Origin of the sequence: Synechococcus sp. KORDI-100, from assembly GCF_000737535.1 — a bacterium.
Lineage (GTDB): Bacteria > Cyanobacteriota > Cyanobacteriia > PCC-6307 > Cyanobiaceae > Parasynechococcus.
The window spans coordinates 396,012-453,682 of the sequence record NZ_CP006269.1 but is presented as its reverse complement, the minus strand read 5'-3'; the positions used below and the strand labels follow the sequence as shown (position 1 = coordinate 453,682).

Here is a 57,671-nt window from a genome sequence, read left to right as displayed (position 1 = left end):
TTTTCACAGGGTTGCCCCATCAAGAGGCTGGCCGCTCCCAGAACACTGCCGGGGCCGAATTTGCCGACGGTGGTCAGCCGACCGTTGTGGCGTCCGACAAGGCGTGCCTGGCCCTGAAGCACCACCAACACCCTGGCTGGGATGTCGTCCGGCTCAACCAGTTGCTGCCCGAGTTCAAACCGTAGCACCTTGGTGCCCTGGCGCAAGCGTGATGCACCGGCATCACTCAGACCCTTGAAGGCCGGATGCTTGAGCAGGGGAAACGGAGGTGACGTCGTCATGACTGGGTAGTGGCGTCAACGTTCCCGTTCAGTTGGCTCAACGTAGTTATGGTCTGCTCGTTGATCCACTCATCAAACATTTCCCGGCACATTCGGTCAGAAATCTCATCGGTGAAGGTGGCTGGGGAATAGCGCTCCAAACGCACCACAAGCCACCAGTCGGAGATACGGAACGGTTCGAGCAACACACCCGGCTGGGACACCCTCAACTTTTCAACCAGCGACGGATGGGCCTGGGTGAGCGGAACAGGGCCAACGATTCCGTTGGTGTTGCGCTCCGGACCTTCGGCGTAGCGCTTGGCCAGATCAGCGAAGTTGGATTCGCCGGACTCGATCTGGAGATACAACTCCCTGGCGAGAAAGCGGTTCTCCAGACGCAACAGGCTGTACACCACCTGATCCAGCTCATTTTTCCGCTCGAGGAAACGCGCTTCCGCCTTCACAGCAAATCGATCCCTGGCCGTGGCCCGCTGCTGAATGCCCCGCTTCAACTGATCCAGCACCGCCTGCTCCGGACGACCCAGCTCCTCGAGCAGTGATGGCCACTCCTCCATCGTCTCGTAACCCCGTCGCTCAAGCAGACCCTGGCGGGCACGAAGCAGGGAGTCGTCGTCCACAGGAGTCTGCGAGACGGCCTCGACGATCAGCATCTGTTCAACAAGCGGGCGCAGCAAATTGAACCTTTGCAGAAGGGCTCTGCCATCAGAGCCAATCAAACGCTTCAGCTCAGCAACCGCTGATCCACTCTCCACGTCAGAACCATCAACTCTCGAACCTTAGGGATGAACTCCAGCAGTGACAGGCGATTTGAAGGCCTACTCCAGAATCATGTCGTTCCGGACCACCCATTTGATGGCCAACCGTCTGCTGATCACCGGCGGAGCCGGTTTCATCGGCAGCCATACCTGTGTGGTCCTGCTCGAACAGGGCTACGAGCTGGTGGTCCTGGACAGCTTCGACAACAGCAGCCCTGTAGCGTCTGAGCGGGTGAGGGAACTCAGCGGCAGCCAGGCGTTGCATGTGCTGAAGGGGGACATCCGCAATGCAGAAACGGTCAACCAGGCCTTTCGATGCCGCGGCCCCATCGACGGCGTGATTCATTTCGCCGGGCTCAAAGCCGTCGGCGAGTCGGTGGCCAACCCATTGCTCTACTGGGATGTGAATCTCAATGGAAGTCGCGTGCTGGCCGCCGCGATGGAACAGCGCAGCTGCCGCACCCTGGTCTTCAGCAGCACCGCCACGGTCTACGGAGAACCGGAACAGTTCCCGCTCCGGGAGGACTCCCCCACCGCCCCGATCCACCCCTACGCCCAGACCAAGGTTGCAGTAGAGCAAATGCTGCAGGCACTCTGCCGTCAGAAGAACTGGCGCGTCGCCAGCCTTCGATATTTCAATCCCGTGGGGGCCCATCCCAGCGGGCGGATCGGAGAAGACCCCCTTGGAATCCCCAACAATCTGTTCCCGTTCATCACCCAGGTGGCGGCCGGGAGACGCTCGCACCTGCGCATCTTCGGTTCGGACTACCCGACACCCGATGGAACAGGCATCCGCGACTATCTGCATGTGATGGACCTCGCCGAAGCCCACTCCGCAACCATCAGCCATTTGTTGAAACAGGACCCATGCACCCATCTCACCCTCAACATCGGAACAGGCCGGGGGCTGTCGGTGCTGGAGGTGGTCCGCGGCTTCGAGCAGGCCACCGGACTGACCATTCCCTTTGAAGTGGTGGAACGGCGGCCGGGGGATGTCCCAAGGCTGGAAGCCTGTCCTGATCAGGCTGAAATGACCTTGGGTTGGCGTGCCAAGCACTCGCTTCTGGAGATGTGCCGCGATGGCTGGACCTGGCAGCAGGCCAATCCGACCGGCTATCGCTCAGCGGCATGAGCAGCCAGGGAGCTCTGTTGCTGGCCGGAGGCGGTCACAGCCACGCACTGCTCCTGAAACGGTGGGCCATGCACCCACGAACCCGTCCGAAACGGGCCCTCATCCTGGTGAACCGCTCGAGCACTGCGCTCTACTCCGGCATGGTTCCGGGATTGATCGCCGGCCTGTATCGCCGCGACGAGGTCGAAATCAATCTCCGCCATCTTTGCGATCGTGCAGGGGCGGCCTTCATCAGCGCCGACATCGCCGGCATCGATCCAAGTCGCCGGCATCTGCTGCTGGTCAACCGACCACCGCTGGCCTACGGACTGCTGAGCCTCAATGTGGGTGCGATTTCACGGCCAACCGCTCCCGGTGTCCCCATCAAACCCCTGGAGCCGGCGCTGGCGTTCCTGACGCGGCAGGACGCCGAGCAAGGCAGCCCATTCCGCGTCATCGGCGCTGGACCCGCTGGCATCGAAGTGGTTCTGGCACTGCGCCGACGCTGGCCGCAACGCCCTCTGGAACTGCAGACCCGCCCGCATCAACTGGGTCGAGACATCCAGCAGGCGATGGCCGCAGCCGAGATCCGGCTGGTCAGCGACGAGGACCCTGCCAAGGGCCCGACACTTCTCTGCAGCGGCAGCGACGCTCCACCATGGCTGTCGGACTGCGGACTGCCCGTCGACGATCACGGACGGGTGTGCACGGATGCCTGCCTCAACGTTGTTGGCCATCCTGAAATCTTTGCCAGCGGTGACTGTGCGGTCTTGGTCAGTGACCCTCGACCCGCCTCAGGAGTCTGGGCAGTCCGGGCAGCCCACCCGCTCGCCCGCAATCTGCACGCCGTCTGCGGGGACGAAGCGGCGCGGCCATGGCGACCCCAGCGATCAGCACTCCAGCTGATCGGCGATCTCAGCCACAACGATCAACCCAGAGCCTGGGGTCGCAAGGGGAGCTGGCGTCTGGGATCCAGCTCCCTTCTCTGGCAATGGAAACAACGGATCGATCGGCGCTTCATGGCCGGTTTCCAGCCCAAACCATCCATGCAGGCATCGATGAAGCGAGCAGCCATCGACAACGATCAACAGATGGTCTGCCGTGGTTGTGCCGCCAAACTGCCAGCTGAACCTCTGATCGCTGCTCTTGCGGAGGCTGGGCTGGCAACGCTGGGGCACAGCCCCGCCGATGCCGCTCCGATTGGCGGGGATCCGCCAATGCTTCAGAGCGTCGACGGTTTCCCGGCCCTGGTCAGCGACCCCTGGCTGAATGGCCGACTGACGGCCCTGCATGCCTGTTCAGACCTGTGGGCCAGCGGTGCCCGCTCCACAAGCGCCATGGCCGTGATCACGGTGCCGGCCACCGACCCAACCCAGCAGCAGCAGCTGCTCCGGCAAACCCTGGCGGGGATCCACTCAGCCCTGGAACAGCAGGGTGCCGCTCTGGTTGGAGGCCACACCCTGGAAGCCCGCCACTCCTCTCCACTGCCGGAGAGTCTTGGAGTGCAGGTCAGCCTCAGCGTCAATGGCGTCGCGGCGAGAGTCTGGAGCAAACAGGGCATGCAGGCCGGCGACGTGCTGCTGCTCAGCCGCCCCCTCGGAACAGGCGTGCTCTTTGCAGCGGCCATGAGCGGAGCCGCTGACCCCCGTCACCTGGATGCGGTCCTTGAGAGGATGAGCGAAAGCCAGCATCCCCTGCTCGATCAACTCGTCGAGCTCGGAGAAGCTGTCCACGCCTGCACCGACATCACCGGCTTCGGACTGCTGGGACATCTCGGCGAAATGCTGGCTGGATCAGACCTGCTCCTGAGCTTGGATGCCACGGCAATACCGGCTTACGACGGCGTTCTGGAGCTGTTCGCCAGGGGCTTTTCCAGCACCCTGGCACCGGCCAATCGGCAGGCACTCTCGATGCTCGACAAGACGGTCTCCCTGGCAGGACAGAGCTCTCATGGTCTGCGGGAGCTGCTGGTGGATCCCCAAACCTGCGGACCGCTCCTTGTGAGCTGCAGCCAGGCCGCCGCCACGACACTCATGACCCGGGGATCCTGGACTCCGATCGGCAGTGCAGCAACCGCCCATGGCTGAGATCGGCCGCCGCGTCGACACAGGTGTAGCCGGCCTGCTCCACCATCTCCTCAAGGGGCCGGAGCTTCTTTTGCATCGCTCGCTCGGGACCACTAGTGGCCAGCCACAGCTCGTCTGGAGGCGCGCTGTCCGCAAGACGGGCCCTGAGTGGGCGTGGCCCCTGCCAGCTGCTGACAGGCTGCTCAATCCTTCCCATCGACCACTCCATCCGGTCGCTGAGATTTAGTAGTCGCGCCCGTGGTGAATAACGGTCCACCAAACCCGCTGCGCGCTGACTCACCGCGCGGAATTGGTCCTGTTCCCTCACCCCGAACCTCAGCGGATCCAACTCAGCGAAGCCAGGCCCCCACCAGCTGATCAGGAGCACGACCAGGCCAGCATTCACGAGCCAGCGTCCGCATCGATCGAGACTCCAGTCGAGCGATTGCACCACCAGCCAGGGGAGCAGTGCCGGCAACACGACCACGAAGTAACGACTGAAGGCCAGGGGTTTGAAAAAAGACACCAGCACAACGGCCCCGGTCATCACGGCGGAAGGGATCAAGCCACTGCGATCGAGCAGATCAGGATGGCTCCAGGCCTGAGAGCGTTGACACCCCCGGCGACGCAGAAGCCACAGCAGCAGGATCAGCAGCAGCAGCTTGGGAATGGGCCAGACACCAATGGCTCGCGCCAATGTGTCTTCCAGCAGAGCGAAATCGGGCCGACCGATCCAGCTGCCGGAACGGGAGCTCAGCAGATACGAGGAGGCATAGGCAATCCAGCCGAGACTGGGGAGGACCGCCAGCGCTGCCGCCAACGTCATGGGCCAGCGTCGCCGCCAGCCATCCCAGAACGCGGTCGCCAAAAACAGAAACAGGCCATAGAAGTGCGTGAGTGAGGCCAAGGCCACCGCACAGCCGTAGAGCAGCGGACGCTCCGTCCGGCGCCACCACCAGGCCAGTGCCACCACCAGCACCAGCAGGGCATAGCTCTTGCCCTCAATCGCGAACCGAACGGGGAAGGGACTGCAGAACGCCAGCAGCAGAGCCAGGGGGACCCCCCGCTGTCCCCCGAGCGCTCTGGACTGAGCCACCATCACCAGTCCGCCGGCCAGGTAGGCCAGCCAGGAGAGCAGGCGGAGCGTCAGCGGACTTTGCCCAAGGAGCTGCCCCCAGAGCCAGAGCAGGGCGTAATAGGCCGGAGGATGCGTGTCCTCGCGCAGCATGGCGATCAGGGCGGCAGGACTCGCCTGAAAGCTTTTCCCGACGCTGTAGAGCTCATCGCTCCAGAGACCGGTGGCATCAATCAGCAGCAGGCAGCGCAACGCAAAAGCAGCTGCCACAACAACAGCGAGCAGAAGATCCCAACGCAGCTGATGCCTCATCGACCCTGATCAAGCTCCACCATGCGCAGACGCTGGAGCTCGGCCCCAAGCGCGGGACCGGGAACCCAGCCGGCAGCCATCAGATCGCGCGCTGCCAGGGAGGCGCGGCGATGGCGCCAGCGCCCCCACCAGCGCAGCAGGGGTCGCCAGTTGTCCGGTTGCTCCGAAATCAGCAACGCCACCGTGCCTGGGGACCAACCGCCCGTTTCCAGAGCCTGGGTCCATTCAGAGGGCGAGGCGTCCAGGGGCGGCGCTTCGCTGAGAGCCCAGCGTCCAAGACATGGAAGCTGTTCAAGCCATGTCAGCTGCACCCCGGACAGCTGCAACCTCCGAGCCGTTTCCAGCGGCCGATCAGCGGCCGTCAGCAGCGCTGGCAGCAGCGGAACGCCCAAACGCCGGGCCCAGCGCAGACGCCTGGACCGCTGAGGGTCGCGCTGCAGACCCGGATCAATCAGGGACAAGGCCCCCCAACGATCGAGAAGATCGAGGCCCTGTTGCCAGGGCTCATGGTCCAAAAGGCGGTCCAGTTCCATCCGCAACCGCGTCGAGAGTGCAGGGGGAGACTGATCCGCTGGATCGCCTGGCTGCCATGACCAGGGCCAGCAGGCGAGCGTGGATTGCGCCTGATCCAGGGCGTCCGCGCTGAAATCAAAGCCCAGCCGAGCCCCGTAGCGGGCGGCACGGATCAAACGGGTGGGGTCATCCGCAACGCTGGCCGGATGCAGAAACACCAACTGGCGTTCCGCCAGATGGGTTTGGCCGTCATGACGATCGATCAGTTCCCCTGAGAACAGATCGAGGGCCATGGCATTGATCGTGAAATCACGTCGCACCAGATCGGATTCCAGGGATCCAGGCCGCACCACAGGGTTCTGAGCGGGAGCTGCATAGGTCTCCGCCCGGGCTGTCGCCAGATCGAGCGCGAAGCCATCCAGCGTCAACGCCACCGTCGCGAAGCTGGCGTGTTCAAGGCAGCGCGTCAGTCGCTTGGACCCGCAGCGTCGCTTCAGCGCGGATGCCACGGCGGCCGCATCCCCTTCCACCACGATATCCAGATCGGTGACGCCGGTCCAGGTGGTGCGCTGTCGTTGATGCAGCAGAGCATCACGAACCACGCCTCCCACCACGGCCAGTCGCCCCGATCCGGCGGCGAGGGCCGCCTCACGCAGCTCCTCCAGGAGGTCGGATGACACACCCGGCAGGTCGATCGCCAGGTGATCCATGGCCCACGTGCATGACAATGGCTCGATCATCACGGATCAAGCCGTTGTCCGCTCTCACGCGCTGTCTGCAGGAGGAAGCATCCGCGATCGCAGCGGCAGCGCAACGCCTGAGCAGCGAACAGGTGGAGGCAGCCCTCGATCTGCTCGAACGGTGTGCAGACCGCAAGGCCAAGCTGGTGATCACAGGGGTTGGCAAAAGCGGAATCGTGGCTCGAAAAATCGCAGCCACGTTCTCGTCGATCGGATTGATGGCGCTGTATCTGAATCCCCTGGACGCTCTCCATGGGGATCTGGGTGTTGTGGCCTCTGAAGACGTCTGCCTGCTGCTCTCCAACAGTGGAGAGACATCGGAATTGCTCGAGGTGCTTCCCCACCTCAAACGCCGCGGAACAGGACGGATCGCCATCGTCGGCCGGGCCGAATCATCCCTGGCACTGGGCAGCAACGTGGTCCTGATCGCTGGGGTCGATCGCGAGGTGTGCCCGCTCAACCTGGCACCGACCGCGAGCACAGCCGTGGCCATGGCGATCGGTGACGCCCTCGCCGCGGTCTGGATGGAGCGCCGTGGGATTTCACCAACGGACTTCGCCCTCAATCATCCAGCGGGCTCCCTGGGAAAACAGCTCACGTTGACGGCAGCGGATCTGATGGTGCCGACCAGCAGGTTGCATCCTCTTCAGCCCCACACACCGCTGCCCGAGGTGATCGGCGGCTTGACCCGGGACGGAATCGGCAGCGGTTGGGTGGAATGCCCAGAACGCCCCGGCGCGTTGCTGGGCATCCTCACCGATGGCGATCTGCGGCGCGCCCTTCAGGAGCATGGGACCGAGTCCTGGCCTGAGCTCACCGCCAAGGATCTGATGACAGCCGATCCGATCACCGTGGAGGGGGATGTCCTGGTGGTGCGCGCCCTGGAGCGGATGGAGCGCAACCGCCGCAAACCGATCTCCGTGCTGCCGGTAGTCAACGCCGAACAACGCATGCTGGGCCTGCTGCGCCTCCATGACCTCGTTCAGGCTGGTTTGGCATGAGAGCCCTGCGCTGGCTTCGGCTGCGGGGACGACTGCGCCGCATCACCTTGCTGGTGCTGGATGTGGATGGTGTTCTCACCGATGGGGGACTCTGGTTTGATGCCGATGGGCGACTGACCAAACGATTCGATGTCAGAGACGGACTGGGCATCCGGCTTCTGCAGCAGGCGGGTCTGGAGATTGCCTTTCTGAGCGGCGGCCAGGGTGGCGCCTCGGAGAGTCGGGCACGACAGCTCGGCGTCCGTCACTGCCTGGTGGGTATCCGTGACAAGCCGACTGCTCTCGGCAAGCTTCAGCAGGCCCTGAACGTCACAACCGCAGAAACGGCGTTCGTCGGGGATGACCTGAACGATCTGGCCGTGCGAGCACAGGTGGGCTTGCTGCTAGCTCCAGCGGACGCCTGCCGCCCTGTGCGATGGCAGGCCGATGCCGTCCTGAATCGGCCGGGGGGCCAGGGAGCGATCCGCGAGCTTGCTGAGCGGATCCTGCAGGCACGCGAAGGTTGGGGAACCCTGGCCAGCAACGGTTGGCGCGACCGCAACGACTAAAGCTCTGCAGCGATCCTCCTGGCCTGCTCGAGCTGGTCGGAGGTATCAACGGAGAGGGATGTGCCCTGAACCTCAAAGGTGGCAATGGTGTGCCCTGCCTCAAGCAAGCGCAGCTGTTCAAGTCGCTCGAGATCCTCGAGGGGGGATGCAGGGAGCTGATCCCAGGCGGCCAGCACATCGCCGCGGAAGCCGTACATGCCGACGTGCCCCCAGAAGGTGGTGTGGTGATGCCAGTCCTCCGGGGCCACATCCCGCACGTGCGGAATCGCCGAGCGGGAGAAGTAAAGAGCCCGTCCGTCATGGGCCAGCAGTGTTTTCACCACATTGGGGTTGTGCACGGTGTCCGGTTGGAGGCCGTAAACAGGCGTCACGACAGCTGGGACGGGATCCCTGCTTTGGAACTCACGCACCATGGCTGTGATCACCGCTGGGTCGATGAACGGCTGATCACCCTGAACATTGATGATCGCCGTCTGCTCGGGCACCGGGGCCTGGTCAGCCCAGACGAGGCGCATCAGATCCTCCGCAACGGAAGCGATGCGTTCACTGCCCGAACGGCACTGATCAGAGGTCATCAGCACCGGGACGCCCCAGCCCCGGGCAAGTTCCTGAAGCTGAGGGCTGTCGGTGCATAGCACAACAGCCTCAACATCGGCTGCCTGCCGGCATCGTTCCAGAACCCGTTGAATCATCGGCTTGCCACCGATGTCGGCCAGCACTTTGTTGGGAAGACGGGAGGACTGCAGGCGAGCCGGAACCGCCACCAGACTTTTTCGGATGGCCATCAGTCCCAGAGCTTCATCGCATCGTCCCGGGCGCTGAACCATTCCGCTGCCAGCGGACCACCCATGGTGCGTTGTTCGCGAAACCAGGGACCGCCCAGTGTCCAGTGCAGCAATGAAGGGGCCGACTCGGGGTCGGGGGCAACCTGCACATCAACCAGATGGTTCCATCCCCCCTTGATGGCGCCGATCTCGTGATCACCCTCGAGCCAGTGAAAACGATGCAGCTCCAGGCCTGAGGCTGTGTTGACGTAGTCAGGAGTCAGCGTTCTGCAGCGGCTGCAGTTCAGCAACATCAGCGAGCTCCAGTTCTTTTTGGGGTAAGCGCTCTGAACCTCTCCCAGAAATTTCACCGTCTCATCCGGTGTGTGCTCGTGCTGGACGCACATCGCGCCGTATTGCTCATCACGCTGATCCCAAAGCCCCTTGATGTCGCTGCGGCAGAGCATGTCGCAGTCCATGAAGATCGCCCAGCCGCTGTAATCCATCAGATGGGGGACGAGAAACCTGGTGAAGGAGAAGGCCGTGCTCTGCTTTGGATCTCGGGCACGGCGATACAACCCCTGTTTCTCCAGTTGCGGGGTGACCAGGGGAGTGATTGCCAACGGAACACTGCTGAACTGATAGAGGCTGTCGATCAGCACATTCGTGGCGGCCCGCTCTCTGGGGTCGTACCCAATGAAGATCGGAATCACCTGGCTTGGGGTCGGCACAAACCGGCGGAGTCTGGGCAGGAGGTTAATCGGCAACTTGAAGCCCTCCTCGCTTCAGCAGGCCTGGCTGGCGAAGCGGAAAAACGTGATGTCAGGACGCCTCATCGACCGGCTCGATCGGTGCCAGTCGGGGATCAAGAATCTTGGGTCCCATCCCTGTGAACTTCACGGCTATCGACACCTTCTCACCACTGCCGAAGGTGTGGGTGATCTCGCCGAGGCCGAAGCTGCTGTGAATCACCTTGTCGCCAACACTCCAGCTGCGTCCTGGGGCAGGTCCGGCATGTCGCCGTCGAACAGCATTGGCGGGGGGGGACGATGTCACATCCCGATCGACGCGGGTCAGACGCTCCAAGCGCCGCTCCCGTCGCAAGGAGGCTCCACCGCTCTGGGGCAAATCACCTTGCACCAGTGCCTCAGGCAGTTCCGACAGGAACACGGACGGCACGGCAGCCTCACGCATGCCGCCCCACAGCCGGCGTTCACTGGCATGGGAGAGGAACAGGCGTTCCTTGGCACGGGTGATCCCGACGTAACAGAGCCGTCTCTCCTCCTCCAGGGAAGCGGGGTCATCAAGGGAGCGATAACTGGGGAATAGACCCTGCTCCAATCCCACCATACATACGACGGGAAATTCCAGTCCCTTGCTGCTGTGCAATGTCATCAGCGTGACGCGATCGGCTGCTGTGTCCTTGTTGTCGGCATCACTGGACAGGGCAGCCGTGGCGAGGAATCCCTCAAGATCCGCCTCGTCGTTCTCCTCCTGAAACTGCAGAGCAGCATTCACCAGCTCCTGCAGATTGCGCCGACGCTCCTCCGCCTCATCGGTTCCCTCCGTGATCAGTTCACGGACGTAGCCACTCTTTTCCATCACCTGCTGGATCAGTTCCGATGGAGCGGCTTCGGTCACCTGCTGCCTCAGATCGTTGAGGAGTTCGCAGAACTGAAGCAGGCCTTTTGCGGAGCGACCGCCCAGGGAACGCACCGCTTCGGGATCACTGACGACATCCCAGAGCGGGATCCCCAGTTGATTGGCCGCATCAGTCAACCGCTGGATGGTTGTCTTGCCGATGCCCCGCTTGGGCACATTGATCACACGCAGAAGGCTGACGGTGTCTGCCGGATTCACTAGTAGGCGCAGATAGGCCAGCAGGTCCTTGATTTCGCGCCGGTCATAGAAGCGCAGTCCACCGACCACTACATAGGGAATCCCCCAGCGCACCAGAGACTCTTCAACGGCCCGGGACTGGGCATTGGTGCGATAGAGAACCGCCATATCTCCCCAGCTCAGCTCCGGGTGAGCCGCTTCCAACATGCGCAACCGGTGCACCACAGCTTCAGCCTCAGCAATCTCGTCATCACAACGCGTGAGGCTGATCAGCTCACCGTCCCCCCGGGTCGGCCGCAGCACTTTGTCGATCCGCTCGCTGTTATTGGCGATCAGAGCGTTGGCAGCCTCGAGAATCGTCGCGGTGGACCGGTAGTTCTCCTCGAGCTTCACCATCGTGCGCGTCGAGTCGTCAGGTTCTCGATCGCCGAAGTCGTCCTGAAAACCCATCAGGATCGTGAAATCAGCGGCACGGAAGCTGTAGATGCTCTGGTCCGCATCGCCCACCACAAACACGGAGCGACCACCCCAGTCCTTGACCTTCTGGGGGTCTTGTCCGCCCGTCACCAGCAACTTGATCAGTTCGTACTGCGTGCGGTTCGTGTCCTGGTATTCATCCACCAGGACGTGCCGAAAGCGTCGGTGCCAGTAACTGCACACCTGTTCGTTCTGCTGCAGCAGCTGAACAGGGAGGAGGAGCAGATCATCGAAATCCAGAGCGTTATTGGCCGCCAGGGCCCTGCGATATCGCCGGTAGGTCTCAGCGGTGAGCTTGCCGCGCTGACCTTCGGCGTTGGCCTCCAGCTGATCAGGCAACCAGCCCTGATTCTTGGCATTGCTGATGGCCCAGCGAACCTTCTTCGGTTCGAAACGTTTGGGATCGAGCTGCAACTCCTGGGTGACGATCTCTTTGACGAGGCTCTGGGCATCCGCCTCGTCGTAGATCGAGAACTGACGTGTCCAGGTGAGGCCTTCGGAGTCCTTGAATTTGTCAATGTCAAATCGCAGCATCCGTGCGAACAAGGCATGGAAGGTGCCGATCCAGAGTTCTTTGGTCACCTCCCGGTAGATGCGGGACCGCAACTGCCTCTGTTCCACGGGCGGCAGCGTGCTCCAGGGCTGGCCGAACTGGCTTTGCGCCAGGCGCTGGGCCAGCAGGAGCTCCAGGCGCTCCTTCATTTCCCTAGCCGCCTTGTTGGTGAATGTCACGGCCAGCACCTGTGCCGGATCCACCCCATGGGCACCGATCAGATGGGCAATGCGATGGGTGAGGGCTCGTGTTTTGCCGCTGCCGGCACCTGCCACCACCAGTAAAGGGCCTTCATGGTGATCCACTGCCCTGCGCTGGGCATCGTTGAGGCCGGCCAAGAAGCTCATTGGTGGAGGCTATCGCTCGCAGCCCGTCTCATCACAGTCGGTAAGCTCCGCCTGGCATTTGAGGCACGGTGATGGCAGCGCGTCTGGTCCAGTTCGGCGACATCACCTTCGCCAATGACCAGCCCTTCGCCCTGCTGGGTGGCGTGAATGTTCTGGAGGACCTCGAATTCGCCCTGCGCTGCGCCAGCCACTACAAGCAGGTGTGTGAACGCCTGGGAATACCACTGGTGTTCAAAGGGTCCTATGACAAGGCCAATCGCTCCTCGATTCATTCCTTCCGAGGCCCTGGCCTGGAGAATGGACTGCGGATCCTCCAAGCTGTCAAGGACACCCATGGGATCCCGGTGATCACCGACGTGCACAGCCCTGAGGAGGCGGTTGCCGCCGCCCACGTCGCCGACATCATCCAACTGCCGGCTTTCCTGGCCCGTCAGACCGACCTGGTCCGCGCCATGGCGGAAACCGGAGCAGTGATCAACATCAAGAAGCCGCAGTTCCTCAGCCCAGATCAGATGCGCAACATCGTGGACAAGTTCCGAGAGTGCGGCAACGAGCGGCTGCTGATCTGCGAACGCGGCACCAATTTCGGTTACGACAACCTGGTTGTGGACATGCTCGGCTTCGGGGTGATGAAAAGAAGCTGTGATGGCTTGCCACTCATCTTTGATGTCACCCATGCACTGCAATGTCGAGATCCAGGAGGTGCTGCCTCCGGAGGTCGGCGCTCCCAGGTCGTGGATCTGGCGCGTTCTGGTATGGCCATCGGCCTGGCTGGACTGTTCCTGGAAGCCCATCCGAATCCCGACAAAGCGCGTTGCGATGGGCCAAGTGCTCTGCCACTGGAGCTTCTCGAACCATTTCTGCAACAGGTGAAGGCTGTTGATGATGCTGTGAAAACGCTTCCGGCACTGGAGATCAACTAGCTCGATCTGGATTTTTGATTATGGATGGAACTGATAAAACCTCAGACAGCACATCTAAAAGTGGAGATTCTCTCCAAGATATCAATACCAAAAAACGGCTGAAAATTCCCACTTCAAGCTGGCTCTATCAAAAAACTCATATCTGTGACCCAAAAAGAATCAGAAAAACAACCGATCTTCGAATGCAATGACCTCGCCAGATCATCATTTCAAGGTTTTTCTTCTTGGCGTCGGAGCTCAAAAAGCAGGCACATCCTGGCTGCATGAGCAATTACACAATCGCCACGATTCTAATTTTGGCTTTTGCAAGGAATATCACATCCTGGATGCACTCACACTTCCTCAATTCGCCCATTTTCAACCCAAAAACAGTCCGCCCTGGAAGTGGAGAACCTGGAGAAGAAAGCGTTTCCTGCAGAACAGCAACCGCTACTTCGACTACTTCTGCAACTTGCTGCAACGTCCGTCGAACCGTCTCACCGGAGATATCACACCGTCCTATGGCTGTTTGTCAGCAGACACTCTGCAATGGACCCGCGAACAATTTTCAGAACGTGGTGTCACCACACGTGTTGTGTTTTTGATGCGCGATCCGGTGGAGCGGATCCTCTCCCAACAGCGCATGAAACTGCGTAAACGTGGTGAACTCCATCCGGATGCAGAACAAGAGCAGTTACGACGCACCGCTAGAACATTGCAACAACGTTCGAGTCAGCGCAGCGATTATCTCCACACGCTCCAGGCTCTGTCACAGGCCTTCAGCTCAGATGATCTATTCATTGATCTCTATGAACGATTGTTCACAGAGTCTGTATATCAACGGTTGTGCCAACACCTGATGATCGACTACGAGGAACCGAACTGGAGCCGACGCATCAATGAAAGCCGCACCACAACGAATCTTCCGGAGGAGGTTCTCGCCAGCATTGGGCAAAGCCAGGCACTAGTTTATAACAACGTCGCGCAACAGTTCCCCCATCTCAGCCTGGAAAGACACTGGCCCCTGGCCAGCGAATGGTGCCGCTAGATCAACAACTAACCAGGATTGATGAGCTTGTTGGAATACACCAGTTTCCGATTCAAGGCAGCAACTCCTGGAACCAGCACTGAAATCTGGATCGGCCAGTCCCGCGAGGCCATCCAGGCCGCGTCGTAACGGATTGCGCGAGAGCGATCGCGATCAAATCGCATCCGATTTCCTGACAGCAGATGACTGGTGCTGTGGGCTCCGGGCGCCAACATCTGTTCAGAAAAGGGCAGGTTCAACCAAGCGCACACCAGTTGAAGCGAACGCTCAGGTTGCAACGCCAATTCCTCGTAACCCAATCGAAACACAGGCCTGCCGCACTGCTGCAGCACGCGATCGAATTTGCGATTCACGTACCACCAACGCAGCAGCGTCCTGAGCTCTGAGAAGGGTTTTCCTGACTGACGGGCGGATTTGAGACGGGAATGCAACCAGGAGCGGACATCGCGCACCAGATGAATCACCCGTACGTCCACATCGGACGGCATGGACTGGGGCAAGACAAGCTCATCCTGAAAAGAGTCCACCAGCACTCGGTGAGGCCCCTCGCCGCGAGCCGTTGGCAAGGCCGCGGCCAGATGCATCAGATGTCGCATCTTGTCGGGCAAGGTCCAGGCTTCGTGCGATTCCAACCAATCCAGGGCCGGGCCCCAGATCGGGCAATCCGCTGCTGAAACCCCGCAGGTGCAAATTCTTTCCCGTCGACGTGGCCCGCGCAGCATGGCAGGGGCACGACCCTCTTCACCAGGCTTCGGGGTCGCCAGAATCCTGGCGGCCTCTCCAAGACCCATCACCTGCGGATGGGCACCAAGGGCAAGATCAAGAATCGTGGTGCCGCTGTGACCCAGCCCTCGGATGAGCAGCAAACAGAGTCGTTGGCGATTGGTTCGAGACAGTGCCACCAGCCTTAAATCAGCGCAGCCAGATGGGCGGACGCCAAGCGATCAAAGTAGTCGTAACGCTGAAGGAGTTGATCAGCAAAAGCAAGATCTTGCTCTGAAAAATAATCCTTAAACCCACCAACTTTTCCGCGTCTGACTTTGAAACTCTCCTTGTTCTCAGGATCAACTGGTGTCAAGGCTTTCTTGTAGCGTCTTGCAAACACACCTTGTTTTTCCTGCTGCTGCATCCGCTCGAAACTGGCCCGATCTACCTCCCTGCAGATCCGGCGCCGGTTGATGGGTCGCGATGGCATGTAGGTCGCAACCAAAGCGGACAAACCATCCGCTGTATTGGCGCGCAACGCCTCATAGGACAGGGTTCGATGGGTATTGTCTGAGCGGGAGCAATGCTCGATCCAGGCCAGATTGAACACCAGGACTTTTTCAATGCCGTGATGTGGATCGCGGATGAAGTGCGACAGATCACCCTCATATCCCTGGTCGATACGCAACGATTTCTGGAAGAAGCCCGACACAGCCGTATCTCTCGGATCCCGGTGAAGGAAGACGAGAGGCTGATCCTTGGGATCCAGGCCACAGCTATTCAATGACTGAAAATGTGCGCCTAATTTATGTTCGCTGCCATCGTGGGTGTAACGAATCGAGAGATGTAAACGATCAAGCATCACACGCACCCAGGTGCGGCCAGATTTCGGGAAAGAGACCAACGTTCCACGAAGCTGATCATCATGAATCCTTGAAAAAAAACGATCAAGCATCGACATTTATATGGTTTGCAAAGGTCTCATGTCTGGCATTATTGTTTCCCCAGTAAAGACTGCCAGTCACCATATTTGATCCAGTCGCGCATCCTTTCAAACAAGGCCTCACTTCTTAACCGTACCGGCATCGTCCAGGCCATAATCACAAGGATCTGCCGCCATGAAAGTTCCCATAACCACTTTCGATCCAAGCGGATTCGATCCGAGGTTCCAAAACGCATGATGTTGCCGTGAATATCGCGATGCTGTTGTGCACGCCAGTTGAACTGAGCCTCTTCAAACGACAAACCGACAAACTCCATGACGGTTTGCAACTGAGGTCGCGGTCGTGTCGCCAGTCGTTCGTAGGTGACAAAGAGGCTGCGACAGGATTTCAAATGCTCTCGGGTTCGAAAAAACATCTGGTTGTAGTTGTATGCGGAGCGACGCAGATCGTCTCCTTTTTTCAATGCACTGTTGAGGGAACCAAGAGGACCACGATGCAGATGCACAATGTTGATCTGCAGCCCGGAATGTTGAGCAAACGCCTGATGCAAGGCCATCGCTCGCTGGATTGATTTCGAAGAGTCAACAATGACGGAGCAACCGCTGACGGATGCCACCGCCTCAAACAACGCCTGATTGTCCTGGCGAAAGGTCAACGCATCATTCCCGCTCAGATCAAGCTGCATGAATCGCTTGCCGATCGCCTTGATCAGATGGTCCTGGACAGCGCTCCAGAACGGACACTGATCAGGGGGCTGGCGATGACAGCAACACAGTTTTCGCTGCGGATCCGGGTTGATCAACATCTTGATCTCGCCAACACAGAGCACGCGACTGTGGGAACCGATCAGCTGACTCAGAAGCGTGGAGCCACTGTGTCCGCGGCTTGTGATGTAGATCAGCTGAATCGATGGATCCCGCATCAGAGCGAACGCACCAGGGACTTCAACAGGGCGCTGATCTGGTCGATGTGATGCTGCACGGTGTACGACGACAGTGCCTGATCGCGTCCAGCGGAACCCATCGTTTGTGCCAGAGCCGGGTCAACCGTCAGACGCAGCATCGCATCAGCCATCCCACGAACATCCCCCTCGGGGACCAGGAATCCGCTCACGCCATGTCGGACGACGTCAGGAATCCCCCCATGAAGGGTTGCCACCACAGGCAGACCGCAGAGCTGAGCCTCCATCACCGCCACTGGGCATCCCTCCTGATCCCCGTCAGCGGCTGTGCGTGAGTGCTGCAGGAAAGCCCTGGCCTGACGCATCTGATCCGCCACATCCTCCGGCGCAAGCATCCCTGGGAAACACACGGATCCATCGAGGCCCAGGGCAAGCACCCGCCTCTGGACCGGTTCAAGCAGGGGACCGGCTCCCACCATCACCAGCGAAGCCTGATCTCCCAGCGGGTGTGACTCCCGCAGGATCCGGAAGGCTTCAAGGGTCTCCATTGGACCTTTCTTCTCAACAAAACGACCCACCGCCAGAAAACGCGGCGGGTTGTCCGCCGGCGCTGCACCGTGGAAACGACGTTCATCAGCGCCGGATGGGCTGATCAGGACCGGTTGAGCGCCGACACCAAGCCTGGCCAGGGTCTTTTTCATCACGTCGCTCTTGACGATCACGGCAGATGTGAGGGTCAGAAGTCGGCGGTAACGCTTCTGAAGTCGCTTCAGGTATCGATCCGCCGAAGCATCGGCACCTCGAAAATGAACAACCATCGGCCGATTGCACCAGGCCGCCAGCTCCATCACCCGAACGGCATGAAATCCGAATTCCACAAGCACAAGGTCCGGCTGGTGGTGGCGAATCAACAGGAGCGCCACAGCGGACGGAGGTAGGGAGGCCAGGCGAAGCAGGCCGAGACGGCTCAGCACTTTGCTGATCAGAACCGCAACGCCGTAGAGGCAGCGACGTGGTCGACCCAATGGCGTTTCATCACCGAAATAGGCGTCGATCGAAAACGGCAAACGCTCCAAATTGGCGCGGATGAACGTTTCGCTTGCCACGCGACGGGTGGGCGCAAGGATGAGAAGTCGCCGACTGACGCTCGCAGGCGACGTTGACGGAAAGCCGCTGCCCATCAGAGCGGGTCGAAGCCGAGCACGGACCTCCAGAGTGGCTCCACCACGGGCCATTCCATTGATCGCAGCGTCTGCTGCGCCGCTTCTCCCAGCTGAGTCCGCTGTTCCTCAGTCAGCATCAGCCTTTGGAGAGCCGCCGCAAACGCAACGGGATCCTCCGTCGGCACCACAAGGCCATTGCGACCGTCCGTCACCATCTCGAGCGGCCCTGGGGAAGCATCGGTCACGACCGCTGGCAACCCGGAAGCCATGGCTTCCAGCAAGGCATTGGGCATTCCCTCGAACCTGGATGGCAGGGCAAAGATGGCGGCGGAATGCATGTAACTCAGAGGGTTCGACTGAAATCCCTCGAACGCCACCGCCTCAGCGATCGACAGGGTTTCCCCGAGTGTCTGCAGCCTCTCCCGCTCAGGGCCATCCCCCACCAGGACCACGGTCCAGCCATCGCGAACACTCCTGGGCAGCGAGGCAAAGGCCCGCAGCAGCACATCCAGGCCTTTCTGCGGGACCAGCCGGGCCACCGCCAGAATCTGACGACGACGATCTGCGGTGGATGGCGGTTGATCGGTCCTGACCGCATTGGGCAGTGGATTGGGCAGCAATTCCAGGCGACGCCAGGCCCCCATGTCCTGCAAAGCATCCAGAACACCCTCTGTGTTGGCGGTCACAACATCGGCACGGCGGTAGTACACCATGCGCAGCCAGCGCCAGAGGTGATCCATCGTCTGCAGACGCGGATCATTGCGTTCCGACACCACCAGGTGAATCGGCAGATCCCAGGCTGCTGAGCAGCAGAGAATGTTGGTTTTGCTGAGCAGCGCCAGCACGCGGCGTGGTCGTTGCTCAGCCAGGAGCTGCTTGAGGCGGACATACCGCAGACCCCCGGCGCTGCGCATGCAGTGTTCCAGCAGCCCATTGACCAGGCCGTCACGTCCGGGCTCCAGCCGTCGATCAAACCAGGGAAGCCCCATCTGAAGGGCACGCAGCAGCAGAGGCGTGATCAAACGGATCGCGAACCGGCGCAGCTTGATCAGCTGAGCAATGCTGAAGCGACGCCCTCTGGCAAGCAGGGATCGGTCCCACACATCCCGCAGCCAGGGGTGCACGTCCTCAGCATCCGGATGGAGATCGATGTCGAGCATGCGCACATTGGCGGGAAGTCGATGCTTGACGGGATGCTCCGGTCGCAGGGACAGCACCCGCACCTTCATCCCCTGCTCGGCGAAGTGCTCAGCGGCGAGAAGCCCGACTTTCTGGGCACCTCCAGCACCCAGATGGGGAAGAACAACCCAAAGGTCATCCATGGTTCACCCCCTCAAGAGCAGCCAGAAACGTGGAGCGAAGCCGGGTCTCTCCAAAACGCTCTCGCACGGACACTGCCTGCTGCGCGAACCGGGAACGCTGGGATGCATCGCAAAGCAGAGGCTCAAGCACCTCGATCCATCGATCTGTCGACGCATCATGCGCCAAGAGGCGTCCGTTCTGGTTGTCGTTGATCAGATCGGAGGGACCGGTCGGACAATCACTCGCCACACAGGCACATCCTGCCGCCATGGCCTCGAGCAGAACATTGGGGAAGCCCTCAAAGCGTGATGGCAACACGAACAGGTCAGCCCTTGCGTACCAGTCGGCCATGTTGCCGACAGCTCCTGGCAGCAGCAGCCTCTGCTGATGATCCGCATCGTCGCCCAGCAGACCTCGCAACCAGGTCTGCTGTCGGAGGCCCTGATAAGGCTGATCGCTCAACCCCAACAACACCAGCCGCAGGTGGGGCCAGCGTTGGGCAAGGGTGGCGAACATCGGCATCAGGCGATCAAAACCCTTCTGGTGCGCTTTCGTCCCCGCCGCCAGGATCACCGGAACGCCCTCCGGCAGAAGGGATTCAGGATCCACGACCGGCTCATGACTGGGGAGTGGCCAGATCACAGGATTGGGAAGCAGCAACTGGCGATTCGCACCGCAGTGACGCTGCAACCAGGCGCCGATCGTTGACGTCTGAACAAGATGAAGATCCGCCCACGGGTAAGTGAGACGCCGCAGCCAACGCCATGGCAGGGAGGGCGAGCGGGCCGGTGGATAGTTGCGTTCCGACACCAGGCATCGCATGGACAGACCGCGGCTGGCCAGCAGAAGCTTCACGGCTGGAAGCACCGTGACGCCGACAGCGATCGAGACAGACTCCTCTTGCAGCAAGGATCTCAGAGCCAGCAGCCTGGCCGGGAACGCCCACCAACCCAGGCGCTCGAAACCGGAGGAGAGCCGAGGCTCCTGACGTCGAATCAAGCCGGACGGCAGCGGGTAGGCATCACGCTCCGCTCCTTTACGGGTGATCACCACCACCCGCCAGCCGGCGTCCCGACACCAGACAGCCCAGCGGAGCAGGGTCCGCTCAGCGCCACCGAGCTTGAGCGAGTCGATCGTGAAGGCGATCGCTGGAGTCGACCCCTGGCTCATGCCGCGGACTGGCCGCTCAGAGCCGTGAGAAAACGCCAGGCCTTTTCGGCACGGTCTGGACGCAGCACCGGGAAATAGACGAGCAGAAGCGGCTCAACAAACGCGTCTGCTGACGGCAGCCTGGCTGACGGGTCCATGGACCATCGGCAACCGCGCAGCCTTTCCAGCATCTGATCGGCAAAGCCACGATGGTCCTCCTGCGTCCGTTGCGAGATGGCATCGAAGCGATCGGCAAAACAGGCCGTTCGCAAGCGCTCAGCCTGCTCCAGAACCGCATCCATGCGTCGGCTGTCGGAGGCATGCCATGCCATCACAGCTGCAATCGCCAGACAGCGCATCATGTTGCGGGTCATCCGGGTTGCCGTGGTGCGATCAATCGCGAACGGGTCGTAACGCCCGGCACAGCGGACGAGCTCGCTAGCCGCCTGATCGAGGCCAGAGTGGTCCTGAAGGGCCATCAGGCCACGCAACCTGGTGAGGTGAGCGGAGATCAGCAACTTGGCCCGGTTTTCACGATTCGGCCTCAGGCAGCGATAGGTGTTCGGATCCTGTTCGAGCTGGTCGATGATCCGGGCCAATGCGCTGCAACATCGCTCCAGAGTCGCCGGTTCCTTGGAATCGATGGCTCGGTAGGTCCGCACAACACGGCAATAGCCGGCGAAATGAAGCGGCAGCACGGTGCTGGATGCCAGAGCATCGAACATCGCCAACTGATCTGTTCGATCACCTGGACGGGATCCCCGTCGGAAGAGAAGCTGATGAAGCAGCTCAGCCTCACCATCGAGCTGCCAGATCCGCTCGATCAGTTGACGGCCGCTGTCGTGGTCGCCGGCAGCCAAGGCCTGCCTGGCCCGCCCCGCCAGCCAGACAACACGATCGGGAGATCGGATCAGCAGCCCATCCAGGAGTCGTTGGCTGAGCCTTGACGCTCCAGCCCGCTCGAGTCCTTGCGCCATCAGAAGACCCAGGCTCTCGGCGAACCATCCGGCCCGCAGCTGACGCCGCACACGGTGATAAGGCATCGCCTGAGGCGGCGCTGGATCTGCCGGCATCAGCCCATGGGCGTCGAGGCAGTCCAGCATCGAGGCGGTGCGGCTCTCGTAGGTGAACCGCACCGCCCGTGCCAGACGCTGTTCAAGCGAAGGACCATCGCCTTTCAGGAGGGCAGCAATCGCCGCCTGGAACGGTTCAACCTCCGGGGGACAGAGACAGGCCACATCCGCCTGATCCAACAGGGAAGGAATGGCGGTGGACACCACCGGGCAGCCGGCCGCCAGGTACTCGAAGAATTTCATCGGGTACATATGGCGGGTGTAGTCGTTTAGCTGCAGCGGCAGAAGAGCGACGTCGGCTGCAGCCAGATAGGCCGGCAGCTCGCTGTAGGGCTTGGGGCCGAGCCAGTGGGCGTTGGCATGCGCCGTCAGAGCCGATGCGTCAGTGCTGGGATCGGTCTCCCCGACAGGGCCGATCAGAACAAAGGTCCACTGGGGATTCCCAGCCACCAAAGCTTCGAACAGCGGCAGGTCGAGCTTGTAGGCATCGATGGCACCGATGAACATCAGACATGGCCCATCGCTGGTCGGCAGATCCCTGGGCCGCTGGACAAGGTCGGAGCGGGCCTGAGCGAAATGGCCGGCATCGGCGACATTGCCGAACAGATGCGTGCCTGCGTTGAGAGGTGCCAGGGTCTTCTGCAATTGCGGTGCGGTGGTGAAGACAGCATTCACCGCCCCGCACAGATCCTGTTCAGCGGTCTCGAGAGCGGCGACGGGCATGCCCGGTTGCGCCTGGATGCGATCAACGCAGTGATAAATCGTGGAATGGAAGCGTCCGAGCTTCAGGTAGAAGCGCGTGTTGGGGTTGAAGGTCCACAGCAACGGCGTTCGAAGATCCAGGCACCAATCCGCCCAGAACAGCGCCAGATTCAGGCTCCAGCGATTGAGCCGGCCCGCCAAACCACTGATCTGTCCAGGCAGCACGAGGGGCGAGAGCACCCAGATCCGCTCACGGACCTCCCGAAGTGGCGCCAGGCTGCGACGCAGTCTGCGCAGGATGCGTCCGGCATCGGAACGGCCGGCACGGGCGGAGCGAACCCCAAGTGAATCGACGTAAAGAACCCTGTGGCCCGCATCAGCAAGGGAAACAGCCAGATGCTGCTTGTTCGTCCAGAGCGGATGGTCCCAGTCCGCCGTGGACAGAAGGATGACATCAGCCATGAGGCTCAGCCTTCATCCAGCATGGCCATTTCACGGAAACTGGTGGACATCGACCGCAACGTGTCGAAATCGCCGGAGGCATGAATGCCGCCGTCGGCGATTTCGTAGATGCGATCACATTTCTTGACCGTGGACAGGCGGTGGGCGATCACCACCATCGTGCAGCGACGTCCCACCAGTTCCAGAGCCTGCATCACGTCGTGCTCTGTCTTGTTGTCAAGGGCACTGGTGGCTTCGTCGAGAACCAGCAACTTGGCATTCCGATAGAACGCTCTCGCCAGAGACAACCGCTGACGCTGGCCACCGGAGAGCTTCATCCCGTTCTCACCGCACATCGTGAACAGTCCATAGGGCATGTCGCCGACGTAATCGGCAAACTGTGCTGCCTTGAGTGCCGCCCAGACCTCGTCGTCATCGATGTCGTCGGGGTTGGCACAGAAGGCCACGTTCTCGCGGACACTGGCATCCAGCAATCGGATCTGCTGAGGCACGAAAGCGCAGTTGGCCTGCCAGGCCGGCATCTCCTCATCGGAGACCGGCAGTCCATCCAGCAGAAGTTCACCCGAGTCAGGCTTGAACAGACCCAGGAGCAGATGGGCAATGGTGGTCTTGCCGCTGCCGGTCTTCCCCACCAGTGCGATGCGGGAGCCCACGGGGATCGACAGATCGACATTCCGCAGAACAGGCGATCCCGAGTGGCCATAGGCATAACTCACATCCCGCAGCTCGATCAGACGACGAGGCATCACACCATCCGGGGAGGGCACAGCCGGATTGGCAAGAGACAGCCTGCCTGGCCTCATGCACAACAGCTCCAGCGCATCCTTGACCTCCGGCAGACCACCACGCAGACGATTGAGGCTGCGAAACATCGACTGGAGGGGACCGGAGATGCGCAGCAACACCAAGAGCACAGTGGCCAGCTCAGGCATCGCCTCCCTGAGCTGCTCACTGTCACCACTGAGGAGAGCGGGCGCCAAACCCACCAGAAACAGAATCGAGATACCGGCTGGCTCGATCAGAAACTTCGGAACATTCGGGAGGAGGTTGGCCAGCCGATCATTGCGTTTGGCGATGGTTCCATCGCGCATGAAACGGTCAACAAAGAACTGATGGGAGGAGTACAGCTGGATATCCCTCATCGAACGGAGCGATTCGCCGAACGTGAGCCGGATTCGCCGCGTGTACCGCATCTTCTGACGCAGAAATAGGCGCAGATACGGCGTGATGATCAACGAGGCGATCAGATACGCCACCAGCAGAAACACAAAAATGGTGATCGCCTTGCCCCCAAGAGCAACAGCGACACCGAACAGAAGAGCCGAAACACTGAGAACGTTTCCCGCAATCGCAATCACCGGAGAGATCACGGCGGACGTGACCCTCGTGAGGATGCGGTTGAACCGCTCCGACAGCACAGCGGTGCGCTTCTGCGTGAAGAATTCGTAGTTCTGCATCAACAGGTTGCTGTACACCTTGTTGACCAGATCAGACCAGATGTCAGCCGCGAGCAGGGCCTCCAACAGAGCAACGCTGAAGCGAACCGCTGAAGCGAACCAGAAGGACGCAATCAGCAACACGACAATCCAACCGGCCTGATCCAGAAAGCCACCGCCGAAGAAGCGAATGCCGGGAATCTGGTCACCAAGCTTTGCGCCTGACAGAAGGCCGACAAGGCGTGCCAGCAAACCCACCAGCAGGATGTCGATCACTCCCTGAAACAGGGAGGCGACCAGGACGACAACTAAAAACTTCCGACGTTTTGGCGACAGTTCACGGAGCAGAGTGCTCAGCTCGTTCCAGGTCTGGCTCTGCAAAACGGGCATAAAACAAACCGATCGCTTCGCTGAAACGAATCCGCGTGAAAGTCCTGACGTCAGGCAGAGTTAAGCCGCCACCTCTCGGCTTTCAGGCCTGATTCGGCCAGCCGGGCAACCGATCGACCACTCGCCTTGCGCGCTGTTGGATTTGGCCCCATCGCAGGCGCCAGGTGGGAGGACTTGAAAGCGGCGGATCCTGATGCCACTGCCTCTGAAGCTGATCGAGCTCCAACAAGACGTGACGCCAGCGCTCCAGCAGCCTCGGCTCGGCGTTGGCATGAAGCAGGGCACCCAGCTCAGCAGCCGGTGGACGCCATTGGCAAGGCTCGCCGATCGCAACCTGAATGCGATTCAGGTCGTGAGCCAAGCTGCCGCACCCGATCTGATGGGCTGAACGACCCGGGTCGCAGTGATCGGCGAGAGCATGATTCAGGCTGGTGAACACGACGCAGCCGCAGGCCATCGCCTCAAGCGGCGGTAGGCCGAACCCCTCCGTCACCCCGCGCCCCCGCCAGTACTCAGCCGAGTCGTAGAGATACACCGTTGACCGATTGAACAGCGACACCAGGTCCTCCACCCATCCGCTCTGCACCTCCACTTTCACCCCACGCTGACGCAGGGCCGGAACCAGCTGTCTCAGCACGTAATCACTGCTTTTTCTGGCTTGCACGAGAACGTCGATGGGACGATCGCGCCCACTGGCATCGGCACGATCCCCCCGTTCAAGCCATTGAGGGTCGAGCGCGTTCGGCACGAGGAACAACGGATTGCGGGGCGCCCGGTCTCCCCAGTAGCCCAGGGTGTTGCGGCTCACCGCCAGCACTGGAACACCTGGTGGAAGGTCAAAGCCATAACCACTGCTGTGCGCGTGATAGGCAACCCGATGGCCCCTCAGGCGTCTGATCAGCTGGGGGACATCAAATCCCCAGCTCACAATCCAGAGAACATCCTCCGACGGTGGCTCCGACCTGAGCAGATCGGCCAGATAAGGGCAGTCATCACGCCGTTCCCTGTAAGTGACGATCTCGCTGTCGCAGACAGCCCCAACGAGACTGGCCGTCTGCAACTCAACACTCAAACCACCGCAGCGGAAGCAACCGCTGGTTCCAGGAACCAGGAAACGAACAAGCCTGGTGGCCACAGAATCAGGCGGCAGCCGCCTCCGTGCTGCCAGCCCGCTGACGGCGGGTGAGGAAACCGAAGAGAACCTTGCCGATGGCTGCCACCAGGTTCCCCTCAAGCTCCTTGAACATGTTCATGTTGAGGTGGAAGGCATGATTGGCTTCCTCAACAATGCGATCTGCCGTGGCCTGGTCGATCGGCAGCGCATCCATGGCTGATCGATAGGTGGTTTTGAAGGCCTTCTCGTCGTCAATGTCGTTGAAGACGTAAAAGCTCAAGCCGTCATCACCATCCATGTTCATCGCTTTCTGGGCGATGTTTTTAAGAATCTGCCCCCCGGAGAGATCGCCGAGGTAGCGGGTGTAGTGATGGCCCACCAGCAGCTCTGGCGACTCCTTGGCGACGGCATGAATGCGCTCGACGTACTCGGACGCTGACGGTGACGGCTCGATCTGATCCCGCCATCCAGCTCCGTAGTAATAGGTCAGGTCCTGTTCGAGAGATTCACGTCGGTTGAGCTCTTTCATGCCGATCGGGCCCACCACTGGATGGTCACCGAGCTTGCCGATCTCGTCTTCCATCGCCGTGTAGACGAAATACAAATCAGCGACGAGCTTGCGATAGCTGGCCTTGTCGACCACACCCTTAAGAAAACAGCTCACGAAGCCGGTGTTCTCCGCCATCGTGTGGGATTTTTTCGTGCCTTCACGGATCTGGGCAGCCAGAGCGACGGACATAATCAGCCTGCGGCAAGCAACCCATCGACCTTATTAGGAGAGGCTCGAACAGCGGTGATCTGAGTTGCGAAGGGTTACGGCACGGTGCCATTCGTTGCATCAGCTGGAAACAGTTCAAACAAGTCCTTGCAAATCTTGCGGAGTTGTTTCACCTGATCCGGCTGGGGCAGGTGGGATCCAGCCGGCTGCCAGTCGCCAACCGTGGCCAGCCGCCAACGCTCGCCCTCATAGGTCATCCCACGCATCAGGACCCCGAGGAGGTGGCCCTGCCGCTCCTGATCGTCACTGCTGAGGCGCAGCTGAATCAGCAGGCTGCGGCACTGCAAGCGTGGACTCCAGCCCGGGAAATGAAAGGCAAGGTCGATGGACTCCGGTTCACTCCACTGACGTGTCTGGGCATCATCCCGCCAGGGGCGGAGGTTGGGCGTGGCCGCCGGAAAGTGCCGTCGGACCAGCGTGACGGCAGAGGCCAGGGCCTGTGCCTGCTCCACACTGCGAACGGTTTCACCTGCGTTCAAGATTGTGCCCTTGCCTTCCCTAATCCTGCAGGGGGCGTCCAGGGGGCGCCGTTACGGTGACATCACATCACAGGGTTCATGACACGTCCGCTCCATCTCGGTCTGCTTGGAGCCATGCCGGAGGAAATCGGCTCTGATCTGGCCCATCTGGAGGAGCCGAGTCAGGAGGAATTCGGCGACCTGGTGATTCATCGCGGTCACTGGACTGGTGATGACGGAGCCGCGGTGCAGCTGACTCTGGCCTGGAGCGGCTGGGGCAAGGTCTGTGCCGCGCGAACCGCCACCCGCGTCCTGGCTTCAGCACCAGCGGACAACCCGATTGATCTGATTCTGTTCACGGGCGTGGCCGGGGGAGCGGATCCCTCCCTTCAGCAATGGGATGTCGTGCTTGCCGATGCCGTTGTGCAGCACGACATGGATGTTCGCCCGATCCTGCCGCGTTTTGTGGTGCCTCCTCTGGATCGCGCAGTGCTCAAACCCCAGCAGGCCTGGTTCGAATGGGCCTGCAAGGCCCTCGAGGGCAGTCACCTGGCTGGAGAGCTTCCAGGTTTCGGCCGGCCAAGGCCTGGCCTGATCGGCACAGGGGACCAGTTCATTGGTGATGCGAAGGTTTTGATGGCATTGCGGGATGCCCTGCCTGCCCTGACCGCCGTGGAGATGGAAGGGGCCGCCGTGGCCCAGGTCGCTGAACAGGAGGGGGTTCCCTGGCTGGTGCTTCGGGTGATCTCCGATGGCGCCGATGCCGAAGCTGCCCAAAGCTTCAACGACTTCGTCAAGGCCTACGACCAGCGGGCCTGGAATCTGATTGCAACCCTGTTGCGTCAACAGGCGTCTGCTCCTCTCCCCTGAATCGTCTGCAGTGACAACACCTTTCTGCAGTGACACCACCTTGAAGACAGAGCCTCGATGAGAGAGCCTTCCCTGCTCGTGCGTCTGGGTCGGTACGGCGCCGTGGGGGTTACGGCGGCATTGGTGCACACCACGGCCTTGCTCAGCCTTGAGCGGATTGCGCCCTTGTGGCTGGCCAACCCCCTGGCCTTTCTGGCGGCGTCCATCGCCGGTTACATCGGTCATGCCGTGGTGACCTTCCGCGAAGAAACGGGCGGCCGACGGTTTGCCAGGCGCTGGCTGCTGTTGCAGTACGCCGTGAATCTGGCTGTCTGTGCGCTGCTTCCCCTGCTGCTGGGCAACTGGATCACGATGACGCTGCGAACAGCCGTCCTGGTGTTCACACCCACCCTGCTCAACGCCCTGATCTGGAGCCGTGCCGCCCGTTTCAGTCAACGGCTGCAGCGGTCGAACAGCGTCCCGACTCGCATCCACGCCGACGATCTCGGCCTGGATGACAGCATCAATGCAGCCATCTTGGCCCTGGCCCGCGACGGCCGGGTGGACGGCGCCAGTCTGCTGGTGCATGGCCCGGCAGCCCAGGCCGGAGCCGACGCCTGGCGGCAGCGATCCGACGCGATGCCGCTGTGTCTTCATCTCTGCCTGACGGAGGGTCCATCCACCCAAGGTTGTCCGGACCTTCCTGCCAGATTCGGGACACTGCTTCTGGCCTCGCTGTTACCAGGCCGGCAGCGGCGCCTGCGGCCCCAGCTGGATCGAGCCATCCGCGATCAGATTCAACGGTTTCGCCTGATCACCAACCAGCAGGTGATTCCTGTGGACGGGCATCAACACATTCATCTGGTACCAATCGTTCTGGAGAGCCTGCTGGATCTGGCCGATGACTCCGGGATCACCTGGATCCGCACCACCCGCGAACCGTTGCCGACGGGCCTGCCGCTGGCCGACTGGTGGAATGCCCTGCGCCGTGGAGGTCTGATCAAATGGACGGTTCTGCAGTTGCTCAGCGGGATCGCCGTCAGACGGCTGAAACAGGCCGGCATCGCAACCAATACCTGGTTCAGCGGTGTGCTGTTCACCGGTGAGATGACGGGGGACAAGCTTGATGCCTGCCTCGATGCCTTGAAGAGCCGGGGCGAACAGGAGGGGCCGACCAACAATCTGCTGCTGACCCATCCAGCTGGGCCGTTGAGGGAAGGCGAACTGACCCGTCACGGTTTTGACCTGTCGGAGAGCTTCTTCAGCTCCTTCGATCGGCAAAAGGAATGGCAGTCCCTTCGCTCTCGTGCACGGCACGGATGAAGTAGTGGGGTCGTTGCTTCACATCGATGTAGATCCGTCCGATGTACTCGCCAAGGACGCCGATGCCGATCAGCTGAATCCCTCCCAGGAACAGGATCGCGACGATCAATGAGGCATATCCGGGGAGATCGATTCCGAAGACGAGCGTGCGCAGCACAATCAATGCGGCATAAAGGAAACTGAAACAGGAGATCAGAACCCCGATCACACCCCAGACCTTCAGCGGTTTCACGGAAAACGAGAAGATCCCATCGAGGGCATAACGCCAGAGCTTCAGCGAACTCCAGGAACTGTTGCCACCGGCCCTGGCCACTCGGCTGTAAGGAATTTCAACGCTGCGGTAACCGGTCCAGGGCATCAGACCCTTGGAAAAGCGCGTTGCCTCACGCATCTGGGTCACAGCCTCCACAACGGGTGCCGACAGCAAACGAAAATCACCGGCCCCCTCCTGAAGCTGAATCGAATCGACCAGTCGGTTGAACACCCGGTAGAACCAGGACGCCGTGGCCACCTTCATCAGGGACTCTTCGTCGCGGTCGTCGCGCACAGCGGTGACCACTTCAGCCCCATCCCGCCAGGCGGCCACCATCGCGGGAATGCGCTCCGGTGGATGCTGGAGATCAGAGTCGATCAGGATCGCGGCAGCGCAGCGACGTTTCGCGTAATCCAGCCCAGCGAGCATCGCCGCTTCCTTGCCGAAATTGCGCGTGAGTTCAAGCAGGGTCACAGGGGCATCGGGGTGGCCCTTCTGCCATGCACGAATAACTGACACCGTGGAATCACTGGAGCCGTCGTCCATCAGAACAAGCCGATCCACCTGCTCAAGCTGGAGCACCGACTCCATGAACTGACAGATGAGGCCCTCTTCGTTGAAGCAAGCCGCCACAACCCAGAGCTCGTCCCTGCCCATCTCATCCCTGTTCGCATGGCAACGGTAGGACTCGCCTTTGAGTCATAGGCTCCAGTTGCTGACGCCCGATCGACCGCCATGGCCCAGTTCGAGAAGCTCACCGCCCCCAGCCAAGGCACACCGATCACCTTCACAAACGGTCAACCCGTGGTGGCGGACGATCCGATCATTCCCTTCATCCGCGGAGATGGGACTGGCGTGGACATCTGGCCGGCCACCCAGGCAGTGCTGGATGCTGCAGTCGCCAAGGCCTACGGCGGCTCCAAGCGCATCGAATGGTTCAAGGTGTTCGCCGGTGATGAAGCCTGCGAGCTCTACGGCACGTATCAGTACCTGCCGGAGGACACCCTCGAAGCGATTCGCCGCTTCGGCGTCGCGATCAAAGGCCCACTGACCACGCCCGTCGGCGGCGGCATCCGATCTCTGAATGTGGCCCTGCGCCAGATTTTCGACCTCTACTCCTGTGTGCGTCCCTGCCGCTACTACGCCGGCACCCCCAGTCCCCACAAGCGTCCCCAGGATCTGGACGTGATCGTTTATAGGGAAAACACCGAAGACATCTACATGGGCGTGGAATGGGAAGCCGACGACGCCGTTGGTCAGGAGTTGCGCAAGCACCTCAACGAGGTGGTGATCCCCGCCAACGGCAAGCTCGGCACGCGTCAGATTCCCGAAGGATCTGGCATCGGCATCAAGCCCGTGAGCAAGCACGGCAGCCAGCGCCACATCCGCAAGGCGATCCAGCAAGCCCTGCGCCTGGAAGGGAACAAGCGTCACGTCACGCTGGTCCACAAGGGCAACATCATGAAGTTCACGGAAGGAGCCTTCCGTGACTGGGGCTATGAGCTGGCCACCAGCGAGTTCCGGGATGTCTGCATCACCGAGCGGGAGAGCTGGATCCTCGGCAACCTCGAGAAAGACCCCAACCTCAGCGTTCAGGCCAACGCCCGCATGATCGAGCCGGGCTACGACAGCCTCACGCCTGAAAAGAAAGCTGACATCGATGCCGAAGTGCAGGCCGTGCTCGATGCCATCGGCGCTAGCCATGGTGGCGGCAAGTGGAGGTCGATGGTGCTGGTCGACGACCGCATCGCCGACAGCATCTTCCAGCAGATCCAGACCCGGCCCCAGGAGTATTCGATCCTCGCCACGCTCAACCTCAACGGCGACTATATCTCCGATGCCGCGGCCGCCATGGTGGGTGGTCTGGGTATGGCCCCCGGCGCCAACATCGGCGAGAACGCCGCCATCTTCGAAGCCACCCACGGCACCGCCCCGAAACATGCCGGCCTCGATCGGATCAACCCCGGCTCGGTGATTCTCAGCGGCGTGATGATGCTGGAATTCCTCGGTTGGCAGGAGGCCGCCGACCTAGTGACCAAAGGCCTCAGCGCCGCCATTGCCGACAAGCACGTCACCTATGACCTGGCCCGACTGATGGAGCCCCAGGTTGATCCCGTGAGCTGCAGCGGCTTCGCCAAAGCCATCATCGAGCGATTCTGATCAGAGCATTGCCATTGCCGTGGCCCAAAGTCTTGGGTCAATGAGCTGCTGAGTCGGATCCCTGCATGCCCACGAGTGATCAAGCCACCTCTTCGGGAAACCTTCGAGACGATGTGCTGTTGAAGCGATTTTTGATCGCACTCACCGTGATCAGCGCAGCCGGGCTCAGCCTCTGCATCTGGGTTCAGCAACAGCGGAGCTTTCTCCCCGCACCAGATTCAGAGCAAGGTCGGGCTCTTCTTCTCCAGTACCAAGAGTTGAGTCATGGCTTTTGGCTATTTTTTTTATTACTAGCATGTGGATATCTGATCAATCAAATTTACAGCAATGCGCGAAAAGAAACACCCACTTCTAATCACTCAATTGGACAGCTAATCGAGAACACCCTGGGGTTTATCCGAAACAACTCGATCGCGACTCTTCTTTTCACGATTTACGGCATCGCGATGATCTCAGGTACGACTTACCTGTACAAAGACATGTTCGTCTGGTACCCGGAACTGTTAAAAGGGCATCTTCTCAACAACTTCTCCCTGAGAAACAGCTTTATTGAAGAAACAATGCGGCGAACTGATTATAGGTTCTTTCCATTAGCCCATCAGGATTTGCATCTCCTGAGCTGGTTCAGCATACACATCAAAACATGGATGCTGTTCAGCACTGCTGAACTGATTGCTATCGTTCTTCTTGGCGTTAAGTTCATCGGAGAACTTGACCAACACACAAGAGCAAAGTCGTCAACAATTCTGCTGATGACAGCGATATTTCTAATTCATCCATCAACAGGGACTGCGTTCTTCCATGTCATTTATTGCGAGCGACTCTTATGTTTAGTTTTCATGTTGTACGTCGTCTCGTATTTGCACTACCGAAAAACAAATAGGAATTCGGCCTTCTTCAGCACTCTTCTATGGGCACTAATAGGAATTTACATCAAGGATATAGCCATCCTCTTGTTTGTCGTTCCGCCAACAAGTCTTTGGGTCTGGGATGCTATCAACTCAAGACTTAGCACTGCAACCAATATAACATTCCAGTCAAAACAGAACCACAAACTTGAACGGTGGCTCTGTAGCTTTTCTGCCTTATTCATCACAAGTTACATTATTTTAGCACTCATTCCTGGCATCTACTCGGCAGAAGAAGCATACAATCAGGATTCCAATCACATAATAATATTAGACTTACGTTTTTATATTTTTTCTCTTATCGCTGCAGCGCGCGTGCTGATGGTAGCCAGAAAGAGTATCAATATTTCACTTCTGGATGGTATCAATCTATCTGCCTTTTCCTATGCCTTAGCCCTCGCAATAACTTATGAATTTGATACCAACAGCTATCTTGCACTTCCCATTCAACTGATCACTACAATGAATATAGGCTGGGCATGGACAACTCTTATCGGGAATCGCAATCTGAAAACTTTCAGGAATCAAAATCATATGGCAATCGCCTGTATTGCGGCAGGAACGGTCATTGGCGTCGAACACATAGCAACTCAAGAAACATTTTTGAACAACGCCATCGAGCAAAAAAAAGAGCAGTCTCGCATCCAGCTTACTTACGAAAATCTCGACCAAATCACACGTAAAATACGCGAATCAGGTGATAATGTTAATATTATCACAAACCAAGATTCAAGATTTTCAGCGAGAAGACATCTTAACAGAATTCCCTATCACTCACTGATCGAATATGTCCCAGATGCGAAGAATTTTGTCGTCGTCGATGGCGCCAACAAAGGCACGCTTTACATACCAAAAGTTGGAGACCTGGTTGCCAATCTCGACAAATCCACTGACCTTCTGGATCCGATTCTGAACAATGTGGAAACCCAAGAAATCTACAGACACGATGTCAGTAAACATACAGGATTAATCCTTAGAATTACAGACATTGAATCTTAGAATCTGGCAAAGAAAAATTCTTGTCAAATTCTTACATCGCTACGGATATCTTAAGAAAATAGTTGAAAATATTTTCAACGGCCCCAACCGGGCTGGAAACTCACATTTACCAAGAACAAAGACTGACTTGAGCACTGAAAAGAGGCCCTACAAAGACCCACTCAATTCCAATCAAAAAAATTAAAATCAGACGCGTCTTTGCTCAAAAATCGAATGGGGCGAGTTATACATGAAAAAAAATTTGCCAAGCGCTAAAGATCCTTCAACCAAAGGCCTCAGCGCCGCCATTGCCGACAAGCACGTCACCTATGACCTGGCCCGACTGATGGAGCCCCAGGTTGATCCCGTGAGCTGCAGCGGCTTCGCCAAAGCCATCATCGAGCGGTTCTGAGTCAATCGGACGAAAGCCTCGGCATCCGGCAGATCGTCGACGAGAGAACACACCTCAGAAGATTTCTCCGGACATCTTTAGGGTGACAGCGAAAAATAATATCGTTCTGCGCATCAATAACGATGCGCGAACGAATGCGCTTGTTGTCTAAATAGTTTTCCCAGCGCGCATAGATGTTTCGATACATTCTTCTGGCACGCTGATCATCGACTTCGCTCAATTCAAACAATTGCTGTGCACACTCGCTGACTGTTCTACCGAGATCATGCCTGCGTTGGATCCTCCTCAGCCACTCCTGATACGGGAGATACAGCTGAATCGAATGGACGGACTTGAAATGAGAAAAAATGATCGGACAAAACTTAAAGTGTTTGCCACAACTATCGGAGGTTAGATCCAGATGGATCATGCGATTGTTCTGAGTCGGCAGAAGAGCCTCCCCCCGTTTGATCAACTTCCGGGCTGAGTTCGCCCCCATCGGCCGAAATCGACTCTCCGGCGAAAGGCCCAGGGCCTGGAGTGAATCCTCTGCGAGATATGGGCGATTTTTATACTTGAATTGCCTGATAAATGTTGTTTTGCCAGATGCTGATGGGCCAGCAATAACAACAAAAATTGATGAATGGTTCCGACTCTTCACACTCAATGTCAATCATCAGCTTCAATGAAATACTCAAAAGACCAAGACTCTTGATTATCCAACCATTACAGGCATCTTCAGACCAAACAATTAAATAGCATACGTTCACGAATTCGAATACACGTCCGGCACCCACCAGTTCAAGGGATTCAAATCAAACGAACTCAATTCATTCATCACGACCAGGCGATCGGACCAACCACGATCACGACGTCCGCATCAGACCCTTTCTCTGAACGCAATCTATGAGCAGCCCTGTGATGGGCTCCCTTGTCCGGCGCAGAGGTCGACATCCGAAAAGGCTTCTGATGCCACTGCTCTGATGCCACTGCATTGCTTCGACGTATCCGGCCCCGATCCGAACGGTTCAAATCAGCCAGAATCAGTCCATGGCCCCACCGACCGAGTTGCCCGGCCTTCCACCGGGTGCAGCTGATCCCTGCGTGCACTGCGGTTTCTGCCTGCCCACCTGCGCCAGCTATCGCGTGCTGGCCAGTGAGATGGACTCTCCCCGCGGCCGCATCCATGCGCTGCGGGCGATCGAAGCCGGTGAGCTGGAACTGGATGCGACAGTCGCCAGCCATTTCGACACCTGCCTTGGCTGCTTTGCCTGCGTGACGGCCTGCCCGTCGGGGGTTCGTTACGACCAGCTGATCGAACACACCCGTCCAAAACTGATCAATGCGGGGCAACGCAGCGCCTGGCAGAACAGCTTCCGACGGTTGCTGTTGCAGGTGCTCCCCTATCCCGGTCGCCTACGGGCCCTGCTGCAACCGTTGCGGGCCTATGCCGGCACTCCGCTCCAGGCCCTGGCCCGCCGGACGGGTCTCACCCGTTTGTTCGGTCCCGAAATCGAAGCGATGGAGCGGTTGCTGCCGCCCCTGGCAGCGGAGGCCTTTAGCGATCAACTGCCGCAGATCAACCCCGCCACCGGCGAATCCCGCGGCCGCGTGGCGCTGCTGCTCGGATGCGTGCAGCGCTGCTTCGACCCGGATGTGAGCACCGCAACGGTGAAGGTGCTGCAGGCCAATGGCTTTGAGGTTGTGATCCCGCCGGATCAGGGCTGTTGCGGTGCGGTGAGCCATCACCAGGGGGAACTCGAACTCACCCGCCAGCTGGCGGCAGATCTCGTAGGCAGCATGAACGGCATTGAAGGCCCCCTGGACGCAGTGTTGGTGGCTGCCTCAGGGTGCGGCCACACGATGAAGGCCTACGACGAGCTGCTGAACACAACCGTCCGCTTCCGTGCGCCGGTGCTGGATGTGCAGGAATTTCTGGCTGAGCGTGGCCTGAGCATGGCGTTCCGGGCCCGGTTGCAACCGCTGGCAACCGTTGTGGCGATGCACGATGCCTGTCACATGATTCACGGGCAGGGCATTCAGGCCCAGCCACGTCAGCTGCTTCGCGCCATCCCGGGGTTGCAGCTCAGGGAAGCCAGCGAAGCCGGCGTGTGCTGCGGCAGTGCCGGCATCTACAACCTCGTGCAGTACGAGGAAGCCGCTGAACTGGGCCGGATCAAGGCCGACGACCTCAGCAACACCGGTGCTGAGCTTGTGGCCAGCGCCAACATCGGTTGCACGCTGCAGCTGAGGCGTCACCTCGATGGCCGGGCCAGCGTGCATCACCCCATGGAACTGTTGGCCGCCTCAGCCGGCCTGCATCCGCTGCCAGGCATCCCGCAGGGTCCCAGCCTCTCCGAGGTTGCCGGGGAAGGTGAGGATCGGCAGCCCACTGAACACCCCCTCCAAAGGCCTCACCAGTGAGAGCCCCGGGAGGAGCTGACCTTCCAGCTGCACGGCCTCCAACCTGAGGCCATGGGTGAGGAGCGTCTGCGTTGTGATGCCGCCCTTGCTGATCAGGTAACCGAGCTCCGGCGCCAGAGCAGCCGCCAGGCGTGCCATCAGCCGTGCCATCTCCTGCGAAAAACGACGACTCTCCCGCTCGGAGGCAAAGGTGAGCTCACCGCGGCTGCTGAACAGAACCGGTGTCCTCCCCAGCGTCAGCACATCCTGCAACTCAGTCCGCCAGATGGTTTCAAGGTCGGAGAGGAGCAACTCCGCTGTCGGACCCTCAAGAACCCTGGCGATGCGCCTGACCGGCAGTTCGATGGCCGAGCAGGTCGACTCCCCCAGCAGGCGCTCCAGCTGCTGATCGGCCAGCGGCACATGGGATCCCACCATCACCAGGCCAGGGAGTCCCTGCCCGGCAGCGTCACATCGCCGCAGCCGGGCAAGCTCGGAGGCGTCAAGCCGCTGTGGACCGGGATCCGCCAGAGCCTTCACAAGGCTGGCCGCCGCTCGGAAGAGAAAGCGTTTCCGATGGCGCACGGCCCATACCGCAGCCGCAAACGCCTGGAGCTGCTCCATGCGCTCAGCGTCAACAACAACGGGACGATTGCCCTGCAGCTGCTGCAGCCGAGCGATCAGGGCCGACTGATCATCGGCGCAGGCCTGGTCGAGGTCGCGGCCGTGAATGAGATCCACCTCAGCTGCCTGGATCTCACCGCCACTCTTCTGCTCCAGCCAGATCGCCAGATCACTGCTCGAATAACCGAACAGCCGATCCCGCGCAAAGGCCGTGGTGTGGACCGGTTGGCCATGCAATCGATGGACACCATTGAGGGTGGTTCGCCCTCCTTCGAGGAAGGCAGGAACATGGAACGTGGCATCAAAGGGACCGAAGGCCTGCTCCAGCACAGCAGGCTCCAGCACCCCATGGCCCCGCAGGGTGGAGTCCCCTCGGCTGACAAGCAGCAGATCATGCCGCCGCAGGCCTTCCGCCCCAAGCGCCTGATCCAGATTCGAGGCGATCTCGCGATTGCGCTGGGCAGCCGATTCCGGCGTCAGCGCACGGGTATCGGCCAGCAGAAACAGCAACGGGGATGGATGCCGCAATCCCCGTCTCAGGGTTGGCACATCCCAACGCAACAGCAACGGACAGCCATGAACCGTCTGCGAGCCGGTGGGGTCATCATCGATCGCAACGACCTTCATGGCACCATCGTGCCGTGGATCATTCCCCTGCCTCACGCAAGGCCCTGATCGATCTGGTGCGCCAGTGGCATCACGACGCAACACCCTGGGTTCCCAGCGGAATGGGGAGTCGCCTGCACTGGGGTCCAGCGATCGAAGGACACCCCGAAGTCCTCAGCTGCCGGGCTCTTCAGGGGGTGATCGACCATGCCGTCGATGACCTGACGATCACCGTTGAAGCAGGGCTCTCACTGGCAGACCTGCAATCTCTCCTGGCCCGGCAAGGGCAGTGGCTTCCGGTCGACTGGCCGCGCGGGACGGATCCTGATCAACCCGAGAGCGCCGGCAGCATCGGCGGCCTGGTGGCTCGTGGTCTGGCGGGCGGGCTGCGTCAACAACACCTCGGCATCCGCGATCAGATCATCGGCATCGGTCTGCTGCGAACGGACGGAACCAGCGCCAAGGCAGGAGGACGGGTTGTCAAGAACGTGGCGGGGTACGACCTGATGCGACTGCTCTGCGGCAGCTGGGGCAGCCTTGCCCTGATCACCGATCTCACCCTCAAGGTTCAACCGATCCGGCCGGCCCACGGCGCGCTGCACCTGCGGGGCTCCCTCGACGATCTGGAACGCTTTCGCGCCGGTGTGCTGCGCTCCACCTTCACACCAGAACGCTGCGACTGGTGGAATGAAACAGACCAATCCTGGACGCTCAGGTTGCTGGTCAGCAGCGTGTCCGATCAGGCGGTGGCAGACCAGCTGAGCCGCCTCGCATCTCTCGCTGAGCAACACCGACTGAGCGCGGAGCAACACGACCGGGGTGAACCGCTCAACAGTGGGCGCCAGGCAGATGCGATGCACTGGCTCGTGCGTGTGGTCTTGCCGCCGGCATCCCTGTCGACCCTGCTGATCAGCCCGGACTGCGCACAACTGCAGGGCTGGCAATGGGATCTGGCGGCAGGGGCCGGATGCGGGGATGGCTGGCAACCTCAGCCCACGTCCGCCACGTCAGCCACGTCAGCCACGACCGGCGAGGCGGTGATGCAGCTGCGTCGCCGGGTCGAGGAGCTTGGAGGGCGCCTCAGCGTGCTGCAACAACCGTTCGGATCCGAAGCGCGCATTCCCGCCTGGCTGAATGCACCGGCGCGAATGGTGATTGAAGCTGTGAAGCAACAGTTCGATCCAAAGCGGCAGCTCAGCATCGGACGCCTGCCGGGAGTCGCTGGATGAGACGTCAAGAGACGGCGTACCGGCAGTTGAGTTGACTGCGAGCACCTGGCTGGATCTCCAGCCTTCGATCACCGGAGATCAGAGCCTGGCGAGGACCGGTCCAGGGCTCCACGCAGACCATCCTCCGGGGAGGGTCCGTCCAGATCACCGTGAGATCCATGGGGGGCTGATGCTGCAGCTGCACATGGGCTCCATCGACCCGATCGATCAGCGTCACCGGACCGGCGGGACGACAGAGGAAATCCACCCCCTCCGAAAGCCGACCCAGCTGGGATGCGGTGTCGGTGTCGGCCATCTCGAGATGGTTGAAGCAACGCTCATTCAGGCCTTCCAGCTCAACCTCAGCCGGATCGGTTACGTTGAAATAGGGGTGTAAGCCGAAGCTGAACGTCATCGTCTGCTCACTGCGATTGAGGATCGAGATGCCGATCTCGAGGGCCTGGGCCACAGGGCGAACCTGCATCTCGATCAGAAAGGAGAAGGGGTAGGAGGCACGGGTCGTCTCCGTATCGCTGAGGTTGAGGCTGATGCCCGTCTGATCCTCCAGCAGCTGCAGCTGCCAGGGAAGATCACGGGCGAAGCCATGCTGCTGCAGGGTGTAATCGACCCCATTCAGCGGCAGGACATCACCGGGCACGTTTCCACAGATCGGAAACAGCACGGGAATGCCGCCACGAATGCTTTTGGTCGGGTCGATGTAGCGCTCTGCATCGAAGTAAAGAACGTCACGATCACCGCAACGCCATTCGGTGACGAGGCCACCGCGCTCCGGAACAATGCGCAGCCGATCTCCGCTGGCGGGATGGACGAATTCCCAGTGCAGGTATGGGTCGGTTTGCTGGGTCAGTGTCATCGACATCCGCCGGTCGTTTCAGATGGCCGGAAACTAACTGTGGTCTTCAGGACAGCTTGTGCGCTGGCTCACCTCAAGCTCGGACAGCCAATGCAGGAGCGCTTCGTTCACCTGATCGGGAACTTCGTCATGGGGGCAGTGGCCCGCTTCCAGAACCACTTCGGTGGTAGCAGCGGGAGCATGGCGCTGGAAGCTGGATCTCCGCCCCGGTGCATTGATCCAGGGATCACGGATTCCCCAGAGCAGAAGCAGCGGGGCCTGAAGTTCGACGAACAACTCATCCAGCGGTTGGCCCCGTGGGATATCGAACACGGTGCGAAAGACGCCGAACGCTCCCGGATCCAGGGATGGTCGACGGATCGACTCCACAAGAAAATCGTCGACGTTCGTGCGATCGACATACACCCGGTTGAGGGTGCGTCGGATCGTGGCCGGTCGGCGCAGATTTTCAAACAGAAGCCTCTGCAGCACCGGACTCTTCAGGAGAGCGCTCCCAATCGTTTGACGGGCGATCGCAGCAAGACCTTTGGGAGGTTGTTGCTCGTCGCTGAAGGGACCAGCCGCATTGAGCAGTACAACGCCGGCACAGGTGTCCTGAAGAGCGGCTCCGGCCGCCAATGCGGCAAAACCGCCGAGGGAATTCCCAGCAATCACCGTGGGGCGACCGATCTGGTCATGGACATAGGCCACAAGCTGATCGCGCCAGAGGCCACCTCCATAGGGAAGACCCTGAGGTTTGGCACTGCGGCCAAAGCCCAGCAGGTCCAGGGCGTGAACCTCATAACGGTCCGCCAAGGCCGGAATGTTGTGCCGCCAGTGGTCGGTGGAGGCGCCGAATCCATGCACCAGCAGCACCGCCGGCTGATCCCTGTCGCTCAGCTGCTGCGGAGGCCTCTGGCGCACGCTGTGGACGGGATGGTCGAGGTAATTCCAGGTGAAGGACTCCACAGTCCGGCGCGGAAGCGGCGATGCTAGGCAGCTCAACCGTGGGGCTGAATGCAGAGCTACGAGGTGATCGGCGGCCCGCTGGCTGAACCGGCCATCTGGCGAGGAGCCCTGTTCTGGGCACTGGCGCTGTACATCCCCCTGAGCGGTCCGCTGGCTCGCTTCGAGAAGAGTCTGGACGCAAGCCCTGTACCGGAATCAGGCCGTCAGGCCGTTCTGATCGCTAGCAGTCTGCTGCTGGCGATGGCCGTGGGACTGGTGACCCAGCTGATGTTCAGCTGGACCCTTGGACCCGGTTGGGCCTCCAGCCTGGCCCTGATCGGGATCGGCTGGAGTCTGCTGCTGCTGTTGTCGGATAACGGTCAGGAGAACAGCTGAAGCTTCCTGAGCCTTCAGACCAACGATCAGATCGTCGAGGTTCCGGCCGTGGGATCGGCCACGAATTCATCGGGCACCATGTCGCCCTTTTCAGGCGGCTTGCCTTTCAGAACGAGACGAAGCAACACTGGTGCCAGGAAGGTGGTTCCGATCACCATCAGCAGGATGGCCGCTTCCAGTCCGGGATTGAGCAGACCCGAGGCTGTGCCCAATCCCAGGAAGATCAGACCGACCTCGCCCCGGGGCATCATTCCCAGACCCACCACCAGGTGATTCGTGGGTTTGTCGCTGAACACGGCCCACCCGGCCGCAACCTTGCCGATGATCGCTACCACAAACAGGAAGCCAGCGATCACCAGGGCCGAACGAGCCGCGGGATCGGCCGGGTTGATCACCGACAGGTCCATGCCCGCACCCACCAACACAAAGAAGACTGTGGCGAACAACGCCACGATCGGCGTCACGGCGGTCTGAATCTCTTCGCGGTGCTTAGAGGTGCTGACGATCAGGCCCCCTGCGAACGCACCCAGCGCCGCCTCAAGTCCGATGGCGGTTGCCGCGAAGCAGCTGAGAGCAAGCAACAGATAGGCACCGATCAGCTTGGCTCCAGGCGCCTTGAGCTGATCAATCACCCAGTCAAACGCCGGCGCTGCTTTCTGACTGAGCAGCAGGGCGACAACCACGAACACAACCGCAGCCACCACAAGCTGCACGATGGGAGCGATCTCGAGGGTTCCGCCGGCTGCCAGGGAGACCACCACAGCCAGAATCACGATGCCGAGGATGTCATCGAGCACGGCGGCGCCGATCACGATCTGCCCCTCTCGGGTCCGCAGATAACCGAGTTCCCCAAAGACACTGGCCGTGATCCCGATGCTGGTCGCTGTCATCGATGCACCTGCAAAGATGGCCGGGATCGCATCGACATGGAAAATCGCCATCAGACCCAAGGTTCCGAGAGCGAACGGGAGCACAACACCAACAACGGCAACGGTAAAGGCCTGAACACCAACGGCCATCAGTTCCTCCAGCTCACTTTCAAGTCCCGTCAGGAACAACAGCGAGTAGAGGCCGAGGGTGGACACGGATTGCAGAGCTCCGAAGGTCTCTTCGTACAGCTCTGGAATCTCGTCAGCGGGGATGTGGGCCAGACCGGCCACAACATCCGAAAAGGCGGCGCTGAGCTGAACACCGGTCTCCGGTGGCACCAGCAGATGCAGGCCGGAAGCGCCGATGATGACGCCAGCGAGCAGCTCGCCAAGAATTGTGGGTAACTCGAGACGACAAAGAATTTCAGCCAGCGTTCTGGCGCCGACAAAAATCAGAATGAATCGGAGCACACCAATCAGAGTCTCCGCCACTTCCAGGTCGTGACTGCTGATCTCGCTCAGCAGGGTGGGTAACAGCATGGTGCTGCGGTGCGGTCACGCCGAGATTAGTGGTGATTCCAAAAGCGGACTGCTCCGAAGGAGACGGAATGGTCCCGTTTGGACGAGAAGCGAAAGCTTGTCGAGATCTTTGTCGGCAGGGCGGAACGAGATGGCTACTTTCCAGACAACCGCATCGCTCGGACGGAGCATCGTCCCTCTGAGCCCGTGGGTGACCTGAACAGCTTTGAAACTTCGAGCCATTCATGACGACCGCGCATCAACAGCAATCATTTGCTGCCGTTCAATCTCCTTCAGACGAGGAGTTGCAGAACCTCGACGCCTACTGGCGCACGGCCAACTACCTGGCCGTCGGCATGATTTATCTCCAGGACAACCCTCTGCTCAAGGAGCCCCTTCGTGCAGAACATATCAAGCCCCGCCTGCTGGGTCACTGGGGATCGAGTCCCGGCCAGGCCTTCATCTGGACCCATGCCAACCGCTTGATCAACAAATACGACCTGAACATGATCTACATGTCAGGTCCTGGTCACGGTGCCCCCGGGGCTCGAGGTCCCGTTTACATCGACGGCAGCTACACCGATCGTTATCCCGATAAATCAATCGACGAAGAAGGGCTGAAGAAGTTCTTCAAGATGTTCTCCTTCCCGGGGCACATCGGCAGCCACTGCACCGCCGAGATGCCGGGCTCCATTCATGAGGGTGGTGAGCTCGGTTACGTCCTCTCCCACGCCTGCGGGTCCATCCTCGACAACCCTGAGTTGATCACGATCGCCTGCGTTGGGGACGGTGAGGCGGAGACCGGACCGCTGGCCACCAGCTGGCACATCAACAAATTCATCAATCCGATCCGGGATGGTGCTGTTCTTCCGATCCTGCACCTGAACGGCTACAAGATTGCCAATCCCACGATCCTGAGCCGGATCGACCACGAAGAGCTCGAGAGCCTCTTCCGCGGGTATGGCTGGACACCGATCTTCGTTGAGGGCTCCGACCCGATGACGATGCACCGCGAGATGTCGATTGCTCTGGAACAAGCCGTTCTCGACATTCGTGCGCAGCAGGAGCAGGCCCGCATCAGCGGCGAAGCGTTCCGCCCCCGCTGGCCGATGATCGTGCTGAGGTCGCCCAAGGGTTGGACGGGCCCCCAGGAAGTTGACGGCAAGAAGATCGAGAACTTCTGGCGCTCCCACCAGGTTCCCGTCGCCGACGTTCAGACCAACGAGAGCCATCTGCGGATGCTCGAAGAGTGGATGAAGAGCTACCGGCCCTGGGAGCTGTTTGAAGACGATGGTTCCGTCAAACAGTTCATCCGCGATCAATCCCCCAGAGGAGATCGTCGTATGGGCAGCAATCCCAACACCAACGGCGGCGTTCTGCGCAAGGACCTGCTGTTCCCGGCGATCGAGAACCATGCCGTGCCCGTCGACTCTCCTGGCACCACGGAAAAGGAGAACACCTACCCCCTCGGGGAGGTGATTCGCGATCTGATTCGCGACAACCCCGGCGGTTATCGCCTGTTCGGTCCGGACGAAACCCACTCCAACCGTCTTCAGGCGGTCTACGAAGCTTCGAAGAAGGTCTGGATGGCCAACTTCCTGCCGGAAGACCTCAATGGAAGCGAGTTGTCACGGGATGGCTCGGTAATCGAGATGCTCTCCGAGCACACCCTCGTGGGGATGATGGAGGGCTACCTCTACACCGGTCGCAACGGCTTTTTCCACACCTATGAAGCCTTCGCCCACGTGGTCTCCTCGATGTACAACCAGCACTGCAAGTGGCTGGAGCACTGCGAGGAGATTCCCTGGCGTGCGCCGATCGGGCCCTGGAACATCCTGATCTCCTCCACCGTCTGGCGTCAGGATCACAACGGCTTCACCCACCAGGATCCTGGCTTCATGGATCTGGCCGGCAACAAGAAGGGGTCGATCACCCGCGTTTACCTCCCCGCCGATGCCAACAGTCTTCTGGCCGTCGCTGAGAAAGCGCTCGTTGAAACGAATGTCTCCAACATCATCGTTTCCGACAAGCAGAAGCATCTGCAGTATCTCGACCTCGAAGCGGCCCGTCGCCACGTGGCCAAAGGCGCAGGCATCTGGGAATGGGCCTGCAACGACGACTGCGGCACCGAGCTCGACGAACCCGATGTTGTGATGGCGTCCGCCGGTGACATTCCCACCAAGGAGACCCTCGCGGCGATCGAAATCCTGCGGGAACAGATTCCCCAGCTCAAGGTCCGCTACGTGAACGTGGTGAAACTGTTTGCGCTCTCACCCGACAGCGAGCATCCCCACGGCCTCAGCGATGCCGACTTCGACAGCCTCTTCACGCCGGACAAACCGGTGATCTTCAACTTCCACGGCTATCCCTGGCTGATTCACCGCCTGGCCTATCGCCGTCGTTGCGCCCACAGGCTGCACGTGCGGGGGTACAAGGAGCACGGCAACATCAACACCCCGCTTGAGCTTGCGATCAGCAACCAGATCGATCGCTTCAATCTGGTGATCGACGTGATCGACCGCGTCGACAAACTCGGCTCCCGTGCCGCCCACGTCAAGGAGCGCATGAAGGACGAAATCCAGAAGCATCGCAACTACGCCTACACCGTGGGAATGGATTCTCCCGAGATCAACAACTGGCGTTGGAGGTACGGCACCGGTTCGGGTACCTGCTGAGCCTGCACTGCATCACTGAACAACGGGGAGAGCCATGGCTGTCCCCTTCCACCTTTCTGTCGTCATGACCGCCTCACAACCTCTCGATCTGCGACTGCCGACCCCCGGTTGTTACAACGATCCCGAACGCGCCGGCCTCGATGCCAAGAGCGTGTTCGACGGGATGACCGAGCACCTCTTCTTCACGCTCGGAAAACTGGCCCCCACCGCCAGTCGCCATGACCTGTACATGGCCCTGAGTTACGCGGTGCGGGACCGTTTGATGACCCGTTATCTGGCGACGATGGAAGCGATGCGCGCCCATCCCCAGAAAGCGGTTGCCTACCTCTCCGCCGAATTCCTGATCGGCCCGCAGCTCAACAACAATCTGCTCAACCTGGGGATCCAGAAGGAAGCCGAAGAAGCCCTGCGCAATTTCGGCATCGAGTCTCTACAGCAGATTCTTGAAGTCGAGGAGGAGCCGGGTCTTGGCAACGGCGGCCTCGGTCGACTGGCGGCCTGCTACATGGAATCGCTGGCCAGCCTCAAGATTCCTGCCACCGGCTACGGCATCCGCTACGAATTCGGCATTTTCGACCAGCTCATCCGCGACGGCTGGCAGGTGGAAATCACCGACAAATGGCTGAAGGGCGGCTGGCCGTGGGAACTCCCCCAACCCGATGAAGCCTGTTTCGTCGGCTTCGGCGGCCGCACCGAGAGCTATATCGATGACAAGGGCAACTACCGCTCCCGCTGGATTCCGGCGGAACACGCCATCGGTGTCCCCCACGATGTGCCGACGCTCGGCTACAGGGTCAACATCTGCGATCGCCTGCGCCTCTGGCGAGCCGACGCCACCGAGAGCTTCGATTTCTACGCCTTCAACATCGGCGATTACTACGGCGCTGTCGAAGAGAAGGTGGGCAGCGAAACCCTCTCCAAGGTTCTGTATCCCAACGACGGCACCGACGAAGGCCGGCGCCTGCGCCTGAAGCAGCAGCACTTCTTTGTGAGCTGCTCATTGCAGGACATGCTGCGCAGCCTGGACAACCGAGGACTTCCCGTTGAGGACTTCCCGAACTACTGGACCGTCCAGCTGAACGACACCCACCCCGCCATCGCCGTGGCGGAGCTGATGCGCCTGCTGATCGACGATCGCCACATGGAGTGGGACAAGGCCTGGGACATCACCTCCCGTTCCGTGGCTTACACGAATCACACCTTGCTGCCCGAGGCCCTCGAGAAATGGGACCTCAACCTGTTCGGCAATCTGCTGCCGAGGCACCTGGAGCTGATCTACGAGATCAACCGTCGTTTCCTGCAGCAGGTGCGCATTCGCTACCCGGGCAACGATGCGATGCAACGCAAGCTCTCGATCATCGATGAAGAGGGCAGCAAGGCGGTGCGGATGGCCCACCTGGCCACCATCGGCGCTCATCACGTCAATGGGGTGGCCGCTCTTCACTCCGATCTGGTGAAGACCGATCTGCTGCCGGAATTCGCCGAGCTCTGGCCAGACAAGTTCACCAATGTCACCAACGGCGTCACGCCCCGACGTTGGGTCGCCCTCTCCAACCCAGGTCTGGCGACGCTTCTGGATGCCCATGTCGGCAAGGACTGGATCTCCAACATGGAGTCTCTGCGCAAGCTCGAGGAGTTCCAGAACGATCAGGGATTCCTCGAGCAGTGGGGTGAGACGAAGCTGTCCGTGAAGCGCAAGCTGGCTGGCTACATCCACAAGAACACCGGTGTGCTGGTTGATCCCTCCACCCTCTTCGACGTTCAGGTGAAGCGGATTCACGAATACAAGCGTCAGCACCTCAACGCCCTGCAGGTAATCACCCAGTACCTGCGCATCAAGAACGGTCAGGCCGAGGGGATGGCTCCTCGAACGGTGATCTTCGGTGGCAAGGCGGCTCCCGGCTACTACATGGCCAAGTTGATCATCCGCTTCATCAACGGCATTGCCGACACCATCAACAGTGATCCCGACATGGACGGCCGCCTGCGGGTGGTGTTCCTGCCGGATTACAACGTGAAGCTTTCAGAGCAGGTGTATCCCGCCTCCGACCTCTCGGAGCAGATCTCCACCGCAGGCAAGGAAGCTTCAGGGACAGGCAACATGAAGTTCGCCATGAATGGTGCCCTCACCATCGGCACCCTCGACGGAGCCAATGTGGAGATCCGTGAGCTGGTGGGCGCCGAAAACTTCTTCCTCTTCGGCAAAACCGTCGAGGAGATCAAAGCCCTCAAGGAACAGGGCTACCGCCCCGGTGATTTCATTGCCGCCATCCCTGAGCTGCAGGAAGCACTGAGGCTGATTGAGATGGGCCACTTCAGCAATGGCGATGGGGAGCTGTTCCGTCCGCTGATGGACAACCTCACAGGCAACGACCCCTTCTTCGTCATGGCCGACTTCGGCGATTACGTCAGGGCTCAGGAAGCGGTCAGCCTCGCCTGGACCGATCGGATGCACTGGAATCGGATGTCCCTGCTGAACACGGCCCGGACCGGGTTCTTCTCCTCCGACCGCTCCATCGCGGAGTACTGCCGGAACATCTGGAACGTCGACCCCCTCAACGTTGAGATCACCTGTGACGTTCGCTGATGGGTGATCTGACCCTGGTCATCAACCTCGGCAGTTCCAGCCTCAAAGCGGCCCTGGTGGATTCCACCGGGGCTTTCCTTTGGCACAGCGGACGCAGCATCGCTGCAGGCGAGCATCTTGAGGACGTCCTTCGACAATGGCTCGAACCGGAACTGGAGCCCCATCGAGAGCGGATCGGCCTGATCGGCCATCGGGTCGTCCATGGCGGTGAACGCTTCACGGCGCCGACGCAGATCACAGAGAACGTGCTGAAGACGCTCGAGCAGCTGACACCATTGGCTCCGTTGCACAATCCACCGGCCCTGATGGGGATGGCATGGGGCCGTGCCTGGGCCCCGTCACTGCCCCAGTGGGCCTGTTTTGACACGGCCTTTCACAGCACCCTGCCAGCCGCAGCCTACACCTACGCCATCCCTGCTGAATTCAGGCAGAAGGGATTCCGCCGTTTCGGCTTTCATGGCATCAACCACCAGCACATCGCAGAGACCGTGGCCGATCGGTGGAGCGAACAGGATCAGGACCCGTCGACCCTGCGACTGATCAGTGCCCATCTCGGAGCTGGGGCCTCCCTGGCCGCGATCCATGGCGGCCGTTGCATCGACACCACCATGGGATTCACCCCGCTCGAGGGATTGGTCATGGCAACCCGCTCCGGAACCATCGATCCGGGGATGATGCTGGAGCTGATGCGTGAGGGATACAGCACGGATCAGATGGCGGCCATGCTTCAGAAGCAATCAGGCCTCAAAGGTCTCACAGGTTTCGGCGGCGACATGCGCGAGATCCGAGAAGCGGCCGAGCAAGGACATGCCAGCGCCATCAAAGCCCTGGATGTCTTCCGCCACCGTCTGGTCCAGCTTCTGGGCGCCATGGCCGCCAGCCTTGGTGGCGTGGACGTGCTCGCACTCACTGGTGGGGTGGGTGAGCACGACAGAACACTGCATGGGGAGCTGGCTCGAGCTCTCAGCTGGTGGGGGAACTACGCAACGATGGTCATTCCGGCCGATGAGGAGGGCATGATTGCCCGCCTCTGCCAACGCCAGAACGACAGGGGCCCCTCAGCTGCGATCGGGTAGATCAGGTGTCTGATGCAGCAGGCGGTTCAACCGCAGACGGTCCACGTTGAGTGGGTCGGGAGCCAGTTCACCGGCGAGCTCCTTGAATTTCTGCTCGATTTCCTCCGGAACGCGAACGTCAAACACGCGTTCCATCAGGGCTTCAATCGAGAACAGATGGGCATTGATGTTCTCAAGGTCAGCCATGGCCTGTTGAAGAGCATCGCTGCTTTCCTCGGATGGGCCTGCTACAGAGAGCTGCTGACCCGTGGGGACTTCCGTCTGCTGCCGGGATCCCTGCTGCTTCTGGAGATCCTCAAGGACGCGTCCGGAGAGGGTTCGGAAGGATTGCAGGGCTGCCCAGTTGAGTTCCTGTTGCTGACGAAGAGTGGGGAACTCCCGGATCAATCGGTCATGTTCCCGATAGAACCTCTGGCAGTCCGGACATTGGCAGGGCTCTTCCGGCACCGCAGTCCTCACTCATTCAATGTCCACTATGGCACCTGTTACGCCGCTAGGGGACCTGAATCACCGTCATGATCCCGTTCCTGCTCAGGATCATCCTCTTCAACCGTGCCTGGCAGTGGAATTTCAATGGACGACACCACCTGAATGACGTCCCGCAACCGCATCGAGTCGGCGAACCAACCCATGGCTTGCTCGGTATCACCGCGGCGTTCCGCATCACTCGCCTGATCCTCGTGGGCCTCGGCTAGCAGTGCAAGCCAGCAGAGGCAACGGGCCTGCACCACCGACAGATCAAGGTCCGTCGGCTGGGAGTCGGCGATCCTCTCACTCTCCTGCTGGACCAGCAAACGAAGTCGGAGATCGTGAAGCTGGGTCATAGCACCCGCCTGGATGTGCCAACCCTAGCGATGGAGAGCGATCAGGCCACCCCACCAGATGTAGCGTTCACTACGACGTGGTCGGGACTCAACGGGGCTGGCGGGACTCGAACCCACGACCTACGGTTTAGGAAGCCATGACATTGCCCCACGTAAACATGGCAAATAGCTGTCAGAGACTGGGTTTTGCGTCATACCCTGCTTGCTCAAGATCACCTTTGCAAGCAGGGTTTTCGTGAAAAGTGAGTGCATGCACTCACCTGATTGTGGACATGCTTCAGCCCCCTGCAGGCCTCTGCATATCTGTTTGATTTCTCCCGGCCTGATTGAGATCAACCCTCTGCATTAGGCACTCAGTAAATGCGGTGCCCGGCCATCGCAGTGTGTCTTGAACTCTCGATTCCAGACAGCAGATATCTGACTGCATCAGCCGCGTGATCGATGCCGGTCGTGTCGAGATCCTCTGGGTTGTGTTGGTCGTAGACCAGCCCCGGCAGGGTTGCCCAGAAGCTCGAGCACTTCTCCGTCGCATACAGGCCTGGCGCTGATGGATCACCAGCGGCCTCCATCATCTGCGCCATCAATGCCCAGCCAGCCACACGTTGCTTTGGTGCTGGGACGAAACCACAACCAAACCGTTTGAGTTGATCGGCGATCGATCCATCACTGGAGCCAATCGCTGAGCCGATGGCGGCATCAGCAAAGCGCTGCCGGAGGGGTACTTCTCTGAGATCCAGTCCATTGCGGTTGCATAGCTCCTGACACCGGGCAGCAAAGGTTCGAGTGGTCAGCGTCCGGTCGCCAACGTGCCACTGGCGGCTTCCATCGGGGGTGCGCTGATCGGAATAAAACTCATCCAGCAAGATCACTGAATTCGACCCGATCACCCGGCCGGCGTATTCGATCTGCTGCGTCGGCCGCAGTGCAATGAACACTGCTGATGGTGATCGGGTTCCACAATCCATCCCCATCCAGATCCAACGACCGCTCCAGTCGTATCGATGACGCTGAGAACCCTCCCAGGCCAGCTGCATCCGTTGCTGAGAAAACACCGAGCCAAAAAACGATCCAGAGGTCAGCCCCCAACGGCCGTAAACCTCCGATTCGATCTTGGATGAATCGAAATTGCAGCTGGCTTTGAGCTGCTCGATGTAGACGTTGCGATCCGCAAGGTGCGGGTTGTCGAACAGCGTCGAGCTGATCAGAACAACGTCTTTTCTGAACAGCTCTGAGCGATGGGGCCTCCACGGCACCATCCGCGAGACGAAGTGCTCAAAAATCCACCAACTGCCCACGTTGTTGGGATTGGCCGTCAACACCATGCGGGGAGTGACTGATTCATCTGTCGTCCGCATTGATGAGCGCAACCGGAGCAGCGGCGCCGGTTCTTGGATCTGCCCAGCTTCATCGACATAGATATGGCTCAGGTCGACGCCTTGGAACCGGCCGTAGGCGTTCTCATCTTTGATGTAGTGCAGGAAGATCACCGCGCCGTTGGAGAAGCGGAACTCCTTTTTGCTGGCCAGATACTTGGTGCCTTTCAGCTCAGGCTGGGCATCGATCAACTGTTGAATTTCTGACTGCAGCTTGAGAAGACCAGCCAGGTCACGACGCACCAGCGCAGCGATGTATCCCTTCCCGAACCGCATCGCATCGCGAACGATCAACATCGACAACAGCGTTGATTTGCCACCACCGCGGCCACCAACAAGCACCAGATCCATTGCATCTGGCACTGACAGTGCAGCGCCCTGCCAAGGCAGCGGTTGGAAGCCCTCCGCCGGAGCAGTCATAGGTTCAACTCCTGATCCAGCAGGCGATCAAAGGCTTTCTCCATCCGTTGTTCCAGTGGAGTCAAAACAGGAGCAGGAACAGTCCTGCGGGCTGAACGACGACGTTGCTCTGCAATCAGCGCATCACGCATCCTGAGCTCGTTGCGCTGTTGTCGTTCACGCTGACCAAGCGCTGGAAGCATAAATTTCCAAGCCTGCACACGCTGCTCTTGATCGAATCTGAGGTCTAAACCAGAGGGCACCACCGTCATTCCCTTCAAGCAGAACTGATCAGTACTAGTAACTTCACCGGTCATAACTGAGTAAAATTAAGAATTTTATTTGGTCTAATTTCTACACAATGAGATCATGCGATCTGAAGTCATTCAGAGCAATATCCTTTAGCAGCATCTGGCTTGTGAATCGATACTGCATGAAGAGTTCCCCGCTGTTGATTGCGGGTTGCGAATGTGCCTCACGATTGTGTCCACGGCTCAGTACGTTCGGGCTGAGGTGCAAAGGATGGTTCTTTAATTACAGGCCGCTCTGGAACATCAATCACAACTGCACCCTCAAGCGGGCTGACATATCCCGGCCCATCAGACTCAATCGTCGATGGATCAGCATTGAACTTCGGGCTGTGATGATCTTTAAGCAGATTGGAACGGACCGGACCGACACTCGAATCCCAATCGTTGCCAGTATTAAATCTCGGGCGTTTGTCGGATGAAGGCATTGATTTGAAATCGCTATTCCATTCTCGCAAGTCAAAAACCCTTTGACGCGAGCGAATCTATATCTAAAAGCTATGGAATCAGCTGATCTCCAAGGCACGGTTTTCTTCCCTTGTTATAGGTGCCATCAGGACAACGCGTCCATTCCCAATCCGCCGTATCTGCATTGACTGCTTGATCTAAATAGAGCGCTCCAGTCAGGTCCGCATGCTGCAGTTCCGCACCCTGAAGGTTCGCACTACGAAGGTTTGCACTCGTAAGTTCCGCACCCTGAAGGTTTGCACCTTGAAGGTTGGCACCTTCCAGGTTGGCGGAGTCCAAATTCGCCTCCCTCAGGTCCGCCATCCACAGGTACGCATTATTTAGCTCCGCACCCTCCAGGTCCGCATTCAACAGAAGCGCCCAATTCAGTTTCGCATTCTCTAGATCCACAAATCTTAGGTCCGATCTCTGCACATTCCAATATCCTAGTGATCTACCATGCAGATCTGCTCCATATAGAGATGCACCGGAGCCGTAACTCTGAGGGTTTGAAGGACGCCAACGTGCGGGTTCTAATGCACACAAAGGATCGGTGGTATCCGTTTCACCTCCAACACCTGTGATGATATCCGACTTGTGAGTTCGTAGTCCCACGAAGTCACAAGCGTTCAGTTCAGGTTTATTTTTGATTTTTGCAACCAAGCCACCAACCTTTTTCTTGCCCCAGCCCTTCTCCTCACCGTTGGCATTCAGATACAACTTGCCTTTTTTGTGTAGTACACGACAGCCGCATCTGAATTCATCAGTGTTTTGGCTTCCGTCTTGGTACGGGCGATAGCGAAAGTTTGGCCGTAAGCTCCCTTCACGCCGTAGACAGGATCAGGGTCAACGGCTTTGAATTTGATGGCCTTTTTGGCTGAAAACTCCAGCACCTCCTCGCCATGGTCGTGGTCGTTCCACTCACTCATTAAAAAAGCCCACAGTACGCATTTTTTAGCATCGATTCAAAGAGACGACAAAAACCCCGTCATTGCTGACGGGGTGGTGTGTATGAGTGTTCTGCCGGGGGTTTGATCAGGAACCACACGCCCTGCCCTGCTTTTCCCAAGGTTGGGTTTTGTATAGCTTTCAGTTCATTGAATGAACATCAGGCTCCCCGAAAGCCAATCAGCATAATTCCACACCAGTTGTCAATACTCTTTGGACGTAATCAGATCCTGTTACTACAAGCTGTGTATTATCATCGTTTACTTGTACATCAAAGCCCTGCAAGTCAGTTGCAAAGATTTCTGCAACTGCCTTGTTATTGTCATCATAGAAAACCATCAAATCTTCAGTGGTACCTGGGAAAGCGGTACTATGGTAATCATCTGGTCTTACGCCGCCAAATTTAGTTTGTTCTCCGTTTCGATCAAGTCCAAAATTAATAATTAATTGATCTGCCTGATTAAAGTCCGCAATATAGGCACGATTATTTCGATTGCGAGTTGTATCCGTATATAGAACAAACTTGTCGCTATAATAATTCCCATGATTCCTAGAACGATAGGGGTAGTCTCCGAAATCTCCTCTCAACCAGCACTTGCCTGTACCAACAAGAACATCCTCTCCATGCCCACCATATGCCCAGTCATCGTGATATGCAATAAGTGTATCCTTTCCGTTTTCCCCCATTAGTTTATCACGATCTAAATAACCTCTTAGGTGGAAGTCTCCTCCAACAATTACATCGTCACCCCAGCCTCCCTTTATAGTATCTTCACCGTTATCACCGTAGATGAAATCATGAGTTTTTGAATGCATTTCAATGTAATTGTTTAATTCATTGCCATATACATTCCAAAATTTAATTTCTTTACCACGCTCGTTGTAGTGAGTTCTTCTGCTCCAGTCATCTTCTCGCTCGAGCAGGTGATAGCTGCCACTATGATTCTGCCTCAAGTACTGTATTCTTTCTTCCATTTTCCCTGCCGCTTGTTCTGCTAAGTACTCAGCGACATCTTTCACGTTTTCTCTCTCGAAATCAGTAATTTTAGTTTTTGGTTGATAAACACTCTTTTGTTGGAATGTTTCGAATTTCTGGAAGTCCATTTTGTTTTGTGGTGTTTGGCGTGTATGTCTTTGGGGTGTCCCCCACCGATGCACACACCATCTCCGGAATCACAGCTCCACTTGTTGACCTGAGTCAGCCCTGCCTGTGAGGTTGGTCACAGGGGGCCAGAAGCACTGCGATACCTGGGATTCAGAGGCTCACGCCCAAGTGCCAAGCAATCAACCTGTTCTTCTCCGCTTCAGTCAGAAACGGGGCAAGCCAGTCCAGAAGCAGCTTCTTCACTGCAGGTTTACCAAAGGTGTTGCACCCCGCCAGAAAGACAACGCTTAATCGTCTGGCTCGGTGATGTCCTCCCCCGTCTCTGACTGCTTTGGCTTCCAGATCTTGAACGACCCCCCTAGGGATGCTGACTGGCCTGAATACTTCTGAAGCGTTCTCCCCTCGTAACCGAACGAGACTGGGTCTTGGTGTTGCTTGGCCTTCTCTTTCCTCTCGATCTCCAGTCCGGCGTCTCGGATCTCGGGGTAGGTCTCAGCCCACCAGCTCTCGGGATGCCTCCAGTCTCCGAAGTACTCAGGCGGATTCTCTGATGGCCGGGGAGGTTTGTCGCTGGCCTGTTTCAGCAGCCAGGCCGTGAAAGTCGCCTGAGCAAAGATGGCAGCGCCGCCTATGAGTAGGACCCAAATCATGGCTTAACCCAAGTTTATATTTTTCTGTCCCAAAGCTTTACTTTGAGTGTTGGCTTTAGCGGGTGTAGTAGTAATCAAAGATGCGCACACAGCAGCAGCAGCGGCGGCGCTTGAAGTGAAGAGCTGCATTTAAAGGTTGTGATGTTTGAGGCTGCCCCTTGAACCCATTTTTCTCCGCGCAGCTTTCTCTTACCTCCCCTATTAGGAGAGTATTTGATGAGATTTTCCTGAATCTGGCCCCCAATATGATTTAAAGACTCATGCCCAAATGCCAAGCAATCAGCCTGTCCTTCTCCGCTTCGCTTAGGAAAGGGGCTAGCCAATCCAAAAGCAGCTCTTCCACTGCAGGCTTTCCAAGGTCTTGCACCCCGCCACACAGCCAACGTTTGAAGAGGTCAGGGTCATTAGCCCTCAGCGCTGAGACGAGTTCATTCAGCAGGAACAGGGCAATGCGGGTTTCGAGAGTCATGGGTCAGACGTGACTGCCTGAAGTGTTCCCCGCTCTGCTCAGGCACTAAAAACCCCGCCATTGCTGACGGGGCTAAGTGTGAATTAAGACAGTATTGAAAGCTGATTTGGGGGATTATTGGCCAGATTAAAGAAATAAACCCCCTTGCTGCAAGGGCCTTGGGTGGTTAGGTTGTTAGGGGTTAGGTTAGGTCGAAAGATCCCACAAGGACATCAGCTGCACTCTCGCCTCAGATAGCACGATTCCATCTTCCCACCTTGGGAGAACAACGATTGCATCGCTACAGAATCTAATTCAATATCATCAAATGCTCCACCGTTATTCATCTCGTCCAACTCTTCTTCGAGTTCGTCGCGATCAAAAACATAACCTTCTTTCTTGCCATCCTTGATCACACGCTTCAATGCTTTCTTGGGCTCCAGAGTGAAGTCCACCAAAAGATCAGCTTCCTCTGATTCCGTCAGTGTTTCTCGATAAGCAGCAATCTGCTCTTTGGTGTCACCGCCGTGCTCGTGATCATGGTCGTGCTCATGATCATGGTCGCCCGTAACAGCATCAAATGCCTCCATCCCCTCAAACTGCTCAGCACTCAATTCAGGCTTGCCTTTGAACCGGGCGATCAAGCCACCCACCTTTTTCTTTCCCCAGCCCTTCTCCTCACCGTTGGCATTCAGATACAGCTTGCCTTTCTTGGCGTCGTAGACCACATCCGCATCAGACTTCATCAATGCCTTGAGTTCCTTCTTGCTGGAAGCAACCGCAAAGGATCCGTCCTCGACGCCATCAACATGGATCAGAGCATCGGAATCAAAGCTTTTGAGCTTGCTGGGTTTCTTGGCTGAAAACTCCAGCACCTCCTCACCATGGTCGTGATCGTGGTCGTGGTCATGACCGTGATGGTCGTGGTCGTGCCCTTTTGCCATAACGATCAATGCGCGATGAAACTTTCTAGCTGAGTTTCAATGATCAATCCTGAAGACAGTGACGCTTTCGCTGTTGACGGTTGATCAGCGCATCAAAAACCCCGCCATTGCTGACGGGGTGGTGTGTGTGAGTTTTTGTCTGGAGATGGATGGCTAAGATTTAAAGATCAATGCCTTCACTCGCTGTTAACCCATCGGAGTGTTATCCCACACGATATTCTTATTCATTTTTCTATTGACATATCTGGATAGACGCTTGAATAGAAGTCTAAACAGAAAATTGACTCCCAGCATGATTGCACACGCGAGTATAAATTCAAAATCAGTTATTTGAGGATCGTCCTTTGGTTCTGTGCCTGTCAAGAATGCTTGCGTATCGAATGTTCCAAAAAAAGGAATCACTATCAGTAGCGAAGCGAACATTACAGCCCACCAAGCCATACCAGCTCCGACAGCTGAAATAATCCGCACAAGTGGATTCTTGCTTCTTATGCGAAATGGCATCGGTAATGCACATGGTCTACCTTTTTAGCCTTTATGCATGAGTCATGTCTATGCCTCATCTCCAAATAAAAACCCCGTCATTGCCAACGGGGAAAGCATTGAAAGAGTTGAAATCAGACAGCTTCAGATTTCAGCACTGATTTCTTACCCATTCAATCGGTTTGGTATCCCCTAGACCTACCGCTTTTTTCCAGTCCTTACAGGCCCCTTTCAGATTACCTACTTCTTCTAAAGCAATGCCGCGGTTAGTAAAGCCATATAAAATCTGGGGTTTACTTCAATTGCTTTTGTGTAATCAGTAATAGCTCCTTGATAATCCTTTAATTTACTCTTGATAGTGCCACGACTGATGTAGGCATGAGCAGAATCAGGTTTGTACTTAATTGCTTTTGTGTAATCAGAAATGGCCCCACTTAAATCGCCTAATTCATATCTCCTCAACCCACGACCGAGATAAGCATCCGCATACTGAGGGTTAATTTCAATTGCCTTCGTGTAATCAGCAATTGCTCCTTGATAATCTCCACTCATTGCTTTTTCGATTCCTGAATCGAACCAGTCTTGAGCACTTTGTGCATAGGCTGTCTGCGTCGAGAGCAACCCTGCTCCAATTCCAGCAACAGGAATCAGCCCTACCAGCAACGGGCGTCCTATCGGCAAGAACAAGGCCAAGGCCGCAGCAAAGGCAGTTGTAACGCGAGGCATCCTGAGGGCTGCATGGCTAGCCCATCTTTAGCCCTTATTGACGATCCCTGTCTGTATCTGATCTACAAACAGAAAACCCCGCCATTTCTGACGGGGTGGTGTGTGTGAGGTTTTGTCGGGTAATAGATGTAACTTTGCCCTACCACCTTAGAGTAGATAGTTGAAAGCGAGAAATAGTTGAACTAAAGTCGGGAGCCTCCACGGTGTGACCAGATAGACGGTGTTTCTATTTTTTCTACCAGCCCTCGGAGTGGCTTTAGGCCTTTTCATTTTTGCTCTTATTTGGAGTATTAAGTCTCTCACTCGATCCTCTAAGGTTGGCGGCACTGCCGCAGTCATCACCCATGTATTACTAGGGAGCGCTATTTTGGTGATTTCTTTTGACATATATGGCGACTATTTCTACCACTGGAGTTGCAGCGAGGGTTTCATCGGTTACTGTTATTTAGAAGCCTCTATGATGTTTATCTTGATGGGACTT

The 57,671-nt window shown here is 58.8% G+C and carries 53 protein-coding genes (1 of these 53 only partly in view); 17 read left to right on the top strand and 36 right to left on the bottom strand.

Features of this window, described 5'->3' with window-relative positions:
• Together KR100_RS02150 and KR100_RS02145 are read right to left on the bottom strand one after the other, a co-directional pair.
• Positions 1 to 281, bottom strand: the start of a protein-coding gene (locus KR100_RS02150) for a type I secretion system permease/ATPase (protein WP_038542830.1). The gene continues 2,674 nt to the left of window position 1, outside the view; 281 of the gene's 2,955 nt are visible here — the first part of the coding sequence; the start codon lies at positions 279 to 281; its stop codon lies beyond the left edge, outside the window.
• A complete protein-coding gene (locus tag KR100_RS02145) occupies positions 278 to 931 on the bottom strand; it encodes a peptidylprolyl isomerase (RefSeq protein WP_369793818.1) in 654 nt (217 codons plus the stop codon). Before KR100_RS02145 ends, KR100_RS02150 begins: the two co-directional genes overlap by 4 nt.
• A gap of 202 nt (positions 932 to 1,133) precedes the next feature.
• Here KR100_RS02145 and galE point away from each other — a divergent pair, with 202 nt between their 5' ends.
• Both galE and selD read left to right on the top strand, forming a co-directional pair.
• Positions 1,134 to 2,168, top strand: coding sequence for a UDP-glucose 4-epimerase GalE (galE, locus tag KR100_RS02140; RefSeq protein ID WP_038547670.1), 1,035 nt, complete (start codon positions 1,134 to 1,136; stop codon positions 2,166 to 2,168).
• Complete coding sequence (gene selD, locus KR100_RS02135) at positions 2,108 to 4,234, top strand: selenide, water dikinase SelD (RefSeq protein ID WP_369793817.1); 2,127 nt, start codon at positions 2,108 to 2,110, stop codon at positions 4,232 to 4,234. The genes galE and selD overlap by 61 nt, the downstream gene beginning before the upstream one ends.
• Here selD and KR100_RS02130 read toward each other — a convergent pair.
• On the bottom strand, positions 4,179 to 5,600 hold the full coding sequence (locus KR100_RS02130; RefSeq protein ID WP_038542823.1) for a hypothetical protein: 1,422 nt from the start codon (positions 5,598 to 5,600) through the stop codon (positions 4,179 to 4,181). The genes selD and KR100_RS02130 overlap by 56 nt on opposite strands.
• Positions 5,597 to 6,823 (bottom strand): CCA tRNA nucleotidyltransferase, encoded by a 1,227-nt coding sequence (locus KR100_RS02125; RefSeq protein WP_038542821.1) that lies wholly within the window; start codon positions 6,821 to 6,823, stop codon positions 5,597 to 5,599. Before KR100_RS02125 ends, KR100_RS02130 begins: the two co-directional genes overlap by 4 nt.
• Positions 6,824 to 6,840: 17 nt before the next feature.
• On the opposite strand from KR100_RS02125, the gene KR100_RS02120 reads away from it, so the two are divergent.
• Both KR100_RS02120 and KR100_RS02115 read left to right on the top strand, forming a co-directional pair.
• Positions 6,841 to 7,854, top strand: coding sequence for an SIS domain-containing protein (locus KR100_RS02120; RefSeq protein ID WP_204207758.1), 1,014 nt, complete (start codon positions 6,841 to 6,843; stop codon positions 7,852 to 7,854).
• Positions 7,851 to 8,402, top strand: a complete 552-nt coding sequence (locus KR100_RS02115; RefSeq protein ID WP_038542819.1) for an HAD family hydrolase — start codon at positions 7,851 to 7,853, stop codon at positions 8,400 to 8,402. Before KR100_RS02120 ends, KR100_RS02115 begins: the two co-directional genes overlap by 4 nt.
• Here the strand turns inward: KR100_RS02115 and kdsB are convergent.
• From kdsB to KR100_RS02100, 3 genes are all read right to left on the bottom strand, one after another.
• A complete protein-coding gene (gene kdsB, locus KR100_RS02110; protein WP_038542817.1) occupies positions 8,399 to 9,187 on the bottom strand; it encodes a 3-deoxy-manno-octulosonate cytidylyltransferase in 789 nt (262 codons plus the stop codon). The genes KR100_RS02115 and kdsB overlap by 4 nt on opposite strands.
• A complete protein-coding gene (locus tag KR100_RS02105) occupies positions 9,187 to 9,897 on the bottom strand; it encodes a glycosyltransferase (RefSeq protein ID WP_038547665.1) in 711 nt (236 codons plus the stop codon). Before KR100_RS02105 ends, kdsB begins: the two co-directional genes overlap by 1 nt.
• 91 nt (positions 9,898 to 9,988) lie before the next feature.
• Positions 9,989 to 12,382, bottom strand: a complete 2,394-nt coding sequence (locus KR100_RS02100; protein ID WP_038542815.1) for a UvrD-helicase domain-containing protein — start codon at positions 12,380 to 12,382, stop codon at positions 9,989 to 9,991.
• Between the two features lie 71 nt (positions 12,383 to 12,453).
• On the opposite strand from KR100_RS02100, the gene kdsA reads away from it, so the two are divergent.
• Positions 12,454 to 13,305 (top strand): 3-deoxy-8-phosphooctulonate synthase, encoded by an 852-nt coding sequence (gene kdsA, locus KR100_RS02095; protein ID WP_038542813.1) that lies wholly within the window; start codon positions 12,454 to 12,456, stop codon positions 13,303 to 13,305.
• 187 nt (positions 13,306 to 13,492) lie between these two features.
• Positions 13,493 to 14,332 (top strand): sulfotransferase family protein, encoded by an 840-nt coding sequence (locus KR100_RS02090; RefSeq protein WP_038542811.1) that lies wholly within the window; start codon positions 13,493 to 13,495, stop codon positions 14,330 to 14,332.
• Positions 14,333 to 14,340: 8 nt separating this feature from the next.
• Here the strand turns inward: KR100_RS02090 and KR100_RS02085 are convergent, their stop codons facing one another.
• From KR100_RS02085 to KR100_RS02035, 11 genes are all read right to left on the bottom strand, one after another.
• Positions 14,341 to 15,234 carry a sulfotransferase gene (locus KR100_RS02085; RefSeq protein ID WP_239420377.1) on the bottom strand — a complete coding sequence of 298 codons (894 nt, stop codon included), beginning with the start codon at positions 15,232 to 15,234 and terminating at the stop codon, positions 14,341 to 14,343.
• Positions 15,235 to 15,239: 5 nt separating this feature from the next.
• Positions 15,240 to 15,998 (bottom strand): sulfotransferase domain-containing protein, encoded by a 759-nt coding sequence (locus KR100_RS02080; protein WP_038542809.1) that lies wholly within the window; start codon positions 15,996 to 15,998, stop codon positions 15,240 to 15,242.
• A gap of 32 nt (positions 15,999 to 16,030) precedes the next feature.
• Complete coding sequence (locus KR100_RS02075) at positions 16,031 to 16,903, bottom strand: sulfotransferase (RefSeq protein ID WP_038542807.1); 873 nt, start codon at positions 16,901 to 16,903, stop codon at positions 16,031 to 16,033.
• Complete coding sequence (locus tag KR100_RS02070) at positions 16,903 to 18,117, bottom strand: glycosyltransferase (RefSeq protein WP_239420376.1); 1,215 nt, start codon at positions 18,115 to 18,117, stop codon at positions 16,903 to 16,905. The genes KR100_RS02075 and KR100_RS02070 overlap by 1 nt, the downstream gene beginning before the upstream one ends.
• Positions 18,063 to 19,367, bottom strand: coding sequence for a glycosyltransferase (locus tag KR100_RS02065; protein ID WP_038542805.1), 1,305 nt, complete (start codon positions 19,365 to 19,367; stop codon positions 18,063 to 18,065). The genes KR100_RS02070 and KR100_RS02065 overlap by 55 nt, the downstream gene beginning before the upstream one ends.
• The gene (locus tag KR100_RS02060) at positions 19,360 to 20,517 is read right to left on the bottom strand and encodes a glycosyltransferase (RefSeq protein ID WP_038542803.1); all 1,158 of its coding nucleotides are present in this window, start codon (positions 20,515 to 20,517) and stop codon (positions 19,360 to 19,362) included. Before KR100_RS02060 ends, KR100_RS02065 begins: the two co-directional genes overlap by 8 nt.
• Positions 20,514 to 22,733 carry a glycosyltransferase gene (locus KR100_RS02055; RefSeq protein WP_038542801.1) on the bottom strand — a complete coding sequence of 740 codons (2,220 nt, stop codon included), beginning with the start codon at positions 22,731 to 22,733 and terminating at the stop codon, positions 20,514 to 20,516. Before KR100_RS02055 ends, KR100_RS02060 begins: the two co-directional genes overlap by 4 nt.
• A gap of 5 nt (positions 22,734 to 22,738) precedes the next feature.
• On the bottom strand, positions 22,739 to 24,559 hold the full coding sequence (locus tag KR100_RS02050) for an ABC transporter ATP-binding protein (RefSeq protein WP_038542799.1): 1,821 nt from the start codon (positions 24,557 to 24,559) through the stop codon (positions 22,739 to 22,741).
• 82 nt (positions 24,560 to 24,641) lie between these two features.
• On the bottom strand, positions 24,642 to 25,694 hold the full coding sequence (locus tag KR100_RS02045; RefSeq protein WP_038542797.1) for a glycosyltransferase: 1,053 nt from the start codon (positions 25,692 to 25,694) through the stop codon (positions 24,642 to 24,644).
• A 4-nt stretch (positions 25,695 to 25,698) separates the two neighbouring features.
• Positions 25,699 to 26,412 carry a heme oxygenase (biliverdin-producing) gene (locus KR100_RS02040; protein WP_038542795.1) on the bottom strand — a complete coding sequence of 238 codons (714 nt, stop codon included), beginning with the start codon at positions 26,410 to 26,412 and terminating at the stop codon, positions 25,699 to 25,701.
• 74 nt (positions 26,413 to 26,486) lie between these two features.
• Positions 26,487 to 26,930 (bottom strand): hypothetical protein, encoded by a 444-nt coding sequence (locus KR100_RS02035; RefSeq protein ID WP_038542793.1) that lies wholly within the window; start codon positions 26,928 to 26,930, stop codon positions 26,487 to 26,489.
• 78 nt (positions 26,931 to 27,008) lie between these two features.
• Here KR100_RS02035 and KR100_RS02030 point away from each other — a divergent pair, with 78 nt between their 5' ends.
• Both KR100_RS02030 and KR100_RS02025 read left to right on the top strand, forming a co-directional pair.
• Positions 27,009 to 27,779, top strand: coding sequence for a 5'-methylthioadenosine/adenosylhomocysteine nucleosidase (locus KR100_RS02030; protein WP_038542791.1), 771 nt, complete (start codon positions 27,009 to 27,011; stop codon positions 27,777 to 27,779).
• Positions 27,780 to 27,836: 57 nt separating this feature from the next.
• Positions 27,837 to 29,081: a ChbG/HpnK family deacetylase gene (locus KR100_RS02025; protein ID WP_038542789.1), complete on the top strand. Its 1,245-nt coding sequence runs from the start codon at positions 27,837 to 27,839 to the stop codon at positions 29,079 to 29,081.
• Here the strand turns inward: KR100_RS02025 and KR100_RS02020 are convergent.
• Positions 29,020 to 29,991 (bottom strand): glycosyltransferase family 2 protein, encoded by a 972-nt coding sequence (locus KR100_RS02020; protein WP_051847279.1) that lies wholly within the window; start codon positions 29,989 to 29,991, stop codon positions 29,020 to 29,022. The genes KR100_RS02025 and KR100_RS02020 overlap by 62 nt on opposite strands.
• A 78-nt stretch (positions 29,992 to 30,069) precedes the next feature.
• On the opposite strand from KR100_RS02020, the gene KR100_RS02015 reads away from it, so the two are divergent.
• From KR100_RS02015 to KR100_RS15555, 3 genes are all read left to right on the top strand, one after another.
• On the top strand, positions 30,070 to 31,494 hold the full coding sequence (locus KR100_RS02015; protein WP_038542786.1) for an NADP-dependent isocitrate dehydrogenase: 1,425 nt from the start codon (positions 30,070 to 30,072) through the stop codon (positions 31,492 to 31,494).
• Between the two features lie 65 nt (positions 31,495 to 31,559).
• On the top strand, positions 31,560 to 33,401 hold the full coding sequence (locus KR100_RS02010) for a hypothetical protein (RefSeq protein ID WP_038542784.1): 1,842 nt from the start codon (positions 31,560 to 31,562) through the stop codon (positions 33,399 to 33,401).
• Positions 33,402 to 33,642: 241 nt separating this feature from the next.
• Positions 33,643 to 33,792 carry a hypothetical protein gene (locus KR100_RS15555; protein ID WP_156097878.1) on the top strand — a complete coding sequence of 50 codons (150 nt, stop codon included), beginning with the start codon at positions 33,643 to 33,645 and terminating at the stop codon, positions 33,790 to 33,792.
• A 1-nt stretch (position 33,793) separates the two neighbouring features.
• Here KR100_RS15555 and KR100_RS02005 read toward each other — a convergent pair whose 3' ends face one another.
• Positions 33,794 to 34,444: a hypothetical protein gene (locus tag KR100_RS02005; protein WP_162176468.1), complete on the bottom strand. Its 651-nt coding sequence runs from the start codon at positions 34,442 to 34,444 to the stop codon at positions 33,794 to 33,796.
• A gap of 377 nt (positions 34,445 to 34,821) precedes the next feature.
• Here KR100_RS02005 and KR100_RS02000 point away from each other — a divergent pair, with 377 nt between their 5' ends.
• A complete protein-coding gene (locus tag KR100_RS02000) occupies positions 34,822 to 36,195 on the top strand; it encodes a (Fe-S)-binding protein (protein WP_038542780.1) in 1,374 nt (457 codons plus the stop codon).
• Here KR100_RS02000 and KR100_RS14725 read toward each other — a convergent pair.
• Complete coding sequence (locus KR100_RS14725; protein WP_071839820.1) at positions 36,079 to 37,425, bottom strand: four-carbon acid sugar kinase family protein; 1,347 nt, start codon at positions 37,423 to 37,425, stop codon at positions 36,079 to 36,081. The two genes, KR100_RS02000 and KR100_RS14725, sit on opposite strands and share 117 nt — an antisense overlap.
• 14 nt (positions 37,426 to 37,439) lie before the next feature.
• Between KR100_RS14725 and KR100_RS01995 the strand changes: the two genes are divergently transcribed.
• On the top strand, positions 37,440 to 38,633 hold the full coding sequence (locus KR100_RS01995) for an FAD-binding oxidoreductase (RefSeq protein WP_038542778.1): 1,194 nt from the start codon (positions 37,440 to 37,442) through the stop codon (positions 38,631 to 38,633).
• A 4-nt stretch (positions 38,634 to 38,637) separates the two neighbouring features.
• Here KR100_RS01995 and KR100_RS01990 read toward each other — a convergent pair whose 3' ends face one another.
• Together KR100_RS01990 and KR100_RS01985 are read right to left on the bottom strand one after the other, a co-directional pair.
• The gene (locus KR100_RS01990) at positions 38,638 to 39,492 is read right to left on the bottom strand and encodes a galactose mutarotase (RefSeq protein WP_038542776.1); all 855 of its coding nucleotides are present in this window, start codon (positions 39,490 to 39,492) and stop codon (positions 38,638 to 38,640) included.
• Positions 39,493 to 39,519: 27 nt separating this feature from the next.
• On the bottom strand, positions 39,520 to 40,470 hold the full coding sequence (locus tag KR100_RS01985; RefSeq protein WP_369793816.1) for an alpha/beta fold hydrolase: 951 nt from the start codon (positions 40,468 to 40,470) through the stop codon (positions 39,520 to 39,522).
• Between the two features lie 12 nt (positions 40,471 to 40,482).
• On the opposite strand from KR100_RS01985, the gene KR100_RS01980 reads away from it, so the two are divergent.
• Positions 40,483 to 40,809 (top strand): hypothetical protein, encoded by a 327-nt coding sequence (locus KR100_RS01980; protein WP_038542773.1) that lies wholly within the window; start codon positions 40,483 to 40,485, stop codon positions 40,807 to 40,809.
• Between the two features lie 26 nt (positions 40,810 to 40,835).
• On the opposite strand, the gene KR100_RS01975 is transcribed toward KR100_RS01980, so the two are convergent.
• The gene (locus tag KR100_RS01975) at positions 40,836 to 42,218 is read right to left on the bottom strand and encodes a cation:proton antiporter (protein WP_038542771.1); all 1,383 of its coding nucleotides are present in this window, start codon (positions 42,216 to 42,218) and stop codon (positions 40,836 to 40,838) included.
• 224 nt (positions 42,219 to 42,442) lie between these two features.
• On the opposite strand from KR100_RS01975, the gene KR100_RS01965 reads away from it, so the two are divergent.
• The 3 genes from KR100_RS01965 to KR100_RS01955 all read left to right on the top strand — a co-directional run bounded on the left by KR100_RS01965 (position 42,443) and on the right by KR100_RS01955 (position 48,535).
• The gene (locus KR100_RS01965) at positions 42,443 to 44,872 is read left to right on the top strand and encodes a phosphoketolase (protein WP_038542767.1); all 2,430 of its coding nucleotides are present in this window, start codon (positions 42,443 to 42,445) and stop codon (positions 44,870 to 44,872) included.
• Positions 44,873 to 44,936: 64 nt separating this feature from the next.
• Positions 44,937 to 47,459 carry a glycogen/starch/alpha-glucan phosphorylase gene (locus tag KR100_RS01960; protein WP_038547651.1) on the top strand — a complete coding sequence of 841 codons (2,523 nt, stop codon included), beginning with the start codon at positions 44,937 to 44,939 and terminating at the stop codon, positions 47,457 to 47,459.
• On the top strand, positions 47,459 to 48,535 hold the full coding sequence (locus tag KR100_RS01955; RefSeq protein ID WP_038542765.1) for an acetate/propionate family kinase: 1,077 nt from the start codon (positions 47,459 to 47,461) through the stop codon (positions 48,533 to 48,535). The genes KR100_RS01960 and KR100_RS01955 overlap by 1 nt, the downstream gene beginning before the upstream one ends.
• Here KR100_RS01955 and KR100_RS01950 read toward each other — a convergent pair.
• The 12 genes from KR100_RS01950 to KR100_RS01895 all read right to left on the bottom strand — a co-directional run bounded on the left by KR100_RS01950 (position 48,518) and on the right by KR100_RS01895 (position 57,190).
• Entirely contained in the window at positions 48,518 to 48,982 is a 465-nt protein-coding gene (locus tag KR100_RS01950; protein WP_038542763.1) for a hypothetical protein, read from the bottom strand. The genes KR100_RS01955 and KR100_RS01950 overlap by 18 nt on opposite strands.
• Before the next feature lie 38 nt (positions 48,983 to 49,020).
• Positions 49,021 to 49,359, bottom strand: a complete 339-nt coding sequence (locus KR100_RS01945) for a hypothetical protein (RefSeq protein ID WP_038542761.1) — start codon at positions 49,357 to 49,359, stop codon at positions 49,021 to 49,023.
• A 353-nt stretch (positions 49,360 to 49,712) separates the two neighbouring features.
• Positions 49,713 to 51,152: a phage terminase large subunit gene (locus KR100_RS01940; RefSeq protein ID WP_051847278.1), complete on the bottom strand. Its 1,440-nt coding sequence runs from the start codon at positions 51,150 to 51,152 to the stop codon at positions 49,713 to 49,715.
• The gene (locus KR100_RS16445) at positions 51,149 to 51,448 is read right to left on the bottom strand and encodes a hypothetical protein (protein ID WP_204207757.1); all 300 of its coding nucleotides are present in this window, start codon (positions 51,446 to 51,448) and stop codon (positions 51,149 to 51,151) included. The genes KR100_RS01940 and KR100_RS16445 overlap by 4 nt, the downstream gene beginning before the upstream one ends.
• A 158-nt stretch (positions 51,449 to 51,606) precedes the next feature.
• Complete coding sequence (locus tag KR100_RS15550; RefSeq protein ID WP_162176467.1) at positions 51,607 to 51,897, bottom strand: hypothetical protein; 291 nt, start codon at positions 51,895 to 51,897, stop codon at positions 51,607 to 51,609.
• Between the two features lie 40 nt (positions 51,898 to 51,937).
• Positions 51,938 to 52,606 carry a pentapeptide repeat-containing protein gene (locus KR100_RS14325; protein ID WP_051847277.1) on the bottom strand — a complete coding sequence of 223 codons (669 nt, stop codon included), beginning with the start codon at positions 52,604 to 52,606 and terminating at the stop codon, positions 51,938 to 51,940.
• Complete coding sequence (locus KR100_RS01925) at positions 52,597 to 52,815, bottom strand: hypothetical protein (RefSeq protein WP_038542758.1); 219 nt, start codon at positions 52,813 to 52,815, stop codon at positions 52,597 to 52,599. Before KR100_RS01925 ends, KR100_RS14325 begins: the two co-directional genes overlap by 10 nt.
• Before the next feature lie 199 nt (positions 52,816 to 53,014).
• On the bottom strand, positions 53,015 to 53,938 hold the full coding sequence (locus tag KR100_RS01920; protein WP_038542756.1) for a hypothetical protein: 924 nt from the start codon (positions 53,936 to 53,938) through the stop codon (positions 53,015 to 53,017).
• Positions 53,939 to 54,226: 288 nt separating this feature from the next.
• Positions 54,227 to 54,589: a hypothetical protein gene (locus KR100_RS01915; protein WP_038542754.1), complete on the bottom strand. Its 363-nt coding sequence runs from the start codon at positions 54,587 to 54,589 to the stop codon at positions 54,227 to 54,229.
• A gap of 250 nt (positions 54,590 to 54,839) precedes the next feature.
• Positions 54,840 to 55,058, bottom strand: coding sequence for a hypothetical protein (locus KR100_RS01910; protein WP_038542751.1), 219 nt, complete (start codon positions 55,056 to 55,058; stop codon positions 54,840 to 54,842).
• Between the two features lie 212 nt (positions 55,059 to 55,270).
• A complete protein-coding gene (locus KR100_RS01905) occupies positions 55,271 to 55,783 on the bottom strand; it encodes a hypothetical protein (protein ID WP_156097874.1) in 513 nt (170 codons plus the stop codon).
• 930 nt (positions 55,784 to 56,713) lie between these two features.
• A complete protein-coding gene (locus KR100_RS01895; protein ID WP_239420375.1) occupies positions 56,714 to 57,190 on the bottom strand; it encodes a tetratricopeptide repeat protein in 477 nt (158 codons plus the stop codon).
• Positions 57,191 to 57,671 lie beyond the last annotated feature (481 nt).

Bases quoted from the DNA above. Each gene is read 5' to 3' on its own strand.
- KR100_RS02145 (WP_369793818.1), bottom strand. From the start codon at position 931: ATGCTGATCGTCGAGGCCGTCTCGCAGACTCCTGTGGACGACGACTCC.
- KR100_RS02050 (WP_038542799.1), bottom strand. From the start codon at position 24,559: ATGCCCGTTTTGCAGAGCCAGACCTGGAACGAGCTGAGCACTCTGCTC.
- KR100_RS01975 (WP_038542771.1), bottom strand. From the start codon at position 42,218: ATGCTGTTACCCACCCTGCTGAGCGAGATCAGCAGTCACGACCTGGAA.
- KR100_RS02000 (WP_038542780.1), top strand. From the start codon at position 34,822: ATGGCCCCACCGACCGAGTTGCCCGGCCTTCCACCGGGTGCAGCTGAT.
- kdsA (WP_038542813.1), top strand. From the start codon at position 12,454: ATGGCAGCGCGTCTGGTCCAGTTCGGCGACATCACCTTCGCCAATGAC.
- KR100_RS02030 (WP_038542791.1), top strand. From the start codon at position 27,009: ATGACACGTCCGCTCCATCTCGGTCTGCTTGGAGCCATGCCGGAGGAA.
- KR100_RS02025 (WP_038542789.1), top strand. From the start codon at position 27,837: ATGAGAGAGCCTTCCCTGCTCGTGCGTCTGGGTCGGTACGGCGCCGTG.
- KR100_RS14725 (WP_071839820.1), bottom strand. From the start codon at position 37,425: ATGAAGGTCGTTGCGATCGATGATGACCCCACCGGCTCGCAGACGGTT.
- KR100_RS02075 (WP_038542807.1), bottom strand. From the start codon at position 16,903: ATGCGGGATCCATCGATTCAGCTGATCTACATCACAAGCCGCGGACAC.
- KR100_RS01925 (WP_038542758.1), bottom strand. From the start codon at position 52,815: ATGAGTGAGTGGAACGACCACGACCATGGCGAGGAGGTGCTGGAGTTT.
- KR100_RS02080 (WP_038542809.1), bottom strand. From the start codon at position 15,998: ATGTCGATGCTTGATCGTTTTTTTTCAAGGATTCATGATGATCAGCTT.
- KR100_RS16445 (WP_204207757.1), bottom strand. From the start codon at position 51,448: ATGACCGGTGAAGTTACTAGTACTGATCAGTTCTGCTTGAAGGGAATG.
- KR100_RS02120 (WP_204207758.1), top strand. From the start codon at position 6,841: ATGGCTCGATCATCACGGATCAAGCCGTTGTCCGCTCTCACGCGCTGT.
- KR100_RS02100 (WP_038542815.1), bottom strand. From the start codon at position 12,382: ATGAGCTTCTTGGCCGGCCTCAACGATGCCCAGCGCAGGGCAGTGGAT.
- KR100_RS02090 (WP_038542811.1), top strand. From the start codon at position 13,493: ATGACCTCGCCAGATCATCATTTCAAGGTTTTTCTTCTTGGCGTCGGA.
- KR100_RS02015 (WP_038542786.1), top strand. From the start codon at position 30,070: ATGGCCCAGTTCGAGAAGCTCACCGCCCCCAGCCAAGGCACACCGATC.
- KR100_RS01945 (WP_038542761.1), bottom strand. From the start codon at position 49,359: ATGACCCAGCTTCACGATCTCCGACTTCGTTTGCTGGTCCAGCAGGAG.
- KR100_RS01920 (WP_038542756.1), bottom strand. From the start codon at position 53,938: ATGGACTTCCAGAAATTCGAAACATTCCAACAAAAGAGTGTTTATCAA.
- KR100_RS02010 (WP_038542784.1), top strand. From the start codon at position 31,560: ATGCCCACGAGTGATCAAGCCACCTCTTCGGGAAACCTTCGAGACGAT.
- KR100_RS01960 (WP_038547651.1), top strand. From the start codon at position 44,937: ATGACCGCCTCACAACCTCTCGATCTGCGACTGCCGACCCCCGGTTGT.
- KR100_RS01965 (WP_038542767.1), top strand. From the start codon at position 42,443: ATGACGACCGCGCATCAACAGCAATCATTTGCTGCCGTTCAATCTCCT.
- KR100_RS02060 (WP_038542803.1), bottom strand. From the start codon at position 20,517: ATGAGCCAGGGGTCGACTCCAGCGATCGCCTTCACGATCGACTCGCTC.
- KR100_RS02065 (WP_038542805.1), bottom strand. From the start codon at position 19,367: ATGGATGACCTTTGGGTTGTTCTTCCCCATCTGGGTGCTGGAGGTGCC.
- KR100_RS02125 (WP_038542821.1), bottom strand. From the start codon at position 6,823: ATGGATCACCTGGCGATCGACCTGCCGGGTGTGTCATCCGACCTCCTG.
- galE (WP_038547670.1), top strand. From the start codon at position 1,134: ATGGCCAACCGTCTGCTGATCACCGGCGGAGCCGGTTTCATCGGCAGC.
- KR100_RS02115 (WP_038542819.1), top strand. From the start codon at position 7,851: ATGAGAGCCCTGCGCTGGCTTCGGCTGCGGGGACGACTGCGCCGCATC.
- KR100_RS02130 (WP_038542823.1), bottom strand. From the start codon at position 5,600: ATGAGGCATCAGCTGCGTTGGGATCTTCTGCTCGCTGTTGTTGTGGCA.
- KR100_RS01895 (WP_239420375.1), bottom strand. From the start codon at position 57,190: ATGCCTCGCGTTACAACTGCCTTTGCTGCGGCCTTGGCCTTGTTCTTG.
- KR100_RS02040 (WP_038542795.1), bottom strand. From the start codon at position 26,412: ATGTCCGTCGCTCTGGCTGCCCAGATCCGTGAAGGCACGAAAAAATCC.
- KR100_RS01980 (WP_038542773.1), top strand. From the start codon at position 40,483: ATGCAGAGCTACGAGGTGATCGGCGGCCCGCTGGCTGAACCGGCCATC.
- KR100_RS02070 (WP_239420376.1), bottom strand. From the start codon at position 18,117: ATGGCCCGTGGTGGAGCCACTCTGGAGGTCCGTGCTCGGCTTCGACCC.
- kdsB (WP_038542817.1), bottom strand. From the start codon at position 9,187: ATGGCCATCCGAAAAAGTCTGGTGGCGGTTCCGGCTCGCCTGCAGTCC.
- KR100_RS01955 (WP_038542765.1), top strand. From the start codon at position 47,459: ATGGGTGATCTGACCCTGGTCATCAACCTCGGCAGTTCCAGCCTCAAA.
- KR100_RS01915 (WP_038542754.1), bottom strand. From the start codon at position 54,589: ATGATTTGGGTCCTACTCATAGGCGGCGCTGCCATCTTTGCTCAGGCG.
- KR100_RS01940 (WP_051847278.1), bottom strand. From the start codon at position 51,152: ATGACTGCTCCGGCGGAGGGCTTCCAACCGCTGCCTTGGCAGGGCGCT.
- KR100_RS01905 (WP_156097874.1), bottom strand. From the start codon at position 55,783: ATGAAGTCTGATGCGGATGTGGTCTACGACGCCAAGAAAGGCAAGCTG.
- KR100_RS02055 (WP_038542801.1), bottom strand. From the start codon at position 22,733: ATGGCTGATGTCATCCTTCTGTCCACGGCGGACTGGGACCATCCGCTC.
- KR100_RS01990 (WP_038542776.1), bottom strand. From the start codon at position 39,492: ATGTCGATGACACTGACCCAGCAAACCGACCCATACCTGCACTGGGAA.
- KR100_RS01910 (WP_038542751.1), bottom strand. From the start codon at position 55,058: ATGACTCTCGAAACCCGCATTGCCCTGTTCCTGCTGAATGAACTCGTC.
- KR100_RS02020 (WP_051847279.1), bottom strand. From the start codon at position 29,991: ATGGGCAGGGACGAGCTCTGGGTTGTGGCGGCTTGCTTCAACGAAGAG.